Here is a 57,551-nt window from a genome sequence, read left to right as displayed (position 1 = left end):
AAATCGCCGAACTGGAATGTGCGGATGATTGCTTTTCCTTCGCGCACCAATTGCCATTGGGGATGGTCGGTGAGCAATTGTTCGCGTTCTTCTTCGGTCAGTTCGGGGACGCTGGGCATCGTTTCGGCTCCGTTTGAGGCAAGTGTTGTGAGAAAGCTCGCTTTTGCCTAACGCACCAAGGCATGCAAGGTTCAGTCTCACCCGCAATCTCGGCAAAGGATATTGCCTGTCGGCGCGGTGACCGGCTGCTGTTTCGCAAGCTATCGTTCGCGCTGACGGGCGGAGAGGCGCTGCATATCACCGGCGCGAACGGCACGGGCAAGACCTCGCTGATGCGCGCGCTCGCCGGTTTGACAACGCCCTTCGCGGGCAATGTGCAGCACGAGGGCGACATTGGCCTGCTCGATGAACGCCCCGCGCTCGACCCCGACCAATCGCTCGGCCGCGCGCTGGCGTTCTGGCAGCGGATTGACGGATGCAGCGACCCGTCGGGCGCGCTAGCGGTGATGGGGCTGGAGCCGCTGCTGGAGGTGCCGGTGCGGTATCTTTCGACCGGCCAGCGGAAACGCGCCGGGCTGGCTGCGCTGCTCAATCGCGGGGTGCCGATCTGGTTGCTGGATGAGCCCTTGTCGGGGCTGGACGTGGCCGCGATCGCGCAAGTCACGGCGCTGATCCAGATGCATGTGAGCGGCGGCGGGATAGCCGTGATCGCCTCGCATCAGGTGCTGGCAATCGAAGGCCTGCGCAGCCTTGAACTGGGCGATTACGCGCCCTCTGTAACAGGGGAAGCGGCATGATCGCCGCGCTGCTGCGCCGCGATCTGGGCCGGTTCTTCCCCTTTGCAGGCGGCGGCGCGGCGCTGCCGGTGGTTTTTTTTGTCGCAGTGGCGATGCTCTATCCCTTTGCCGTGGGGCCGGATGCCAATCTGCTGTCGCGCACTGGCGGCGGGGTGGTGTGGATCGCGGCATTGCTGGCGGCGATCCTGCCGCTGGAAAGACTGGTGGCAGAAGACATTGAACTGGGCGTGTTCGATCAATTGCGGCTGCGCGGGATCACCGAAGAGGTGGTGATGGCGGTGCGATTGCTGGCCCATTGGCTCAGTTTCGGGCCGCCGCTGATCCTCGCTGCCTTCCCCGCAGCGGCGCTGCTGGCGATTGACGGGCCGACGCTGCAATTGCTGTTGCTGGGCTTGCTGGCGGGGACGCCAGGGCTGGCGGCGATTGGCCTGATTATCGCCGCACTCACTGCGAGCCTGCGCGCCGGAGCCGCGCTGTCGGGCCTGCTGCTGGTCCCGCTCGCGCTGCCGATCCTGATTTTCGGAGCCGGCGCCCTCGCCCGTCAGGATGCGGCGAGCCTCGGCTTCGTGGCGGCGATCAGCCTGCTGCTGGTGGCGATTGCGCCGTTTGCAGCAGGGGCGGCGGTGAGGGCGGCGCGGGAGGTTTAGCCGAGGTCATCATCCCAAAGAGCACACGCCCGGATAGGGCCGCGCCAATCAATAAGGCGGTTTGTCCTTGCCCGTTGGGCTCTTGGTGAAGATTTCCACCCCGTCCTCGGTGATCGCCAGTGAATGCTCGAACTGCGCGCTCAGCGATTTGTCGCGGGTCACGGCGGTCCAGCCGTCGCCGAGCACTTTCGCCCAAGGCTTGCCGAGATTGATCATCGGTTCGATGGTGAAGAACATGCCGGGTTTCAATTCCGGCCCGGTGCCTGCCTTGGCGGCGTGGACCACTTCGGGCGCGTCATGGAACAGGCGGCCCAGACCATGCCCGCAAAACTCGCGCACCACGCCATAGCGGAACTGCGAAGCATGCGCTTCGATCGCCGCGCCAATATCGCCCAGCCGCGCGCCGGGCTTTGCCGCCGCATCGATCCCCAGCATCAGACATTCATAGGTCACATCGACCAGTCGCTTGGCCTTGATCGAAGGCTCTCCGGCGAAATACATCCGCGAAGTGTCACCGTGCCAGCCATCGAGCAAAGGGGTGACATCGACGTTCAGTATGTCCCCTTCCTTCAGCACCTTTGGCCCCGGAATCCCGTGGCAGATGACATGGTTGATCGAAATGCAGCACGAATGGGTGTAGCCGCGATAGCCCAGCGTCGCTGGCACCGCGCCGCCATCCAGCATCATTTCGCGCACCGCCGTGTCAATGCTGTCGGTGGTCACGCCGGGCTGAACAAGGTTCGCCACTTCATCAAGGATGGTCGCAGCCAGCCGCCCGGCGGCGCGCATTCCGGCAAAGCCTTCTTCGGTGTGGAGCTTGATCGTGCCGTCACGGTAGACGGTCTGATCGCTTTCGATGAGCTGATATTCGGTCATGCCGCAGCATATAGCGAAGCCCGCACGCGATTGCGAGGACTACTCTGGCGCAGCAAAGGCTGCGCGATATTCGGGCCGGACCGCTGCGAGAATCTGCGCGGTCACCGGCAAGGTGACTTCATACGGACCCTCGGCATAGGCCCCTGCAACATAGGGCGCGGCGAGCAATCCAATCCGATCAAACTCACGCCCGGTGGATGACCCGACGAGCACGGTCAATTCCTCAACCCCCGGACAATCGCCGAACACATCATCGTTGGCCGAGTAATATTCGCCGCGCCGCTCGCGCCGCTCATCCTCCAGCGCGGCGCAATAATCCTCTCGCACCGCCGTATCGAGCGCCGCCGTGGACGCAAACATTTCAGCAGGGGTGAACGCCCGCGCCGATTCGCGGTCCCACACCAGCGCATCGAAATCCGAATTGCCATGCGCGCCTCCTGAATAGATATAACTTTGCGCCGACAGCGACAGGAACCGGGGCAGGTCAGCCACCACTTCCCATTGCTTGCCAAAACCCCGACTGGTGCAGCTGATACATTCCTCGCCTGCAAATTCGGCCAGCGAGGCTTCCCATTCGGATTTCTGCGCGGTCAGCGCTGCATCGCGCTGTGCCGTCAGCATTTCGGCCAGCGCCGGGATCGCGGACACCTGCGCAGGCCAGCCATAGGCAAATTCGCGCGCGCCACCGCCGCTGCTTTCGGCATTGTCCTCAAAGGCGACCGCTTTGGCCCCAGCGGCAGTTCGGCGTTCGAGCACGGACTGAGCGGTTTCACCCTCCTCCACGGCGATTTCTTCACCCATATCCTGCGGCGAAGAACACGCGATCAGCGCTGGCAGGATGCCTGCGGCAAACAAGCAGTCTAGCGGCTTAATCATAAACGCAGGTTCCCCAATCCGAATTGATGCGTGACAAGCAAGACGCGGCGATTATGGACAGGCCATGACCGAAATCAAAGACCTGATTCAGCCCGACCGCGGGCAAAGCGCCATCGCTATCAAACTGGTGAACAAAGACAGCTTTGAAAGCTGGTCGCGGGCGCTGAACCTTTCGCAGCGCGCCAGCCTGACGGCGCAGAAATTCGAAGGCAGCGCCGGTCAGACCGGGATCGTGCCAGATGGCGACAGCTATTTTGCGGTCGGCGGTATCGCCAATCCTGAAAACCTTTCCAGTTGGTGCCTGGCCAAACTGGCCGAAGACCTGCCCGCCGGGACTTACCGGCTGATCGATGCCAAGCCGGGTGCCGCAATGTTCGGATGGCTGACCGCGCAATACCGTTTCGATCGTTATCGCAAGGATGAAAATGCGGTCGGGCCGCGCATCTTGCTGACCGATCAGGCGGGCCGCATCGACGCCGTCATGGCCGAAGCGAGCGCGGAAATGCTGGTGCGTGATCTGGTCAACACTCCGGCAGAGGATATGGGCCCGGCCGCGCTAGAGACAGAGGCTGAAAAGCTGGCCAAGGCCTATGGCGGGCAACTGACCGTGACCAAGGGCGATGCGCTGGAACAGGGCTATCCGATGATCCACGCGGTCGGTCGCGCCGCCGCACGCCATCACGCACCGCGCCTGCTGCATCTGGAGTGGGGCGCAAAGGACGCGCCGATACTGGCGATTGTCGGTAAGGGCGTGTGTTTCGATTCGGGCGGGCTCGACATCAAATCCGCGACCGGAATGCGGCTGATGAAGAAGGATATGGGCGGCGCGGCGCATGCGATTGCGCTGGCCGGGCTGGTCATGGGCGCGGGGCTGAGAGTGCGGCTGCACCTGCTGGTCCCGGCGGTGGAAAATGCCATTTCCGGTCCCGCTTTTCGCCCCGGCGATGTGCTGTCCAGCCGTCAGGGTTTGACCGTGGAGATCCACAACACCGATGCCGAAGGGCGGCTGGTGCTGGGCGATGCGCTGACCCGCGCAAGTGAGGAGGAGCCCGATCTGATCATCGATTTCGCCACGCTGACCGGCGCGGCGCGGGTGGCGCTGGGCCCCGATTACGCCGCGATGATGGCGCGGCGCGACGACACGGCGCAGGCGATGATCGAGGCTGGCCGCGCGCATGGCGACGAACCGTGGAGACTGCCTTTGCCAGAAGCTTACCGCGAATATCTCGCCTCTGACATTGCCGACATCGCCAATTCGCACAGCAATCCCTACGCCGGGGCCAGCGTCGCCGGATTGTTCCTCGACCGGTTTGTCGGCACCAAGGAAGACGGAACGCCGATCGATTGGGTGCATTTTGACACCTTTGCCTGGCGCCCCTTTCCCAAGCCGGGCCGGGCCAAGGGCGGCACCGCTTACGGCCTGCGCGCCGCATGGCACATGCTCAAAACCCGCTACGGTGGGTAGCTTGCCCAAGCGGTAAACAGCGGCTAAGCGCGCTCATCAAAGTCTCAGGCAAGCGGGGACTGGGGAATTCAAAAGATAATGAGCGGGGCGGAAAGCCAAAGCCAGATTTATGACGTGCCCACCGGGGTGATCGGCCTGACCGGACCGGTGGCAAAGCCAGCGCCCGGCACTTTGCCGCTGCGCGGCGATCTGGCGCATATCGCGCTGGCCGGGAAACATCTCGCGGCGCATTACGTCATCCCGCAGGAACGATTTGTCGGCAAAGACGGCGCAGATGTGCTGGAAAACAGCCGCGATGACAGCGCGGTGCTGCACCGCTTTGCCCCTGGAACGCGGGTGGAAGTGCTCGACAGCGCGGGGCAATGGGTGTGGGGCTGCCTCGGCCCGGACGGGCCCAGCGGCTATATCAAGGCCGATTGCCTTTCCGATTGAAGCGCTGAGCGAAGCGGCTATGGCTGCGCGCCATGACGACGCGCATTTTCATCGACGGAGCCGCCGGGACCACCGGGCTTGAAATCCGCGACCGGCTGGCGGGGCGCGGCGAGTTCGAAATGATCGTGCTGGATGATGACAGCCGCAAGGATGAGGCCGCGCGGCGCGAGGCTTTGCACGCAGCCGACATCGCGATCCTGTGCCTGCCCGATGATGCGGCGAAGGAAGCGGTGAAGCTGGCCGCAGGGTCGAACACGCGGATCATCGACGCCTCCAGCGCGCACCGTGTGGCCGAGGGCTGGACCTACGGCTTTCCCGAATTGATCGGGCACGACAAGATCGCTGGGGCGCAGTTCGTGAGCAATCCGGGGTGCTATCCGACCGGATTTCTGGCGCTGGTTGCGCCTTTGGTGCGCGCAGAATTTATCGAGCCGGACTGGCCTTATTCGGTCAACGCCGTGAGCGGATATTCGGGCGGCGGCAACGCTCTCATTGATCGTTTCGAGTCCGATCGGTCGATTGCCTTTCGGGCCTATGGTCTCGGGCTCGACCATAAACACCTTCCCGAGATGCAAAAGTATGCCGGGCTGGGCTTGGCGCCGGTGTTTTCACCAGCCGTCGTTCCGGCTCACCGCGGAATGATCGTCGATGTTCCGATCTCTTTGGACGCAATTCTGGACGATAAATTCGACGAGCCCGCTCTGCCGATCCTGCTCGGCGCGCTGCAAAAGCAATATGCAGACAGCCCGATCGTGACGGTCAGTTCTGGCTCGCGCGACATTTCCGAACTGCTCTTGCGTCAGAATGCGGAGCCTTGGGACGGGATGGAATTGTTCGTCTTTGAAGGTGACTATCAGGCCCGCCTCATCGCCCGGCTCGACAATCTCGGCAAGGGCGCGTCTGGCGCTGCGATCCAGAACCTCAACATCATGTGCGGCCTGCCCGAAACGACCGGCCTGCGGCTCTAGCACCCCTTCTCGAACTGCCTAATATTTAAGCAGCAAACGCCGCGAAGTTAAGCACCATTGCGCTGCGCTGCACAATCTTGCTAGTCCCTCCGGGCACCGGCAATGATCCTTGCGCCCTTGCACGGATCAGCTACCCAAGTGTGACACGCATTGGCACGATTCTTGATCGAATCGGTCGCGGGTGCGCGCTGCAAGCACCGGATGTGCGCGACAACAACAGGGCGGGAAATGACCACGTGAAGAAGATCGAGGCGATCATCAAACCCTTCAAACTCGACGAGGTGAAGGAGGCACTCCATGAAATCGGCGTGTCCGGCATCACCGTCACCGAAGCGCGCGGTTTTGGCCGCCAAAAAGGCCACACCGAATTGTACCGCGGCGCGGAATATGTCGTCGATTTCCTGCCCAAGGTGAAACTCGAAGTCATCGTCACCGACGATCAGGCCGACCGCGTGGTCGAAGCAATCGCCGCCGCTGCGCAAACCGGGCGCATCGGGGACGGCAAGATATTTGTTTCCACCATCGACCGCGCCCTGCGCATCCGCACCGGCGAAACCGACGACGACGCGATCTAGAAAACACCAGAAAATTCCTGCCCCCGCAATGCGGCGGGCACCTCTCGAACATCAAGCTGGAGAATACACGATGGCTACCGCAAAAGACGTCCTGCAACAGATCAAGGACGAAGAGATTGAATGGGTCGATCTGCGCTTCACCGATCCCAAGGGCAAATGGCAGCATCTGACCATGGCCGCCGTGGTCATGGACGAAGATTCGCTCGAAGATGGGCTGATGTTCGACGGCTCCTCGATCGAAGGCTGGAAAGCCATCAATGAAAGCGACATGATCCTGAAACCGGACATGGACGCCGCCTATATCGACCCGTTCAGCGCGACGCCCATGCTGGTGCTGTTCTGCAACGTCGTAGAGCCTTCGGACGGTCAGCTTTATTCGCGTGACCCGCGTTCGACCGCAACCCGTGCAGAGGCCTACCTGCAATCGACCGGCATTGGCGACACGATCTATGTCGGGCCGGAACCTGAGTTCTTCATGTTCGACGATGTCCGCTTTGAAGACGGCTATGCTGGATCGGGCTATCAAATCGATGATATCGAATTGCCGACCAACACCGGCACTGAATATCCGAACGGCAATATGGGCCACCGCCCGCGCGCCAAGGGCGGCTATTTCCCCGTTGCCCCGGTCGACAGCGCCATGGACATTCGCGCAGAGATGGTTTCGACCATGCTCGAAATGGGCCTGAACATGGACAAGCATCACCATGAAGTGGCCGCCGCGCAGCACGAGTTGGGCATTACCTACAGTTCGCTGACCAAGGCCGCCGACCAGGTGCAGGTCTACAAATATGTGGTTCAGCAGGTCGCCCATGCTTACGGCAAGACCGCCACTTTCATGCCCAAGCCGATCAAGGAAGACAACGGCAGCGGCATGCACAGCCACATGTCGATCTGGAAAGATGGCAAGCCGACCTTTGCGGGCAATGAATATGCCGGCCTGTCAGAAACCTGCCTCTATTACATCGGCGGCGTGATCAAACATGCCAAAGCGATCAACGCCTTCACCAACCCGACCACCAATTCCTACAAGCGGCTGGTGCCCGGTTTCGAAGCGCCCGTGCTGCTCGCCTATTCAGCGCGCAACCGGTCGGCTTCGTGCCGCATCCCATACGGTGCGGGCGAAAAGGCCAAGCGGGTTGAGTTCCGTTTCCCCGATCCGCTGGCCAACCCCTATCTGGCGTTTTCGGCGCTGCTGATGGCCGGTCTCGACGGGATCGAGAACAAGATTCATCCCGGCGAGGCGATGGACAAGAACCTTTACGACCTGCCGCCGTCCGAACTGGCCGACGTGCCGACCGTCTGCGGTTCCTTGCGCGAAGCCTTGGAAGCGCTGGAGGAGGATCACGAATTCCTGCTTAAAGGCGATGTATTCTCGATCGACCAGATCGAAGCCTATGCCGAACTCAAATGGGAAGAGGTCATCCGCATGGAAACGACCCCCTGCCCGGTTGAGTTTGACATGTATTACTCTTCTTGATCGGCGCGCGAGGGGCCGCCCGGCCCCCCGCCTCCTCGCTCAACCACATTGAAAAAGGCCGTCCGGGAAACCGGGCGGCCTTTTTCTTTGTTTATCCAGCGCGTGAATAAGCCTCTGCGATCCAGCCGCGCACGTCCTCATCAAGGTCAGCGAGGCTTTCGAGCCGGACGCGGTGGCTGCACATGGCGTTGTAAGTCTCCAGCCGCCCCGTCGCCGGTTCCCCTTTCAGCGCCAATCCGAGGTCGATCCGCGTCCGTGTGGCCGCAGTGATCAACGCGAACTGTTTCTTCCTCCGCAGGCTCACGCTCGCTTTCTTCGGGGCAATTTCGACATCATCGCCCAGTGTCTGGGCATAGGCCACCACCGCGTCATAGACCGGCTTCAGCGCCGCCTTTGCGCCCGAATACTGCTCTGCCACCGGATCGGCCGGAGCATCGGCGCGCGCTCCGGCTTCTAGCGCTTTGGCCGCGATCAGATTGGCAAAGCCATGCGTCACACCGTGTTCGCTTTTCAGGAACTTCACGATCTCGCCGTGCTTGGCGAAACCCAGCGGCGCCAGCTGCGCCAGCCATTGATCAAGCGGCTTACCGGTCTTTTCCGGAATATTCGCCAGCATTGTTTCGAGTTGTTTGTCGATTGTGCTCATCGCATGACCTCCCCGTTTCAGACTGATGATAATTGCGCTCTTCCGCTTCTTACGCACACCAATCCATTTTCCTACAGCGTGCCTTTGTGCCTAATACATCCGCCTCTTTCCCCGGTAGTGAGGCCCCCATGTCCCTGAACCATGATCGCAAGCCTGTTTTTGATGTCGTTCGCACGATGCTGCGGCGCGGATTTCGCCAGTCGGAGGTCGACCGGCTGGATGATGCGTTGGGTGATGCGCTGGGTGATGGCCCCGAAACCGGGCCTGAAGCCAGAGCCGATGGACCCGCCCGCTTTTCGCCTCTGGACAGTGTGTCAGGTGTGTCAGGTGTGTCAGGCGTGCCGCTCATCAGCAAGGCAAGGCAACCGCAAACCGCCCTGCCCACCCGCATCGGCACGGCGGGGACCGCGCTCATCAAGCGCTTTGAGGGCTGCGCGCGGCTGCGGCGCGACGGTCTGGTGGAGGCCTATCCCGATCCCGGCACCGGCGCAGAGCCCTGGACCATCGGCTGGGGCGCGACCGGACCCGATCTTGACGGGCAGGGGCGCATCGGTCCCGGCACCACCTGGACTCAGGCGCAATGCGATGCGCGGCTGGAAAGCGACCTGCAGCGCTATGCCAGCGATGTCGCACGCGCGATTGGCGATACCCCAACGACACAGGCGCAGTTCGATGCGCTGGTCAGCTTTCACTACAACACCGGCGCGATTTACCGCGCGACGCTGACGCGCAAGCACATTGCGGGCGATCACGCGGGCGCGGCGGCGGAGTTCGCGCGCTGGAACCGCGCAGGCGGGCGGGTGCTCAAAGGGCTGGTGCGGCGGCGCGCGGAGGAGGCACGGCTGTATGCCGCTTAGTAATCGCGGCTGATTTCGGCCAGCACGCTGTCGCGCCCCACGGTCGACACACTGCCGAGCAGCGCGAGCCAGCTGGTGATCCGGTATTCGACCTGCGTGGCGCTGTAACCCTGACCGTCGGTCACCAGTTCGATGTAGACGCGGCGGCCCAGGTTCTTGCCCAGTGCCACGCCTGTGCCCCGCCCTAACGCCGGATCGGCGCTGACAATGCGGAGTTGATCGAGGCCGATGGAGCGGCGCAGCTCGCCAATCGGGTCAAGCCCGCCGCCGCCCTGCAGCGCTGCCAATGCTGCACCCAGCTGGACGGCATCGGTGGCGGAGAGCGACGTGACCGAGCCGCCGAACAGCAACCGCGCGAGGATCTCCTCATCCGGCAGCGCGGGGGTGGAGGAAAAGGCGACTTGCGGGGTCTGCGCATTGCCAGTGATGTCAATGGTGACAGCGGTGCCATTGGCATTGGCTCTGGCTTCGATGTCGAGCCGCGGGTCGATCGGTTCGGTGACATCGAAGTCGATGCGTCCGCTGGTGAGTTCAAAGCGGGTGCCGGCAAAGGTGTAATCGCCGCGCACCAGCCGCGCCTCGCCGCCGATGCGCGGGTCCTGAACAGTGCCGCGCAGGGCAATGTCAGCGCCCCATTCGCTGGCAAGGCCCATGCCGTTCACAGCGATGCGGTTGGTGGTGCGGGCATTGACCAGATAGCGCCACGAACCGGACGCGGCGCTGCGAGCGGTGTTGCGTTGATCCGGGCGGTTGATCTCGCGCGTGGCGATTACAGGCAGGCGCAGGTCTTCCGCCGCCACGCCCAGCCGCCAACTGGCGCGGTTGATGCGGACCCGTCCGGCGATGGCTCCGCCAATGCCATCGGAGACGATGCGCAGCGGGCCGGTGATCGCGGCGTCAAGCCCGCTGGCGTTGAGCAAACGGGCGTTGTCAGCGGCGGCGCGAATGTCGATCCGGGGGCCGCGGTTGGCGCTGATCCCGGCAAGGTCGACAAAGCCGCTGCCGCTGACAGTTCCGCTGCCGCTGCCGCCGCCGCTCGTGGTCCCGGCAAAGCGGGTGAGCTCGAGCCGCGATCCAGCAAAGCGACCGCGCGCGGTGACGTTGTCGATGTCGGTGCCAGAGATCGCGCTTTGCAGCCGCAGATCGTCGCTGGAAAGGTCGCCAGTGATCCGCGGGTTGGCCAGTGTCCCGGTCGCGCGCGCGGCGATTCTCAGCGGCCCAGTCAGGTCGAAGGTCTCAACTGCCGCCAGCCGCCAGAGCGATTGTGCAGGGCCTTCGTAACCAAGTTCGGCGGCGAGCCGCCCGCGCATGATTCGCTGACTCAGTTCGCCGCTCGCAGGCATCCGCGTGACGCGCGCATCGACCATGCCAAGCTGGATCTCGCCCTCGCGCAACCTGGCACCAAACGTGACTTGCGTCGGACTGAGATCGGCCACCGCAAAGAGGTCAATCGGACGCGAGGAGAGGATCAGGCCAGAGCGGGTGAACCTGTCGATCCGAACCCGCGCGCGGCCCGTTGGCGGCGCAGTGCCGCGCTGGTTCCAGTTGACGACTCCCGACAGCTGCCCGCCGAGACCCAGCTCCGCACCGGCAAGATCGGCAAGCCGCAGCGGCATGCGCGCAAGCCGCGCCTCGACCTCGGTCACGTCGCCGCCCAATGTGGCTTCGATGATGGTGTAGCCGCGGGCATAGCCGATCTGGGTTGGTGAAAGCCGGTAGCCCCCCTCTTCGAGCGGGGTCAGCACCGCTCGGCGCGGCATGGTGATCCGCCGCCCGCCATACTCGCCTTGCGCGATCACCGCGATCCGTTCAGGCGCGAAGTCTCCGTCCAGCTTCAATGCAAACCGGTCGGCGCGGCGTCCAGCAATCGATGCGGTGACCTGACCGCGCCCATCCACGATCTCAGCTGCGGCGGCAAAGCTGGCAATGGTGAGCGCGCCATATTCAAAGCCGGTACCGCTGATGTCAGCATCGATCCGGCTGCTTTGACCCGTGAAGCTGCCGCTGGCCGAAATGTCGGCAAGGACGAGTGCCATAGGAGTAGCTCCGCCAAACTGTGCCTGCCTTGCTGCCAGATTGAGGTCGAAACCTTGCACCCCGCCTGCACCCGGAACCAACGCGATGGTGCCAGAGATCCCGCCGCCGCTCAGGGCAAGATCGCCCGCAACTCCCTCGTCACGCAGCGTGAGCGTACCCGTGACATTGGTGCGATAGACGCGCAGCGCCTCAATCGCGATTCGCACCGGTGCATTGGCGGGCAGTTGCAGGCCGAGCGCGCCTTCGAACGGACCCAACAGCGAACCACCCGCAACTTCGATGGCGAAGCCGTCATCGCTGGGCGCTATCGCTACGCGGACGTCGGAAAGTCCGGCAGATGGCAGCGGATCGGCCAACACCAGCACCGCGCGCGGGCCGTTCGCCGCAATCTCTGCGTCAAAGGTGAATGCACCGTACGCCGTGTGCTCTCCGCTGCCGATCAATGCGGTCCGGCCCCTGGCAACACGGCTGTCGAACGCAGCGTTCAGCCGCGCGCTGGCAATGGTCCCACCGCGCAACACCAGCGGCCTGTTTGCCCCTGCGTCGATGCTGCCGTCAAAGCGCACTTGTTCGCCTGCAAGCTCCACAATGCTGGCGTTGCTGACATCGTTGACTGCGCCCGAAAGATTGGCACGCACACTCCACGGCAAAGCACTGCCGAATTTGACCAGCACCTTGGAATTGACGCTCACTCGGCCGACATTCTCGATCGCAAGCGCACGGGCGGTGATCGGTCCGGCCAGCGCATAGGCTCCCTTTGCAGTGTCGCCGCGCAGACTGAGCTGCGCGGAAAGGCCGGGGAAATCAATCTCCATGGCGTCCGCTTCGATCTGCGTGCCAGCATAGGTCAGCAGTCCGTTCAGCTTGCCGCCTTGTAGCAGCGGATCAACAAGATCGTTCCCTGTTAGAACCTGTTCTGCGGTCAGATTGAGCGGCACCCGCAGCGCCTTGCCGTCAAAACTTGCGGTGCCCGATTGCGCAAGCCCCAGCGCGAACACCGCGCCGGAGAACTCAAACGATTCGGCAATCAAATCATGTTCGATGGCAAGACGGCGGAATGGACCGTCGATCACCGCTGCTAGACTCAACCCCTCGATGCGCGCCATCTCTCCCAGCAAATCGGGATCGCGCAAGGTTCCGCTTGCCTCAAGTTTGTCGGCGCGGTTGCCTGCCAGATCAATCGCGCCATCTGCGCGCAAATCAAGCGCCGAAGTGACCGCCGCAAACTGGCCATCGAACACGCTTTCATCAAGCGTCCCTGTGACCGCTATCGAGACTGCATTGCCCAGCGCGCGATCGATTATCGAGCCACTGGACATTGTCGGAGTCACTTGCCCTAGCACTCCGTAATCCCCACCAATATTGGTGATACGAAAGGCCGCGACGCGGTTCTTTGCGGGTGGTGCATTAGAGGAGGGGTGGTCTGCACCTGTTCCGGCAGCGGATTCGCGCTTCACGAGCGCATGCCCGAGCCAGCGTGACCATGTCCCCTCACCCGCAATCCGCGCCTCATACGCCGCTTCGAGCCCAGTCAACTCCGCGATCGGGCCATCTGCGGCAGCGCTGTATTCCAACGCAAGATCGAATACGTCGCCATCGGGCACGGCATCGAGCAGCAATGCGATGCGATCCTCGGTTCCGAGTGTACCGTTTGCATCGATAAGCGCGCGGCCTTGTCTGATATCGACCTTTGCCTTCAGGTCGGCGCGCTGCGCAGCCTCCCCCGCAATCCCCGGTGCCAGCGCAAGATTGTCGATCTCGAAGCGATCGACGCGAATATCGAAATCAGGCAGGAAGGGCGCATCGGGATCACCAGGCAAAAGTTCCGGTAGCCGCGCAAGCTTCCCGCGCCGAACGCTCAACTCGCGGATATCGAGCCCGCTCCACAACCATGCCAGTGGCCGCCAGTCGAGCGCGACTTCGGGAATGGTCAGAAAAGTGCCCTGAGGATCCTTCACTACTACGTCGTGCAAGACCGCCGCGCCATAAATGTCGCCCTCGATCCGGCCTACTTCAAAGCGGAGCCCCGAAACTGGCGCCATTTGCGCAATTTGATCGGTGACGAAGCGCTTACCGATGGGTGAGCTCAAGAACGCAGCTGCGAGCAGCACCGGAGTCACGACGATGGCGATGGCCCAGCCAAGCCACTTGGCCCAGCGACGCTTGCGTCCGCTCTCAGGCGCTTCATTGGTCGGATAATCCCTTTCGACGGCCATCAGAACGCCTGTCCAAGCGACACATACACCACCACAGGTGCATCAAATTGACCTGGGTTCAATGGCACTCCGACATCAACTCGGATAGGACCAAAGCTGGTTTTATATCGCACCCCGACCCCTGCGCCGAACTGGATAAAGCGGAAATCCGGAGTCGATCCCAGCGAAACCGTGCCTGCGTCGATAAACGGCACCAATTCCACCGCGCCGTCAAGCAGACCGGTCTGAATGCGCGCTTCCAACGCGACCTCGACCAGCGATGCGCCGCCTGTGGCCTCGCCCAGATCATTGCGCGGGCCGATCCCTTGGAAGCCATATCCGCGTACCGATCCTCCGCCGCCTGCGTAGAGCCTGCGCGAAGGGGCAACGGCGGAGACATCAGCACCCTGGATCGTCGCCGCGCGCAGGCGGCCCGCAATAACCGCCCGGCCCGCATCGTGATAATAGCTCGCATCGGCTTGTGCGCGCAGATAGAAACTCTCGGTGCCAAGCGAGCGCGAAACTTCGGGAGCGAGAAAGCCGGTCAGGCGGTACCCACTGGTGGGGTCGAGCAAATCGTCACTCGAGTCGATCGTCGCGCTGCCGAACAAACCCGCAATCATATAGGTTTGGCGCGGACGTTCGATCCCGCCGATGATGCGGTTGCGCTCGTCCGAATAGAGCACCTCAGCACCGACTTGCCAGCTGAGTGGTTTCTGAAAAAGCAGGTTTGAAATCCGTTCAAACGAACCCCGCAATGCAATTGTGCGTGCATCGACCGCTTCGGTTTCAATGTCGCTGCCATAGGCGTCAACCGTCAGCACCTGATCGCGCGTCCGAAAATTGTTGCGGCGATAGGTGACGCTGGCAAGCTGTTCGCGTGTGCCGACAATCCCGCGCAGCCGCAGCGCACCTTCGGGCGGGAACAGGTTGCGATGCTCCCAGCCCGCCTCAAGCTTGAACCCGTCCTCGGTCCCGTAACCGACGGCCCCCGAAATTGTCCGCAGCGGTGCCCGCTCCAACGCGACATCCAGCGAAACCTCGCCCGGCTGTCCATCGATGGGTGGTGCTGTTTCGCGCGGTGTAATCGCCACGCTAGAGACCAGGCCGGTGGCGAGGATCGCGCGGCGCAGGTCGGATTGCAGGCTCGTACGGTAAGTATCTCCTGGATCGAACCGCGCAATGCGCTGCAAATGACGGTCCGAGAGGAATTCGGGATCGCTGCTGACCACGCGGGCAAACTGGTATTTTCCGCCAGGTTCGGCGATGAGCGTCAGGTCGCCTTCCTCGCGGGCGTGATCAATCAGCAGCGCGGGTTCTCCTAGCTTCGCAAAGGGATAGCCGCTTTCTCCCAGAGCGAGCCGCAGCTCCGTCTGCCCGGTGATGATTCGGTCGGCATAGAGCGGATCGCCCGGTGCAATGCCAAAGGCTGAGCGCAAATCGTTTCCATCTGCGCCGGCAAGCATCCCCAACTTTCCAAGATCGACCGTGCCAAAGCGAAACCGTGAACCGGGGATAATGTCAAACCGAACCTTGGGCTCTTGCGCCGCAGCGTCGGGCGTTTCAGGGCGCAATTGATCGCCAAATCCGCGCCGCCCGCCTGAAAGCTGGCGCACGACATCGCCGCTGTAATAGCCGTATGTGCGCAGCATCTGTGCCAGCAGTTCCGCGTCTGCCCGCGCGCGGGCCGCGAGCTGCGGCACCGTCTCCGCGTCCGAATCGAGCGCGGTGATTGAAGACAGGGCACGGAAACGGGAAATGAAATCCGCGCGCTCTGGAAACGCCTCCTGCTCTGCGGGAAATGCGAGAATTAGCGTTTCGGTTAAGGGATATTCGGCAAGTTCGGGTAATTCGACCAGATCGGGCGCGGCGATATCTGCAAATGAGGGGCGGTCGGGATCAGGATCAAGCGGAACGAGTTCTGCATCGCCAATCTGCCCCAACGCCGTTTCCACATCCAAAGGCGCGGGCTCGGGCATGTCGGCGCCAATCTTCTCGCCTTGCCCTTCGGCGTCCTCACCGTCTTGGCGTTCGGGTTGTTCAGGAGGGCGATCGGTTACACTGCCATCGGCGGCCCAACTTTCGGCATCGTCCTCCGCGCTTTGTGGGATCAGGTCGTCCAGCGTTTGTGCTGCGGTGCCTGAGGGGAGCGTGGAGGAATTTGGCGCAGCTTCCTGCCCCGCCGCTGCCGTGCCGGACGCAATCAGGCTGACCGCAATGGCCAGATTGAGCTTTGGAAATCGCAAAAGTTGTTCAGCTCGCTCGGAATTTTACCGCTTGCCCGTCTTTACCCCTTGAACCGCCGATTGCACCAGCCGATTTGTCGCGCGGAGCGGTCGCGGCGGAGATCAAACGGCTCTGCTCCGCTTCATCCATCCGCTGCCAGCCATCGCGGGTTAACCGTTCTAGCGGGCGATAACGGACCTTGTATTGCATCCGCGGGCTGCCATCGACCCAATACCCCAGATAGACATAGGGCAGGCCGCTTCGCGCCGCGCGTTCTATATGGTCAAGGATGATGGCATTGCCCAACCCTGCACGATCGGGATGATGGGGGTCATAAAAGGAATAGATCATCGACAGGCCATCGCCCTGCCGGTCGGTCAGGCAGGCGCCAACCAAGCGCCCCGGCACACTGCTTTCTGATGGTTCGCGATATTCCACGAGCGTACTGGTCACCGGTGTGTGCTCAACCATATCCGCATAATCAAGTTCATCCATCGCCGACATGCCGCCATCGGGATGCCGCACGCTTAGATATTTGCTCAACAACTCAAACTGCTGATCCGTGGCCCAAGGGCGGCATTCGGTAACGACCAGATCGCTGTTGCGTTTGCGGTCCCGTTTTTGCGTGGCCGACGGTTTGAATTCGCTGGCCACCACCCGCACTGATACGCAGGCCTGACAATCAAGGCAGCTGGGGCGATAGGCGACCGTCTGGCTCCGGCGAAATCCGATCCTGCCAAGCGCTTCGTTAAGCTGGTCCGCATGCGCCCCTTTTAATTCTGTGAAGACTTTGCGCTCGCTCCTGCCCGGCAGATATGGGCACGGCGCTGGGCTCGTCACGAAAAAGCGGGGAAAGCGGATCGGGGCCGTCACGGGCTGGCTGTATCCTCTGGCGAAGCGCCCATCCGGGCGGGGAATCGGCTGTGTCTTTGTTAAGACATTATTATGCCCATTCGCCCCCTCGGTAAAAGACCCTTAACCACGAAACAGGGTGAATAATCGATTACTTTGCACAAATTGGCGCATGACCATGCTCCCTTTCGGAGCAAAAATGGCTGCGCGTCAAATGCTTGCCCTGATGCGGGACAGGCTGCTGGAGCAAGTTAAAGCTGCGCTCATTCCGTATGGTTCATTGGCGAATCACATTCACCCCGCGCGCTCAATTCAATTCAACCAGCTGAACCGTGTAATTCGCCTCGCGCAGCGCTGCGACGAGCCGCTCAACTTGCTCCGCATCGCGCGCCTCGCATTCGATATCGGTGATCAGCCCCTTTGCAGGCAGCGTGGTGAAAATGCGCTGGTGATAGATTTCGATGATGTTGACATTGTGCGCATCGAACAATCGCATGACCCTGAACAAGGCACCGGGGCGATCCTGCAGCGTGACGCGCAACCTTGCAAGTCGGCCCTGCCGGGCAAGATCACGCAGCAACACATTGGCAAGCAGTCGCGTATCAATATTGCCGCCGCAAAGCACCAGCCCAATCGACTTTCCCGCGAACCGGTCGGGATTGTCGAGCACCGCCGCCAGCCCTGCCGCTCCAGCGCCCTCAACCACGGTCTTTTCGATCTGGAGGAGCAAAGCAACCGCCTTTTCCAGTTCCGGCTCGCCCACCAGCAGGATGTCGTCCACCCGCTCAGCGATCACCTGACTGGTGAATTTTCCCGGCTTTTTGACCGCGATCCCTTCGGCCAGAGTGTCGCCGCCGCAATCGCGCGCTTCGCCCTTGATGTGGGCGAACATGCTGGGGAACAAGGCCGCCTGCACCCCGACCACTTCGATCGAAGGGTTCAGCGCTCGGGCAACGGTTGCCATGCCGGAAATCAGCCCACCGCCGCCAATCGGGGTAACGAGGCAATCAAAATCCTGTTTCACGGCGAGCATTTCGAGCGCAACCGTGCCCGCACCGGCGGCAACATGCGGATCATCGAACGGATGCACAAAGGTCAACCCGCGCTCGGCTTCCAGTTCCAGCGCGCGCGCATAGGCCTCGTCATAGGTTTCCCCTTCGAGCACGACATTACCGCCCACGCTTTCAGTTTGCATGACTTTGACCGTTGGCGTTGTCTTGGGCATGACAATTGTGACCGGCACGCCGAGACGGGTGCCGTGATAGGAGAGGCCTTGGCTGTGATTGCCCGCCGAAGCCGCGATTACCCCGCGCCGCCGCTGCTCTTCGGTCAGCTGCAACAAGGCGTTCAACGCGCCGCGTTCCTTATACGCGGCGGTGAATTGCAGGTTTTCAAATTTGAGCCAGATGTCCGCGCCCGTAATCTCCGACAGGGTAATTGAATGCATCAAAGGCGTCTTGACCACCGCACCTTCAATTCGGGCGGCAGCAGCGCGAACATCGTCGAGGGTCAAATCTGCCGGGGTCGGCGAGGGCTTCAGGCTTTTTTCTGGGGCGTTCATAGTGATCGCGGCCCTAAGGCGTTGGATCGCGCAGGGCAATTCGATTCCGTTGGCAAGCGGGGCATTTCGCATTAGGCACCGGGACCTATGACTGATCTACAGCACGAACCCTTGCGTATCGCCTTTATCGGGCTGGGCGTGATGGGCGGGCCGATGGCGGGCCATCTGGCCCGCGCGGGCCATCCGGTAACCGCCTACAACCGTTCAACGTTGCGCGCTGCCCAGTGGGACACCAGATGGGCAGACGAAGGGCTCGATATAGCCTTCGCAAATTCCCCTGCGAATGCGGCCGAAGGGGCTGATTTCGCTTTCACCTGCGTCGGCAATGATGAGGATTTGCTCTCTGTTATTGATGGCGACGAAGGCGTGCTGGCATCATTGCCGCAAGGCGCTGTGCTGGTTGATCACACCACCACTTCGGCGAACATCGCCAAGTCGGTGGGCGAACGCTGTAGCAATCTCAATATCGCCTTTGTCGACGCCCCTGTCAGCGGCGGCCAGGCAGGCGCAGAAAACGGCCAATTGGCAATAATGTGCGGCGGCACTTTGGAGGCGGTCGAGCGCGCCCGTCCGGTGATGGATTGCTATGCCAAGGCCATCGTCCATGTCGGTCCAACAGGCGCCGGGCAAACGGCCAAGATGGCCAACCAGATGTGCATCGCGGGTGTTTTGGCCGGCCTGTCAGAAGCAATCCGGCTGGCTCAAGGCGCGGGGCTTGATCTAGACAAGACTTATGAGGCGATATCCGGCGGCGCGGCGCAAAGTTGGCAGATGGACAACCGCTGGGCGACGATGACCGCCGACACATTCGATTTCGGCTTTGCGATTGACTGGATGCGCAAGGATCTTGGCTACGCGCTCGATGAGGCAAAGCGGCTGGGCCTTTCCGCGCCCATTACCGCGCTGGTCGATCAATTCTATGCCGAGGTGCAAGCGCAAGGCGGCAACCGGCTGGACACCAGCGCGCTGATTACTCGCCTTGGCAAGGCCAAACACACGAAATGAGAAAAACCATGGTTCGCGCTCTACTCGCTGCATCAGCAGTGCTGATCGCTTCGCCCGTTCATGCAGACACGCTGGTGTATAATGTCGACGGCATCACCATTGACGAACAGGGCAAAGTCAAACGCTTTACCCAGATCGTGTTCGACGATGACGGGATTGTAACCCACACACTTGAGCGCGGAGAGGACCGGCCCGAGGGTATCGAATTCGCGCTCGACGGCAATGGGCGGGTCATGCTTCCCGGAATGATCGACGCGCATGTTCATGTAATGGATATTGGCTTTGCCGCTTTGACGCTCGACCTGTCTGACACGGTCAGCCTCGAAGATGCTTTTGCGAAAATCGCCGCCTTTGCCGAGGAGAACCCGGGGAGGCCGTGGATTCTGGGACGCGGGTGGAATCAGGAAAAATGGGGACTTGGCCGGTTTCCTACCGCCGCCGAACTCGATGCAATCGTGCCCGACCGACCCGTCTGGCTCGAACGTGCGGACAATCACGCAAACTGGGCCAACAGTGCGGCAATGGCGATGGCTGGCGTCACCGCTGACACGCGCGATCCCGAAGGCGGGCGGGTGATACGCGATGCCAATGGCAATCCCAGTGGCATATTCATCGACAATGCGATAGCGCTGGTCGGCAATTCGGTACCGGCTCCGCGTCCAGAGGACCGCGACGCCGCCTTTGCCATGGCGCAGCAGAGTCTGATTGCCAATGGCATCACCGCCGTCGCCGACATGGGCACAGAAATAGCCGACTGGCAAACCTATCGCCGCGCCGCTGATCTGGGTCAGCTGCGTATACGCATCATGGGTTACGCCGATTCGCTTGAAGCAATGGAATTGATCGCTGGCCCCAGCCCAACCCCTTGGCTCTATCAGGACCGGCTTCGGCTGAACGGCATCAAGCTTTACGTTGATGGGGCGCTGGGATCGCGTGGAGCGACGCTGAAGCAGCCATACTCGGACGAGCCGGGCACATCGGGGCTTGCCCTCACCACACCCGCGCAATTGCGCAATCGGATGAGCCGCGCGGCGCTCGACAATTTCCAGACAGCCGTTCACGCTATCGGCGACGCAGCCAACGCCGATGTGCTGATGGCGATCGAAGAATTGTCCGAAAGCTATACCGGCGACCGGCGCTGGCGGATCGAACATGCGCAAATTGTCGATGTCGCGGATCTACCGCGGTTTGGGCAGCTGGGGGTAATCGCTTCGATGCAGCCGCTCCACCAGACCTCCGACCGGACCATGGCCGAAGCACGGCTGGGCGAAGACCGCCTTGGCGGTGCCTATGCTTGGCGCAGCATTCTTGAAGTCGGCGGGCGGTTGGCGTTTGGATCGGATGCTCCCGTTGAACCTGCCGATGTCTTTGCCGGGATCGCGGCAGCCATCAGCCGCACCGACGCCAATGGAGAGCCGTTTGGTGGATGGCGCGCGCACGAAGCAGTGACACGGGAGCAGGCGCTCGCAGCCTTCACCTCAGAGGCAGCTTTCGCAGGATTTGCCGACGGTCGGTTCGGGCGACTGATCCCCGGGGAACGTGCAGATTTCCTGTTCGTCGACCGCGATCCCTTGCTGGCATCACCCAGCGACATCAGAGCCACCGAAATTCTCGAAGTCTGGGTCGGGGGAACGCAGGTTTTCGCCCGCTAGCATCAGATGAGCGCAGTTTGGTCGATTAAGGCAATGCGACGTGCAGACTACGTAACAAACCTTATATGGTTGAATTGACACACAGGTTTCATAATTTGGTCATGATTTGCGATGATAGCGCAAGTCGAAGGAACTGCGGGTTTGGCCGGTACCCTTGTGCTGGTTGTCGCTCGTATGGCTCGCTTGACCGTGGAATTTTGTGCATGTGCGAAGAGTCGCCGTGTTTCTGACCGTTTGGCAAGTGATGCAATCGGGTTACGGTCGCTGTAAGATGTTGAATACAAGCTGTTCTGCATACATCCAAAGGACAGTTTTTGATGCAGGCAGGGTTGCCACAATCAGCCGGCTCGCCTAAGAAGCAAGAGAGTTTGATCGCAGCAACTCATAGGAGAATTTCAATGAAGATCCGTAATTTCGCCCTGGCAACGGCAGCGCTCGCGCTTGCAGCATCGCCAGCCATCGCAGAAGCCGCTTTTGAGCGCACCGTCGCTCCGACCGAAAGCGAAAGCAAACTTACCGGCGGATCCAGCATCCTCCTCGCGGTTGTTGCTGCTGCTGCCGTGATTGGTGGCATCATCATCATCGCTGATGATGATGAAGAGCCGGTCAGCGCCTAAGTTTCTGACACATTCAGATTGAAAGAGGCCCCTTGTTTGGGGCCTCTTTTTTGCGTGCAGCAAATAGTTGCGATTGCAGACAGGTCTTTCTTGCGCTGACACGCGGCCACTGCCTCAGTTGGCCTGGTCCGCTTTCGCGGATTCGTCGCCATTCCCTTAATGGGCGGCTGGCAGGGCTCGCTTCATGCTCCGCTCTTGCAAGCGCATCAGAAGCAACGAGGCTTCGAACAGGAAAATCAGCGGCAACGCCAGAATGATCTGACTGCCCGGATCGGGCGGGGTCACTATCGCAGCCAGCGCCACAATGCCGACAATGACATAGCGGCGCGCGCCCGCCAGTTGCTCTCGACTGACAATGCCCGCTCGGTGGAGCAGCATCAACAAGACCGGCAGTAGAAAGGTCATGCCAAAGGCCAGAATGAACTGCATCACCAAGCTGAGGTAATCACCTGCCGACGGCAATGCCTGCACCTGCATTCCGCCCGCTTCCCCGCCAAAGCCGAGGAACCATTTGAACGCTGTCGGCATGACCACAAAATACGCGAGCGCCGCACCTCCTAGGAACAGCACCGGAGTGGCGATCAGAAACGGCAGAAAAGCCTTCTTTTCTTTGGCATAGAGGCCAGGTGCGATGAAGGCCCACAATTGGTTAGCGATGATCGGAAAGCTGACCATGAATCCTGCAAACAGTGCCACGCGCAACTCGACAAAGAAAATCTCTGGCAGTTTGGTGAAAATCAACTGACCTTCGCCTTTGGGAAATGCCGATTTGAGCGGCTGCACCAGAAAGCCCAGAATGGGGTCGGCGAAATAGAAGCACACCGCGAAACCGATCATCAAGGCCAATACAGACCGCACGAGCCGCGCGCGCAATTCTATCAAATGATCAAGCAGCGGTGCGCGGGTCTCGTCAATGTCATCAATCTTGAATGCCATAGACGCCGCCTATTCTCCGGACTTTGATGGCGATTCGGGCTGCGCTCCAGACGGCGGCGTAGCGGCTTCAGCATCAGACTCAGGCACCGCATTCGCATTGCCGCAAGGCGGCATGGGCGGCGGCCCGGTCATCACAGGTTCGCCCGCTTCGGCCTCACTCGCAGCGGCAGAACGCTTCATGATCGCCTCATTCTGCGCCTTCCATTTTTTTTCCATATCTTCCAGCTCGGCCTCGCGCACCATGGCGTCGATGCCGGTACGGAAATGCGCCGAAACTTTGCGCACCTTGCCGATCCATCGGCCTGCGGTGCGCATGGCCAACGGCAGATCTTTCGGCCCGATAACAAGGACCGCGACAATGATAATTACCAGCAGTTCTGCCGCGCCTATGTCAAACATACCATGCCTTCGCCCTGCCCATTCCCTCACCCCGCACAGTCAGACGCTCTGCACAGTCAGACGCGCGGTAGCGAAAGGATCACTTGGACGATTCGGTGGTTTCGCCCGATTTGGTCGCAGTTGGTGCAGCGTCCTTGGCGGGAGATTCGATCTGAGGCTTGGCAGCGGAGGAGCCTGCGTCCTCCTCGCTCATGCCTTTCTTAAAGCTCGAAATGCCCTTGCCGAAATCGCCCATCATTTCAGAAATGCGGCCACGGCCGAACAGGACGAGCACGACCAGCGCCACAATTAGGATTTGCCAGATACCGATACCGCCCATGCGAAGTCTCTTTCAATTGCCCGGATTGGGTGTTGCTGGGAGCAATATAGGGATTAAGCCGCCCCGGCGCCAGTCGCGAGTATCCAGGCAGTTTGGTCTGCGCGCTATTCGTCTTGGTCAGGATCGGGTGTGCAACCTTCTGCATCGCAACCGGGGTCGGCCATCGCCTCTTCAAACGCATCATCCACCGGGTCGAGCAGTCCCGCCGCGCGCAATTCATCAATGCCCGGTAGGTCACGGCGCGTTTCCAGGCCAAAATGGTCGAGGAATTCGGGTGTGGTTGCGTAAATGACGGGCCGTCCCGGAACCTCCCGGCGGCCCGCCAATCTGATCCACCCCGCCTCCATCAACACATCGAGTGTGCCCGAACTGGTCTGCACACCGCGGATCGATTCGATTTCGGCGCGGCTGACCGGTTCGTGATAGGCAATAATCGCCAGAACTTCGGTGGCAGCGCGGCTGAGGCGGCGGACTTGCTCCTTTTCGCGGCGCAACAGATGTGAAAGGTCGGGCGCGGTTTCAAAATGCCAGCGCGCAGCCCGCTCGACCAAATGCACTCCTCTATTGCCATAGCGTTCCTGAAGCGCCTTTAGCGCTCCTCGCAGCAGCGCTGGTTCGAGCCCGCCCAGATGCGCCGCCAACGCCGCCAGGCTCATCGGTTCATCGGCGGCAAACAGAGTGGCCTCCAGGCTGCGCTCGATCTCATCGGGGGGGGCGGTCACATCGCAACCCCTTCCCGGATACGCCGGATGCGGAGCGGCGCGAAAGCTGCCTCCTGCGCGATCTCCGCCCGCCCGACCCGGGCAAGTTCCAGCGCGGCTACAAAACTCGATGCCAAGGCCGATTTGCGCAGCGCCGGATCGGCATGAGGCGGCAAAAAGTCGCGGATTTCCATCCATTCGAGGGTCACGCCCAACATCGCAGACACCCGGTCAAGCGCACTGTCCAGCGTCATCACGGGGCGGTTCGACACGTGATAGATGCGCGGCGCAGTGCGCGCCTTAACCTGACCATAGGCATGGATCAGCGAATAGGCATCGCTCTTCCAAACAATCTTGCGATCAGTGCGCAAACCCTCTGGCGCGCCTCGCAGAAACACATCGCGTCCGATGCGGTCACGCGCCATCAACCTCGCCGCAGCCTCGCGCATCGCGCCGAGTCGTTGCAGCCGTAACTGCAACCGCAGGGCCAGTTCTTCGGGACTAGGGTCTTCCTGTTCATCCTTGGGCAGCAGGAGCGCCGATTTGAGATAAGCAAGCCATGCCGCCATCACCAGATAGTCAGCCGCCAGTTCGAGCCGCAGATTCTGCGCCCGGTCAATAAACCCCAGATATTGATCGACCAGCTCCAGGATCGAGATAGCGCGCAAATCGACCTTTTGCCTGCGCGACAGGTCGAGCAGCAAGTCGAGCGGCCCTTCCCACCCGTCAAGCTCCAGATAAAGCGCGTCATCCGCCGATTTCTGCTCCAGCCGTGGCGGCTCGTCCATTGCCCAGATTTCAGGCGTTTCTGCGGTAGGCTCGCCCGCTCCGCCGGTCAGCATGAAGCCGGTCTGCGGCGGCGCCTCGGCTTTGATCTGGCCGACTGCTTTATCGGCAGCGTTTGCATTGGCGTTCATACCGGTTCCCCCGAAAGCGCCAGCAATGCATCGCGTTTGGCCAGCAACTTGGCAGGTTCAGGGGTGATAACGTCTGCAACATGCGTGCTCGCCAATGCACGATCCAGTCGGGCGGCGGCTGCATCAGAAATCTGCGGAAGCGCCGCGCAGATACCCTCCATGTCAGCCATCTTCGCCCAGCAATTGAGCACAATGTCACAGCCTGCAGCATGGGCGCGGGCGGCGCGTTGAGGAACGGTGTCGGTTAGCGCCTCCATATCGATATCATCGGTCAGCAAAAGGCCATCGAACCCGATTTCTCCGCGAATGATGTCACGGATGATCGTGGGTGAAAGCGTGGCTGGCAATTCTGCGTCCCACACCGGAAATTTGAGATGTCCGGTCATCCCGATCAGCGCCGAATTGAGCGCGCGGAACGGGGCAAGATCATGTTCAAGTTCTGCCGCGCTTTCATGCACCGTGGGCATTTCCTTGTGCGTATCGACCATGCTGCGTCCGTGGCCGGGCATATGTTTGATACAGCCGGTCACGCCGCCCGCTGCCAATCCATCGAGCACTGCGCGGCCGATTGCAGCAACGCGCATGGGGTCGCTGCCAAACGACCGGTCCCCGATCACGTCATGCGCGCCCGGCTGACGCAGGTCGAGCGGCGGGTGATAATCAACCGTGATACCCATTGCCGAAAGCTCCAGCGCCATCGCCTTTGCACCCGCACGCGCGGCCTCGATCGCGCTGGCCGGGGCAAGATCATAGAGCCGGTCAAACGCTTCGCCACTGGGATAGGCCGCCCAATGCGGCGGGCGCAGACGGGCCACACGGCCGCCCTCCTGGTCGATCGAGATAAGAAGCCTGTCGCGCCCGTGCACACTGCGCAGGTCGTCCGTCAGCGCGCGCAATTGCTGCGGATCAATGCAATTGCGCCCGAACAGGATGTAGCCCGCAGGGTCAGCTTCGCGGAAGAATGCGCGCTCATTGGCCGTCAGAACCGGGCCAGAGCAGCCGAAAATCGCCGGAATCATGCGCGGAGCCTTGCAGCGGGCGAGCGATCAGGCAAGCGCGCTAACCATTTGACGCCGACATTTCGGGGGGAAATCCGGTGGGAAACCGCTGCAACGCGCTGCCAACGCGCTCAGGGCTTCACCTGACAATCGAGTCCGTCGGCCTTAAGCGCGGCACACAATTGATCCGCTTCGGCCCGGCTGCCTGCCACTGCCTGAAGCCGGTAAACCTTGCCAATATCGACCGTACCCTCTTCAACGCGGTACCGGGCGTTGTCGAGCGCATCAGTCCGGCGGCGCAGATCGTTCCATCCTTGTTCAGCGCGTGCGCGCGACGAATAGGCGGCAAGCTGGACGCCAATCCCGGCCGCGCCCGCGCTCACCTCTTGCGATTTGCTTCCTGCTGCCGTGCCGCCAGATCCACCCGTCGCTTCGCTGCCCGGACCACCGGTTTCCATTACACCTTCGCGAGTGCCGCCTTCGGCAACCACCGGGGCAACATTGCCGGTGCCAGCGAATTCCTTGCCGCCGGGGTCTGTCGGTCGTTCTTTGATCGGGCCTTCGGGTGCTTCGATAACGCTGCCGTCCGCGACCATATCGGCATCTGTGCCGCGATTGGAGAAATACCAGATCGCTCCGACGACACCGATCAGGATCGTCAATAGGATCAGGAGAAATCCGATAACTTGCGCGGTATCTATGCCGCCCGCTGCATTGTCATCCTCATCGGCTTCCAACCACGGCAGGCTGTCATCATCGGACAGGTCAAGTTCGCTTTCCGCAGCCGCGGCGCAATCTTCAACCTCTTCATATTCGGCTTCGATAATCACCGATCCTGCACCTTTTACATCCGCTCGACAGCTTGCACGCCCAGCACGCGAAGCCCATTGCGCAGCACTTGCCCGATTGCAGCGGCAAGGAAAAGCCGCGCTGCAGACAATCCCTTATCATGTTTCAGGATGAAGCGCTTTTCCAGTTCAGTGTTACCCAGACTGTAAAACGCATTGAGGTCGGTGGCGAGGTCATAGAGATAGAAAGCGATGCGATGGGGTTCGCGCGCTTTAGCTGCCGCTTCGACTTCGCGCGGGAATTGCGCAGCGCGGCGGATCAAGACGATTTCTTCCGCGCCAAGCTGGCTCAATTGCTCTGCACGGGGTTCAATCCCTTCATCCTCGGCAGCCTTGCGGATGGTCGACTGGATGCGCGCATGGGCATATTGGACATACCAGACCGGGTTGTCCTTTGACGCCTCTACCACCTTGGCAAAGTCAAACTCCATCTGCGCTTCGGGTTTGCGGGTCAGCATGGTGAAACGCACCACGTCCTTGCCAACCTCGTCGATCATATCGGCGATGGTGATGAAATTGCCCGACCGTTTGGACATTTTCATCGGCTCGCCGCCGCGCATCAACTGCACCATCTGCACCAGTTTGACGTCAAAGGGGGTTTGCTTGCCCTTTCCTTGGGACAACGCCGCCACCGCCGCCTTGATCCGCTTTACCGTGCCCGCATGATCTGCGCCCCAGATGTCGATCAGCTCATCGGCGCTTTCTGCCTTTTGCATGTGATAGGCGAGGTCGGCCCCGAAATAGGTCCACGCACCGTTGGACTTTTTGATCGGGCGGTCCTGATCATCGCCAAACCGGGTCGAGCGGAACAGTGGCAGTTCGACCGGCTCCCAATCCTCCGGCGGCGCCTTGCCCTTGGGCGCTTCGAGCACGCCGTCATAGACAAAATCATGCTTGCGCAGCCATGCTTCGGCTTCATCGGGCTTGCCCGCAGCGTGCAAAGCCGCCTCGGAGGAGAACACATCGTGGTGGATGCCCAACATGGCGAGGTCAGCTTTGATAAGCTCCATCATTCTGGTCACCGCTTCAGCGCGAAAAATGGGGAGCCATTCGCCCTCTGCTGCATTGCTGAACCGGTCACCCAATTCGCTGGCGAGCGCCTCGCCTACGGGAATGAGGTAGTCGCCCGGATACAGTCCTTCGGGGATGTCGCCAATATCTTCGCCAAGCGCCTCCCGATACCGCAGGAATGCTGACCGGGCGAGTGTGTCGACCTGCCCGCCGGCATCGTTGATATAATATTCGCGCGTGACCCGGTGCCCGGCAAATTCAAGCAGGCTGGACAGGGCATCGCCCACCACCGCGCCTCGGCAATGGCCCATGTGCATCGGCCCGGTCGGATTGGCCGAGACATATTCGACATTGACCGTGACGCCGCTGCCCAAAGCAGAACGTCCGTAATTGTCGCCAAGCCGGTTCATCGCACCCAATTCTTCAAGCCATGCTACTGGGTTCAATTTGAGATTGATAAATCCCGGACCGGCGATTTCGGCGCTGGCAATGCCATCTGCAGCTTCAAGCTTGGCGCAAATTTTTTCCGCCAGCGCGCGCGGATTGGTCTTTGCCGGTTTCGCCAGGACCATCGCCGCATTGGTGGCCAGATCGCCATGCGCCGGATCGCGCGGCGGCTCCAACGTCACATTAGCGAACGACAGATCGCTAGGCAGATCGCCTTGATCCACCAAAGCTTTCAGCGCCGCTTCGACGATCCGGCCATAGGCGGCGTAAAGGGTGTTGTTGTCACTCATCACAATCTCGTGCGTATTCGCATCACATGCAGATGCAAAGTGGGATGCATGGATTTGGCTCCGAATTGAAGCGCGGGAATCAGCGATACTTCAGGCCCAATGGCCGCCGCTGGCATTATCGCGTGGCGTTATACGCCAGTTGCGCTTCGGTAAGCTGGAACCCAAGCAGCATCTCAAACCTCGTGCGGGCAATGGCGCTGCGCACTTCGGGGTTGGCCAAAGGATCAAGCGCAGCTTCCGGGTCGCCCGGTCGGCGGCGGCGGGTGATCTGCTCGCGGATGTCCTCTGGCAGCGATGCGGCCGCGCGGTCGACAAAAGACCCGGCCTTCGCACTTGCGACGGCGCGCTCTTGCCCGTCGGCAAAGTTCAAAGTGACTTCACCCACTCGTTTGGAAACCACTGCGCTCCCGCCTTGCAACATGGTCACGTAATACGGCAGCGTCACGGTGCGGGCACCGCGAACGTCGCTGCGCCGTGCGCGCACATCAAACGTCGCTTCGGTATAGATGCGGTCGGTTGAATCGTCACAGGTTGAACGCAGGTTTGTCATCACTGCCGAAACATCGAGATTGGCCAGCGTCGGATCACCAGCCGCGCGGAAGGTGGTGATATCACCGGTATAATGCGGGATTCCCACCGCCGGACACGTCGTCAGCACCGAAGTGATACCCACGCCCTGATCGACCACCAATTCGCCCTCTTGCGCGCAGGCCCCCAATCCAGCGACACCGGCGATCAGCGCTATCACCGGAAAAATGCGGACTGGCACGGCACGGCTGCGAAAATTCATTGGAACAACACCCTCGATACATGGCTTTGGCGATCATCAACGCCCATTGCGATCACGCCCTAGCGAGACGCGCATCAAAGCGCTAGAGGGAGCGATATGAACGCGCCCTTTCAAGAATCCGATGCCGCCACCCATGCGGAACCGCTCAACCTGTTGATCGCGGCCCCCCGCGGCTTTTGCGCAGGGGTCGACCGGGCAATCGAGATTGTTGAAAAGGCACTCGAAAAATATGGCGCGCCGGTCTATGTTCGACACGAAATCGTTCACAACAAATATGTCGTCGAAGGGCTCAAGGCGAAAGGCGCGATTTTCGTCAAGGAACTCGATGAAGTCCCCGATGATGCACCCGTGGTGTTCAGCGCGCATGGCGTGCCCAAGGCGGTGCCTGCAGAGGCTTCGCGGCGCAAATTGCTGTATGTCGATGCGACCTGCCCTCTGGTGTCCAAGGTTCACCGTCAGGCCGAACGCCAGCTTGAAAAAGGCCGGCATATCATCTTCATAGGCCACGACGGCCATCCCGAAGTGATCGGGACCATGGGTCAGGTCGAACCCGGGCAGATGACTTTGGTCGAAACGATCGAGGATGTGGACAAGCTGCCGTTCGATGCCGATGAGCCTCTGGCATATCTGACGCAGACCACTCTGTCGGTCGATGACACGCGCGAAGTGATCGAAGCGCTCGAATGGCGCTATCCCAATATCCGCGGGCCTAAGGCCGAAGATATTTGTTACGCCACGTCCAACCGTCAGGCGGCGGTCAAGGAACTGGCACGTGATTGCGATCTGGTGCTGGTGGTGGGCGCACCCAACAGCTCCAATTCGCTGCGGCTGGTCGAAGTGGCGGAGCGGCTGGGCACCCCGGGCAAACTGATACAGCGCGCCGAGGAAATCGATCCCGCGTGGCTCGACGGGATCAGCACGATCGGATTGACCGCAGGCGCCTCTGCACCGGAAATTCTGGTGCGCGAAGTGGTCGATGCACTGGCAAAGTTGCGCCCTATCCGCGAGAAGACGATCACGGCGGCAGAGGAGAAAATGGTCTTCAAACTGCCGCGTCAGCTTTCCTGACTGGTCCAGCAGGCGGTTTGCTATGGCGGTCTACACCCATCTGGGAGCCGAACAGCTGGCCGAGCTTATCGGGCATTACGATGTTGGCGGGCTGATTTCGGCAAAGGGTATTGCTGAAGGTGTCTCCAATTCGAACTGGATGATTGAGACCAGCGGCTCGAACACAGGCGGCAACACAGGCGGCAACGCGGGCGGTGGGCGATACATTCTCACCATGTATGAACGGCGGATCGAATTGTCGGATCTGCCCTATTTCCTAGGTCTGCTCGACCACCTTTCGGCCAAGGGCTGTCCGGTACCGCGCACCATCCATGACCGCACGGGGGCTGCGTTTCGGTTGGTCGACGGAAAGGCGGCCGCGCTGATCGAATTTCTGCCCGGTGTTTCGCCGACCCGCCCCGATCCCGATCAGGCATTTGCAGTTGGGCAGGTTATTGCGCGGATGCACGCTGCGAGCGCCGATTTCCCGCTCAGCCGGGAAAACACGATGGATTTTGCCAGCAATCTGGACCTGCTAGAGCGGTGCGGCTCGACAGGACTGGCGTCGATCAATGCCGCTCTACCGGCGATGCTGGGGGCCGCGCGCGATGCCGCCGCTCTGTCACTCAGCGCGCTTCCGCAGGCGCAAATTCATGCCGATCTGTTCCCCGACAACGTGCTGATGTTGGGCAGCGAAGTCACCGGCCTGATCGATTTCTATTTTGCTTGCACCGGCGCGATGGCGCTCGATCTGGCGGTAACCCATGCTGCCTGGGGCTTTGACCCGGTCACCAATGCCTATAACGCAGACTGCGGCCGCGCGATTCTGCAAGGATACGAGGACATCCGAAGGCTCACCCCGGCAGAGCGCGCCTTGCTGCCCGACATTGCCAAGGGAGCCGCATTGCGATTTGTGGCCAGCCGGGCAGAGGATTGGCTGGACACCCCTGAGGATGCATTGGTGACTCGCAAAGACCCGATGCAATTCGTCTCGCGCTGGCGCTTTTACGACGATTACGGTGCCGAAATATTTGCCTGAACCAGAAATTCCGGCAATGAGCGGCGATATGAAACGGGTCGAGATATTCACCGATGGCGCTTGCAAGGGCAATCCCGGACCGGGCGGCTGGGGCGCCTTGTTGCGCATGGGCGGCCACGAAAAAGAGCTGTCGGGCGCAGCGGCCGACACGACCAACAACCGGATGGAATTGACCGCCGCCATCGAAGGGCTTTCGGCTCTCATCGAACCATGCAAGGTCGACGTTTACTCCGACAGCAAATATGTGATCGATGGCATCACCAAATGGGTCCACGGCTGGAAAAAGCGCGGCTGGGTCAATGCCAGCAAGAAGCCGGTGCGCAATGAAGATCTTTGGCACCTGCTGATCGATGCGGTCGCGCGCCACGATGTGACATGGCACTGGGTCAAAGGCCATTCGGGCCATGCCGAGAACGACCGAGTGGACAAACTCGCCAGCGATGAAGCTGACCGAATCGCGACCGAGGCCTAAACAGCCTTCATTTGAATCACGGAAAAACAGGCGTTCGGGCCGCCCCTCACGCCTGCTATCTTTGGTAGCAAACGGCTGGTTTCAGCTGTTGTCTTCGGTCGGTGCGCCGGGACCGTTTTTCTGGATCGAAGCGATCGCTTTCTTGGCGCTGTCCTTGCTCGAATAACCCTCGGTCGAAAACATCACTTCGGAATTGTATTTGAAACGGACGCGGTATTCACCGGCCTTGTCTTTGTAGATTTCAAACTTGTGAGCCATCGCGGCACTCCCCTCTTAGTGGTGTTGAACTCAGCGCCACATCTTACAGATAGCAGCGGGCGTGGCTAGCCTTCGGCATGCGCTTTCTTATTCGAAAAGCGATCCGGTGCGTAAACAGATGTATCAATATTGCTGGTCAGCGCGTCGCGCCCTTGCCCCAATATGATCTGCGCGGCCAGTCGCGCCGCGGCAGGGGCGGTTTGAATGCCAAAACCGCCTTGCCCTGCGAACCAGAAGAATCCGGGAACCACTGGATCTGGACCAAAGACCGGCAGCCGGTCAGGCGCGAAGCTCCTTAGGCCCGCCCAGCGCCGCTCGACCGCTTCGATGCGCCAGTCGGTCACGCTTTGGAACCGATCAACGGCCAGCGCGACGTCGATCTCTTCGGGCGCCGCGTCGCAGGGGTCGGTTGGGATTTCATCATGCGGGCTGAGCCACAGGCGGCCATTGTCAGGCTTGAAGTAGAAACTCTCCGATATATCAAGCACCAGCGGCAAATCCTTCGGCGCAGCAGGGTCGACCCGCAATTGCACGACCGTGCGGCGTTTGGGGTCGATACCAAGCGGGCGGGCACCGGCCCGCTGTGCAATCGTGTCTGCCCAGGCTCCGGCGGCGTTGATGACCGCAGCAGCCCGGTAAGTCTCCCCAGCTTCGGTGCCAATCCGCCAGCCGCCTGTTTCACGCTCCAATTGGTTTACCAGCGCGCGGCAGACGAGATGGGCACCGCTTTGCCTGAGAGCTTTGAGATAATGCTGATGCAGTCCGGCGACATCAATATCAGCGCAGGCAGGCTCCCAGATTGCGTCGCACCAATCTTCGCGGATGTGGGGAACCCGCGCGGCCAGACCCTCTCGCCCGAGCCGCTTGATCGTCACCCCTGTGCCGGCGAAGCGTTGGACGAAATTGTCCATTGCGGGCCTGTCCTTTTCACGCCCGACATACAGTGCGCCGCGCGGAATGAGAAAGCCGTGCTCGCGCAGATAGTTTCCCGATGCGAGCGTGAGCGGAACCACGCCGGGGCCGCCATAACATTCCTCCCAGAACGCTGCGGAGCGCCCGGTCGAATGATACCCCGGCGCGTCTTCGGCTTCGAGCACCAACACACGGGCATGGGGGCCGAGTTCGGCGGCAAGACTGGCGCCCGCCATTCCTGCACCGATAATTGCGACATCATACAGCGTTTCGGTCATCGTGCGGGCGCGACCTCGTCCAGAAAATCTTCGATCCCGCGCATCATCCGCTCGCGCACCGCGTCAACTTCGCGCAGAATCTCGTGGTGCGCTTCATCGCCGAACGCGATCAATTTACCGTAGGGCAAACGCTCCGCCGCGCGAACATTGGCCGGATGACTGACCAACCTGTCCGAAGTTGTCGAAACGATCAGCACCGGCACATTGACTGATTCCAGCGCGCCCGGTGCCTCAAGCACTCGCCAGGACGCATAGGCCCGTTCAACCCAGCGCCAGCTTGCCGGGCCCATCACCAATTCGGGGCGCGCCTCCCTCCACCACATCTCGTCGGCATAGCGTTCGGGATCATGGGTCAGTAGATTGGCACGGCGCGAGGCTTTCTCGCCCGGCTTCTCGCTCCACTTCCACGCCTGCCGGGTCGGATCACCGGCCAGGGTCATTATCTTCGCCGTGCCATGCAGCACCGGAAGCGGGAGAGCCGGGCCGTTCATGCCCAACATTGGTGCGCTGAGCACGGCTGCGTCGGGCGCGATGCCTCCGCTCAGCTTGCCATCAACGAGCGCGCGCATAATCAGATGCCCACCCATCGAATGACCCGCGATCACATGTGGCCCCGGCACCTCATTTCGCCATTGCCGCCAGAAATGTGCAAGATCATCGGTCCATGTGTTGAAATCATCAATGTGCCCGGTCACCGCATCCTTGCCCAACCGGCCCGAACCAGCCTGCCCGCGCCAATCGGATGCGGTAACGCGCCATCCGCTGCGATGCCATTGTTCCAGCGTTTCAAGGTATTTTTCGTAAAAGTCGCCGCGCCCGGGCATGAACAGGATCGAACCGCGGGGGGACTCAGCTACGCCAGGCCAGTCAATCCGGCGCACAGTGTGCCCGTCAACGGTGTGCCACACGCTCTCGCTTGCGGCCTGCGGAATGGCGCGCCGATTGATCGCGGCGGCGGCTTTGATGGGGGTGCTAATAGGATGCCTCCGAGCTTGGTTACTATTTGGTAAGCACTGACCTGTAGCACTCCCCGTCAATGAAGGATCGCTGCGGAAAACCCCGCGCGCAAGCCTTTTGGGGGCCACATGCTGACGACCTATATTCACTACGGATTGCTGATTGCATTGGCAATTGCGCTGATTTTTGCCGCTGGGACCGATATTCAACGGCGTCAGATCGACAATTGGCTCAATGCCGGGATTGCGCTGGCCGCGCCGGTGTTCTGGTGGTCTGGTGGTCTGTCGCTGTGGCCTGATGTCGCCATCCAGCTGGGGGTTGCGGCGCTTTCCTTTGTATTCCTTGCCGGTCTGTTCGCCGTCAGGATGATGGGCGGCGGCGATGTAAAGTTGCTGACCGCGCTGGCGCTGTGGATTGAACCGGGCGCTTTCCTGCAATTGCTGATCATCATGGCTTTGGCGGGCGGCGCGCTCACCATTGTCATGGGCGGCTATCATTTTCTTGCGCAGCAAAAAGAACGTCTGGCGATCCCATACGGTGTCGCCATCGCATTTGGCGGCCTTTGGGTGCTGTTCCCCAAAATCATCGCGGTTCCCGTCTATGCGTAAGAACCTGCGTGAACCCGATCTTAACCAATTCGGACTTAACCGTTGCAACCATACCCGCCCGAAATTTCTTGGGGCCGACATTAGGGGGCTGATTAGCCATGGATAGGAAGAAACTCGTTCTGTTGCTTGGTGCGCTGGTCGTGGCGATTGGCAGTGCGTTCCTTGCTCGCAGCATGTTTACAGGCGAAGCAGCACCGACCGCCGTGGCCGCCGAGCAGCAGAATATGGGCCCTAAGGTGCTGGTCGCCAACCGCGCTTTGCCAGCGGGCACGATCATCACCGCCGACGCAATGGGCTATCAGGACTGGCCCGAAGCGCTGGTCAAGGACGCCTATTTCATCGAAGGCGAATCCGACATGAGCAAGTTGCTCGGCACTGTTGTGCGTTTCCCGGTAACCGCTGGTGAACCCGTCACTCAGGGTTCGCTCGTAAGCCCCGGCGATCGCGGTTTCCTTGCAGCGGCGCTTGGCCCTGGCATGCGCGCCGTTACGGTTCCTGTTTCGGCCCAGACCGGTGTCGGCGGCTTTGTCTTTCCCGGTGACCGCGTCGACGTTGTGTTGACGCAAACTGTCGAAGGCGACGGGCGGCCGCTCAGAGCGGCGGAGACCGTGCTGCGCAACCTGCGCGTGCTCGCCACTGATCAGACCACCGAACAGGTGACTGATGAGGCGGGCAAGACTGTGGTTCGCGCCTTTCGCACCGTAACACTCGAAGTGACGCCGGAAATCGCGGAAAAGGTCGCGGTTGCCCAGACTATTGGCCAGCTGACATTGGTGCTGCGCTCGATTGCCGACAATCAGGCCGAACTGGAACGCGCGATTGCCGCAGGTGATGTCAAAATCCCTGACAACGCAACGCCAGAAGAGGAAGAGCGGATCCTTCGCACCGCAATGGGCCAGCCCGTTGACAGCGGGTCGACCTTCTCGACTGGCGGTGATGTCTCGCGCTTTCAGCGCCACAATATCCCGCCGCAGGAAGACGGCAACCGCCGTGCACAAGTAACGCCGCCCGCACCCGGAGTTTCGGCGCAGGTCAATGGCGCGCCGGTCTACACCGGCCCATCAGTCCGCGTCACTCGCGGCAAGGCAACCACCGAGGTGCCCGTTGGCGGATCGCTGAGCACGGCCACCGCACGCGGCGCAGGTCAGGTAGGCCAAGTCGCGCCAACCGCTGGCCTGACGGTCCGCTGAGGGAAATGAACATGTCCATTCAAATCAATCGCTTGATCAACAACGGCCCGCAAGCCGCCAAAGCGTCAGGCATGCCATCAGGGACATTCACAGGGGGTCCTAAAATGAAAGCCCATTCGCCAGCGAAATCCTTTGCCAAGGCGCTGCTTGCCGGTCTTGTTGCGTTGCCCATGGTCGCCGCACCAACCAGCACGGCCACCGCGCAGCAAGTCGTCCGCCCGAGCCAGGAAATCGTCCTGTCGATCGGTCGCGGCGAACTGGTGACCATCCCCGGCGCAATGGCAGACGTGTTCGTTGCCAATGAAAACGTCGCCGATGTGCAGATCAAATCGCAGCGTCAGCTCTATGTCTTTGGCAAGGCGGGCGGTGAGACGACGATCTACGCCAGCAACGCCAGCGGCGATGTGATCTTTTCCGCCAACATCCGGGTCGGTTCCAACATTGGCAGCATCGACCAGATGATGGCGCTCGCCATGCCCAACGCCCAGATCAGCGTTGCTACGATGGGCACCAACACCGTGCTGTTGACCGGCACTGTTGGTGCTCCCGAAGACGCCGCCGAAGCCGAGCGTCTGGTGCAGGCGTTTCTGGGCGAGGACGCAAATGTCATCACCCGGCTGCGCACGGCAACACCGTTGCAGGTCAATCTGCAGGTCAAGTTCGCCGAAGTCAGCCGCAGCCTGGTCCGTGAGATCAGCAGCAACGTCACCACATTCGACGCTGCGACCGGCGGCTTTCGCGGCGGTGTCGGCACGGGCCGGACAGTGGGCACGGGCACATTTGATTTTCGCAATGGCCCGCTGGGCGTTGGTCCCGGCGTTCAAAACCCGGTGGTCGGTCCATTCTTTGATCCCGCCACTGGACTGCCGATCCTTGACGCCGACGGCAATCCGCTGACCTTCACCGGTCCGGGCATCGACACCAACAACGGTGCAGGCACGACCATTGCAGGACTTGGCCGACTGTTTGGCCTCGATGTTATCGGCGCGCTCGATCTGTCAGAACGTCTCGGCCTTATCACCACCATTTCGCAGCCCAACTTGACCGCGCTGTCGGGCGAGACGGCGACTTTCCTGGCAGGTGGTGAATTTCCGATCCCAATCTCTCAGGGTCTGGGCAATGTCGCTATCGAATATCGGGATTTCGGGGTTAGCCTTGCCTATACGCCGACCGTGCTTGCCAATGGCCGCATCTCGATCCGCGTGCGCCCGGAAGTTTCGGAACTGTCGAGCCAGGGGGCGGTGACGCTCAACGGTTTTCAGGTTCCTGCCCTCACCATCCGCCGCACCGAAACGACGGTGGAGCTCGGCTCTGGCCAGAGCTTCATGATCGCCGGATTGATGAGCAACAACGCGCAGAATGTGCTCGAAAAGGCACCCGGCCTTGGCGATGTGCCAATTCTTGGCAATCTGTTCCGTTCGCGGTCATTCCGGCGCGGCGAAACCGAGCTGGTCATCGTGGTGACACCGTATCTGGTGCAACCAGTCGATGCGAGCGAGATCCGCCTGCCCACCGATGGCTATCACTCCGCCAACGAATTTGAGCAGCTGCTGACCTATCAGGACAATTCCGGCGTAAGCGGCGAAGCCCGCCCCGGACCGACGGCCGCCGATGAAGAGGCCCCAGGGCCCGACATCAGCAACGCCGATCCCGCCGCCATCGTCCCGAGCGGACCGCAGCAATCGCCGCGCCGTGCTGATGACAACCGCAATCGCAACCGGGATCGTCAGGCCGACGCCGCCGCCCCTGGTTTCAGCCTCTAAAGTCCAGCGAAAGGTTCGACAGATGAACATTGCACGTAAACGCAAACTGATGGGCGCAGTCGCTCTCTCGCTCGGTCTGGCAGTGGCTGGTTGCGCGGGAATGCCAACCAACACCTCGCTTTACAGCACCAAACAGCCGGTGATCGAACGCACCAATTATACGCTGGATGTCGATACGATGGGTTCTGGCCTGTCGATTTCCGAACAGCAGCGGCTTAATGGCTGGTTTGAAACTATGGATTTGCGTTACGGCGACCGCGTCACTATCGAAGACCCCGCCAACAACCCCGCAGTAAGCAGCGCGGTCAATGATCTGGCGGGCCGGTATGGCCTGATCGTCAGCCCGGTAGCGCCGACCACCGCCGGAATGTTGCAACCCGGTCAGGCGCGTGTTGTCATCACCCGCTCGGTCGCCTCGGTTCCGGGCTGCCCTGACTGGTCGGCCAAATCCGACAGCAATTATCTTAACGCGACAAGCCCCGGCTATGGCTGCGCAACCAACAGCAATTTGGCTGCGATGGTCGCCAATCCCGAAGACCTGCTGACAGGTCAAGCCGGGTCAGGCGAAACCGTGGTCTCAACTGGCACACGGGCGATCGAGACCTATCGCGAAGCCGAGCCGACCGGTGCCGGCGGCCTGCAAAACGCCAATGACGGAGGAAACTGATCCATGAATGCTCCCTGGAAATCGGGTCTCCCCGGCAATCGTGACGCTTTCGCCGCTTATATTTGCGATGATGCCGCGCTTGACGTGCTGCGTCCGGTCGTCATCGAAATGGGCTGGGCACCGGAAAAGTGCAACAAGGGCGGCCTGCGCAATGCCGTGCAATCTTTGTCAGTCAGCGCGAGCCCGGCGATCCTGTTGGTTGATCTTTCGGAAAGCGGCGATCCGCTTAACGATATCAATGCCTTGGCCGAAGTTTGTGAACCCGGCACGGTTGTGATCGCCATCGGCCAGGTCAACGATGTCCGCCTCTACCGCGATCTGCTCGCCAGCGGCATTCACGATTACCTGCTGAAGCCTTTGAATGCACAGGCGGTTCACGATACGCTGAACGGTGCGCTGGCGGTCTTTACCTCGCCCAAGGCCGGAGACGGCGACGGGGTGAAGCGCCACATTTCCACGGCCGTGGTCGGCACGCGCGGCGGGGTTGGTGCATCGACGCTGGCGACCTCGCTGGCATGGATTTTCAGCGACCATCACAAATCGCCCACTGCGCTGCTCGATCTTGACGTGCATTTTGGCACCGGCGCACTGGCGCTTGATCTGGAGCCGGGCCGCGGATTGACCGATGCGATCGACAATCCCAGCCGGATTGACGGGCTGTTCATCGAACGCGCCATGATCCGCGCCAATGACAATTTGTCGGTTCTGTCGGCAGAAGCCCCGATCAGCCAGCCCTTGATGACCGATGGGTCGGCCTTTGTGCAGCTTGAGGAAGAGTTCCGTCAGGCGTTTGAGATGACCGTCATCGATCTGCCGCGCAACATGCTGATCAATTTCCCGCATCTGCTCGCCGATGTGAATCTTGTGGTGCTCACCTGCGAGCTGACCCTGGCATCGGCACGCGACACGATCCGCATTCTGTCGTGGCTGAAAACCAACGCTGCGCACGCGCATCCGATGATCATCGCCAACAAGGTTCAGCCGGGCCTATCAGAAATCAGCAAGGCCGATTTCGAGGCTTCGATTGAACGCAAGGTCGATTTTTCCATACCCTATGACATCAAGGCGGCCTCCAACGCGGCCAAGCTGGGTCAGGTGTTTGTCGAGGCCAACAAATCGTCAAAGGCCACTGCCACTATCAAACAGATTGCCGACCGGGTTCTGGGTGCCAGCGAAGATGATCTCACATCGGTAAGCGAAGAGAAGAAATCGCTGCTCGGCGGCTTCGACTTGAAGTCCCTGCTGGCGAAAAAGGACAAGGTTCAGGCTGAACCCGCCGAATAGGCGAACGGCCGGGTCCCCAGATAGCTGCGCGGGCTTCTGCGCGGGATTGAGTTGAAGTAGCAAATAGCGAGGCACGAGGCCGACATGGATTTTTTCGATACCCTGCTCATCACGGTGGTGATCTTTTCCGTGCTGGTCGCTGGCTATATGCTGCTGAACGGTTCGGGTGCCGGCAAGTCGCAGAAGCGCCGACTGCAATCGCTGCGCTATCGCCATTCGGAAAGCACCGATGCCAAGGTTGAATCGCAATTCAAGAAAGCGATCGCTGCGCGCAAACCCAAAGGTTACCGCGTCGCCGGTTCTGGCTCGCGGCTAGAAGCGCTGACCGTCCGGCTCGACCGGACCGGCAAGAAATGGACGGTGTCGCAATATATCTACGCTTCGCTGGGTATTACGCTTGCCGTCGCGGTGCTGGTGTTCCTGCAAAGCGGTGCGCCGCTGTTGTCGCTGGGCGTGGGGGCATTGGTCGGACTGGGTGTGCCGCATATGGTCGTTGGATATTTCATCGGCAAACGCACCAATGGTTTCAACGCCAAGTTTCCTGACGCGATCGAACTGCTCGTTCGTGGGCTTCGCTCGGGCCTGCCGGTGACAGAAACGCTGGGTGTGGTCGCACAAGAGGTTCCCGGTCCAGTTGGCGTCGAATTCAAAGGCATTACCGAACGCATTAAAATCGGCAAGACGATGGAAGATTCGCTTCAGGAAACCGCCGACCGGCTTGGCATTCCCGAATTCAACTTCTTCACCATCACGCTCGCGATTCAGCGCGAAACCGGTGGTAACCTTGCAGAAACACTGTCGAACCTTGCCGACGTGCTGCGCAAACGCACGCAGATGAAGCTCAAGATCAAGGCAATGAGTTCGGAATCGAAAGCCTCGGCCTATATCGTGGGTTCACTGCCGTTTATCGTCTTTGGCCTGATTTACTGGATCAATCCGGATTATCTTGGCGGCTTTTTCTATGAAGACCGCTTGATCGTCGCGGGACTGGGCGGGCTATGCTGGATGAGCATTGGCGTCTTCATCATGGCCAAAATGGTCAGCTTCGAGATCTGATCCGGGAAACACCAGACATGCTCAATCAACAACCCGGACCCACGCTTCTTGGCTTTGACGTCGTTCTCGTCGGAACGATCCTTGCCGGGCTTGCCGCATTCGCCGTGATCATGGCGATCTATGCGGCTGTCACGATCAAGGACCCGATGGCAAAGCGCGTCAAGGCGCTCAATGACCGGCGCACAGAACTGAAAGCCGGGATTGTCACTGGCGGCACCAAGAAGCGCGCGAGCCTGGTGCGCAAATCCGATACGACCGACAGGGTCAAGGACAGCCTTGGCAAATTGAACGTGCTCGAACAGAGCCAGATCAAGGCAGTGCAGCAGAAATTGGCATATGCCGGTTATCGCAACAAGGAACTGGCGGTCATCATCATCGGTCTGCGCGCTGTGCTACCGATCGTATTTGGCCTCATCGGGTTCCTGATGATCTATGTGGTTGAATATTTTCCTGACTGGGGACCGATGACCCGGCTTGGCGCAGTTTCCGTGATGTTGTTCCTGGGTTATAAGGGGCCGGAGCTTTACCTCGGTAACAAGGCGTCAAAGCGCACCTTGGAAATCCAGAAAGGGCTTCCCGATGCGCTCGACCTGCTGGTCATCTGCGCCGAAGCCGGTCTGACCGTCGATGCCGCTTTCAACCGCGTCGCCAAAGAACTGGGCCGCGCCTATCCCGAACTTGGCGACGAATTTGCTTTGACGGCGATTGAGCTGTCATTCCTCAACGAACGCAAGATGGCGTTCGACAATCTGGCCTACCGGGTCAACCTCGAAGCGGTAAAGGGTGTGGTCACCACCATGGTCCAGACCGAACGATACGGCACGCCGCTCGCATCGGCCTTGCGCGTGCTTTCGGCCGAATTCCGTAACGAGCGGATGATGCGCGCCGAAGAGAAGGCCGCGCGTCTGCCTGCAATCATGACCATTCCGCTGATCCTGTTCATCCTGCCGGTGCTGTTCATCGTGATCCTTGGTCCGGCGGCCTGCTCGATCTCCGACGCGCTGATCAAGCCGGAACAGTAAACCAGAGTAACAGGGTAAGGCGCACCCTATTGCGAAAGGGTCGGTTGGGGGTTTCGCCCTGCCGGCCCTTTTGCGTGCCCTGCCCCGTCTCCTTTGGCCCTATCCGTCAGGGCCGCGCGCCAGCATACCAGCACGCTCGCGCATTCGTTGCAGCATGGTGCGTAGCAATGCCTCTTCCTCAGCGGCAAAGCCTTCGAACAGCTCGCGTTCGGTTGCCCGCGCCAGCGGCATCACCTCGCGGTGGATCGCCTCGCCCTCATCGGTCAGCTCCAGCAGATGCGAGCGGCCATCAGCGACATTCGCGGCGCGCTGCACCAGACCGCGCTCTTCCAGCACTTTGCACGCACGGTTGACCGCGACTTTGTCCATCAAGGTCAGTTCAGTGAGGTCGCGCTGAGTCAGCCGCCCTCCCCCGCTACGCTTTCCCGCGCCCGCCAGCCGCGCCCCCGCCAATCCTGCGTCGCCGAGCACTGCCATCACCCGCCATTCGGTGATTTTCAGCCCAAAACGCTTGCGATACCGCTCCGCGATCAGGCCGCTGACCGCATTGGAGGTGATCGACAGCTGATAGGGCAGAAATCCGCTAAGCTGGTATTGGCTGCCTTTCGCGCTGCGGGCAGAGGCCGACTGGGTCATATCGTTCATGCGAAGCGGTTTCCCATGAAACCAGTGCTTTCGCAAGATGCCCGGCTGACGCGGCCCGCTCACTCATAGCGGCGTTCTTCCCACCAGGGATAGAAATCGGGCATATCCGCCGTGACCTTGCCCGGATACATCGCGCGGCGCTTCTCCAGAAAGCTGGCGATCCCTTCCTGCGCATCCTTGCCGCGCGACAGGGTGTAGATTGCGCGGCTGTCGATCTTGTGCGCTTCCATTGGATGATCGGTGTTCATAAGCCGCCACATCATCGCCCGCGTCATCGCCACCGACACCGCCGAAGTGTTCTCCGCGATCTCCCGCGCGAGCGATTGTGCCGCGTGGAGCAGATCGTCGGGCGCGTGGATGGACCGCACCAGCCCCCCGGCGCGCGCTTCCTCGGCATCGAAAATCCGGCCTGAATAGCACCATTCGAGCGCCTGGCTGATCCCCACGATGCGCGGCAGAAACCAGCTTGATGCGGCCTCTGGCACGATCCCGCGCCGCGCGAACACAAAGCCATACCGCGCAGTCCTGCTGGCGAGCCTGATGTCCATTGCCAGTTGCATTGTTGCGCCCACGCCGACCGCCACGCCGTTGCAGGCGCAGATCAGCGGCTTGGTGCTTTCGAACAATCGCAGCGTCAGACGCCCGCCTCCGTCGCGCACGCGTTCGTCTGACAGGTCGTCGACTTGCGCAGCATCAGAGAACACTTGCCCGCCGCCTTCCGGCGTCAGGTCGGCGCCAGCGCAGAACGCCCGCTCGCCCGCGCCGGTGAACACCACCGCGCGCACATCGTCATCGCTGTCGATGTCATCCATCGCGGCCATGATCTCCGCCCCCATTGTGCGGGTATAGGCGTTCATCTTGTCCGGCCGGTTGAGCGTGATCGTGGCGATGCGGTCGGCCTTGGTAACGGTGATCTGGGTGTGGTCAGTCATGGTGTGCTCTCTCCTTGCTGACACACCTGACACACTGTCCAGAGGAGGAAAAGCTACCCATTTGCAGGGCTGCGAATTTATCAGTAGCCAGGCGCGAGGGAACAGCCATCTTCATCGCCAGTCAGGATAGCGGAGCGAATGACGTGTAGGAAAGCGAGATAATCGCTAGGGCCAGGACCTAGGGTCACGCGGCGCTCCAGCAATCCTTGCTGCGCCCCGCCCCCAGATCAGCGGGCAACGAGCGGGTCAAACCGGACGCTTTCATGCGACAGGATCGCGGTCAGCTGGCTGAGGGTGAGCCTTTCTGCAAACCGGATGCCTGCCTCGCCCTGCCTGCTCCAACGCACACTCGCATTATACAATTCAACCCCGCACAAACCGATCGTCAGCGGTGCGCCGATTTGCAATTGCGGCGCACGAATACGCATTCCGCCAAGCGACAGATTCAACATTTTGACCAGGTGCCGTTCGCCATGCACCCAAAACTCGGCGTTCATCGTGCAGGGAACACGCACCGAACGATAGCTGAAGCGGCAGTCGAAGACGCGCTCCTCGGTTTCATTTTCCAATCCGTGGCGATTCCCATTGCTCCACGCGACACTTGCCGACACCAATCTGTTTTCATCCCAGAAATAGGCAACGCGCTGACCCACCTTCAGCGGCGCATCGACTTCGATCATGACCCCGTCCATTGACATGTTGCGTATCAAGCCAAGGACGATGCGATTGTCGATCACGATGCATCCGGGCCGGAAAGCAGTCAAGAACCGCCGCGCTGCCCGCCGTTCTTGTCCCTTAACATCGAGGTTGTGTTTGGTCGAAAGCTTACTATCTGCACCCGCGTTGTTCGTATTTTTGCCAGCATTGCCGTCATCAACGGCAAACCTAGTGGAAATCGACATAGATGGTTTCTTCCCTTGTACCGTCGGACTGACGCCGGATCGCAACCGTTATCTGCGAGGAATGCAGCGCCGTTTCCCCGCTGGTGGTGGTGATCCTCCCGGGACCGGACACGGACCAAGGCACCCGGATTCCCGAGAGGATCTTTGCCGAAGCGTGGGCCCGTTCCGCCACCGGAGATCTTTCGACCTCTGTTCTGGCTTGGTTGTCAGCGACGGCCTCCACGCAAGAAAAGGCCGCCGCTGAAACCAACAAAAGGAACTGACATGAACGCCTCATGCCAAAGGACAATGGCCGAACCGATTGGACATTAACAGTTTCGCACCGTATACGTAACGTTACACGAGGCAGAACGTGTCAAACACGGGCCAGTTAAGCGCCGCGGGTCGCAAAAGTAAACGCAGCGTTAACCGGCCGTAACTATAAAGAAAAACTATATGCCGGGTTCGCAAGGCACCAAATTTGACTTCAACGATCAGTTGCGACTTGAAACGAATAGCGTGCTGAGCGACCTCGTATTCAAGCGTTCACCGGTCCAATCCAAGCTGCTGAAATATCTGGCAGAGGCAACCGTGCGAGACGGTGCGGCGCCGAGCCAATTTGAAATAGCGGTGGATGCATTGGGGAAAGATCCCGATTTTGATCTCGCCAATGACAGCTATCCTCGCGTCCAGATTTCAAGGCTGCGGGCCAATCTGGAAAATTACTACGCCCGCAACCGGCCGCAGAACGGCCTGCGGCTGGTGCTTGAACCGGGACAATATCGCCTTGCGCTGATCGAAGAAACAGAACCGGCTGCAAGCAAGATCGCGAAACGCGGCAGCCAAATCGGTGGTTCCGAAGACTTGCCTGAAACCAGCCATCCCGCTGGTCTATCCCCCAGCCAATCAAGCACGCACAACGATGCGCGGTGGTGGCTTGCAGCAGCGATTGGCGTTGCAATCCTTGCCATCGCCACGATCCCGGTGTTGCTGGGCTGGTCGGAGCAAAGTTCTACCAGCGCGCCTGCGGAATTGCTTGTTCCTTCGGTCGAACTGCGCGCCAATATCGGGCCAAGTGCTGTCAGCGATCAACAGTTTGCCGGCCAGATAGAAATGGCGGTGGGCCAGGCTGAAATTCAACTGGCCAACTCGTTCGTTTCACGAATGAAAATGGAAAATTCTGCGGGCGAGGCTGATTACATTCTGGAACTGGACTTCATGCGCTCTGGATCGGGCGATCAGTTGGCAAATTTCCGCTTAATGACGAACTCTGGAAAGACGCTGTATTCCGACCGGGTTGAATTCGATCCGGATAATCCCGTCGCTTTTGATAGCGAAATCAATTCTGCGCTCGTTTACATCACCTCACCCACCGGCGCGATTGCAAAGGATCAGTTGCGGCTGGTCGATGACTTTGCTCAGTCCGGCTATGGCTGTTTCCTGCAGATCGAGAACGGCCGGGCCAATGTACAACGAACCTCGCAGCTGGTTGACAAATGCATCGCAGAATATCCGGACAGCGATTACGCCACCTATATGTTTTCCCGCCGCGCATTCGCCTATTTCCGGGACAGACGAATTGCCGGGGAACCGATCGAGCGTTCGGGAAACGGGTGGTCCGATCTGAACCACGCGCTGCAACAGGATCCATACAATGCCTTTGCCAATTTTCTCGCTGCAAAGATCGAACTGGCCAACAACGATTGCGCAGCCGCCAGATCGCACATCGAACGCGCCTTTGAAAAAGGCAATTCCTATCCGGCTATGATGGCTGCTCTGGAGGCGGAGACCAATTCATGCCCTGCCTTCAGGAACGGCAAGACCCAGGCAGAGAGCAATCTGCGCACGATCATTGCCGACAATCCCTCGCCCGACGCGCTGCTGCATCTCAACTTGCTGATCGCTGCAGTCAGTATGGGCGATCTTGAAAGCGCCCGGCTGCTCGCCGGACGGGCGCAGTCCAATGGTGCCCCCGGCAAGGAACAGGAGACAATCCGCTTGCTGACAATGGCGCTGATAGACCCGGCAATGCCGCCAGCCAGCAGGCAGGCATTAAGGGCCCATATCAGCATCTTCATCTGGAGCGACGCAGGCGTTGACCGGATCATGCAAAACCTGTCTTAAAGCAGGACCCCTGGCAGCGTCTTCCGAGTCCTTCGCCCAGCGAGATTATTCGTTGCCCGAACCGCATTCTGTGAGCGCGAACCAGCCCGGCGAATTACCGCTACGGCTTTCTCAATCTGCCCATGAATTGACAGAATCTTGTCAAGCCCAAATTCGAGACGAAAAATTCTGTCAGCGGTTTGACACAATTCGATTGCCGCGGGGAATTTGGCGCGCAATTATTGGTCAAAATGGCAGTGGGGGAGTCTATAAATGCCGCGTTCTTATCTGAAATTGAATGTTTTTCTTGCTTCAACCGCACTTGCAACAATGGGTCACGGCACCGCTTTCGCGCAAAACGAAGCGCCTGCGGCTGGCCAGGAAGTGCCAGAAACAGAGCGCGAGATTGTTGTAATCGGGACACAGATTCAGGGCGCTAAGATCAACGACGTTCTGCCAGTCACCGTGCTGGATGAAGTCGATATTGAAAACACCGGTGCGGCATCGGGCGATGAATTGTTCCGCGCAATCCCGCAGGCCGGGACCGTCGCGTTCAACGAACAAAACGCCACCACCCAGAACAGCGCGCGCGGCGATGTCGGATCGATCAACCTGCGCGACCTTGGCACCGGCAACACGCTGTTGTTGATTAACGGACGGCGCATGACGCTGCATCCGGGCTTCCAGACCGAATTACTGGTTCCCGTGGTCAGTTCGGACACCAATGAAATCGCACCGGGCAGTGTGCGCCGGATCGAAGTGCTGCGCGACGGTGCATCGGCCATTTACGGCGCAGATGCGGTTGCGGGCGTGATCAACACGGTGCTACGCGGCAATCGCCGGGGCGGTTTCCTCGAAGCGGACTGGCGCGCTTCTGATGGCACCAGCCTCTACAATTACCGCATCAGCGGCGGTTATGGTTTCGATTTTGGCGGCGGACGCGGCAATCTGACCGTGTATGGCGGTTACTATCACGAAAACGGTCAGCTTGCGTCCGAACGAGACTATGCCGCAGATGATGACCGCCGGGAGCTTTTGGTCGGGACCGACTTCGAAGGCGATGCCTCATTCAACAATCGCAACACCTTTGGACCATTTGGGCAGTTCGATATTCAGGCCCCGTCGAGCCGCACACCGATCCGCGACGATGATTTCTATCTTCAACCCGACAGCTTCACTGGCTGCCGCCTCGATTTCGGCAATGGCGTCTGCGCGCGCAACGGCACCACGCCGACAACGGCGGTGCGCTACAACACCAATTTCGGCAACAGCTTGTTCAGCCGCAAGGACCGCTACAATGCGATGGCGCTGCTCAGCTATGAATTGACCAGCAGTCTGGAGGCCTATTTCGAAGGCAGCTATTACCGGTCAGAGAACCGCCGCACCATTACGCCATCGGCAATTCTAAGCGCGGTGCCGGTCGGGATTGATCGCAATGCGTTCTACAACCCGTTCGGCCCCACGACCTTGGCCGATGGTTCGCCCAATCCCAATCGTTTGCCGGGCACCACAATCGCCGATGAAGGCGCCGATCTCATCATGGAACGGTACCGTTTCGTGGATGTCGGCAACCGCGACGTGTCGGTGGACAAGGATACGTTCCGTCTCGTCGGCGGCCTTCGCGGGGAACTGGGTGAATGGGATTTTGACGCAGGGCTGCTCTATTCCGAAGCCGAAGTGATCGATCTTTCGCGCAACCGCGTTTCGCTCACGCTGATGCAGCAACAGATCAATCTGACCACCCCCGATGCCTACAACCCGTTCAACGGTGGCTGCGTCAACAGCGATCCCGGGCAGGGCGATTGCACGCCCAACCCGCAGGCTTCGATCGATCCATTCCGCATCAACGTGTTCCGCAAAGGCGGGACCAGCCTCGCGCTCGCCGATTTCAAAATCAGCCGCGACGATCTCTTCACCCTGCCAGGCGGCGATCTGGGTATTGCGGCGGGCGTCGAGTTCCGGCGCGAAACGTTCTTTGATGACCGCGACCCCCGACTGGATGGCACCATCACCTTTACCGACAGCGTGACCGGCGTGTTCAACGGCAGCGATGTCGCGGGCACCAGCCCCTCACCCGACACCAATGGCAGCCGCGAGGTCTATTCGGGCTTTGCCGAAGTCTTCGTGCCGCTGGTCGGCGGCGACATGGATATTCCGTTGGTCGAAGAATTCAACGTGCAGCTGGCTGGGCGTTTTGAACATTTCGCAGATATCAATGAAACCGCCATTGTCCCGCGTGTTGCGGCATCATGGACCACCGTGCCCGGCGTCACATTCCGCGGCGCATGGTCGCAAGGCTTCCGCGCGCCGAACCTGGTGCAGGTCAATGACGAAGGCACGACGCGGTCGAACACCCGCGACGATTTCGTGCTGTGTCAGGCGCAGCTTGAAAAGGGACTGATTTCGACCCTTGGCAATTGCGCCGGGGCCGGCACGATCAGTTTCCGTTCGGGCAGCGATCAGTTGGAACCCGAAGACAGCACCAGCATCAATCTGGGCATCGTGCTGGAACCGTATTTCATCCCCGGCCTGACGCTGACCGCCGATTACTGGCGCGTTAAACAGGAAGGGCTGGTCGGCACATTTGGCGATGACAACGCCATCGCGCTTGACCTGTTGCGGCGGCTTAATGGCAGCACCAACCCCAACGTGATCCGCGCTGCACCCACACAGGAAGAGATTGACCTGTTCACCGGCACCAGTCTGGCTCCGGCGGGCGACATCATTCAGGTGCTCGACCCCTATCTCAACCTCGACAGTCGCATTTCGAAAGGCTGGGATTTCGGCCTGTTCTACAATGTGCCTGATTTCGGGCTGGGCGATTTCCGTCTGCGGTTCAACGCTGCGCGGCTCGACAGCTTTGTCCAGTCGGCTGGCCCCGATGCACAGGAAATCCTCGACGCCATCGAAAGCGGCGTGTTGCCGCTGGACGTGACCGTCGGCGGTCTGGGTGAATTGCTGCAGATCGAAGGACGGCCGAAATGGCGGTTTAGCGGCGCTATCAACTGGGAAAGTGGGCCGGTCGATGTTGGCCTGTTCGGCAGCTATGTCGGCAAAGTGTTCGACACCAGCGTCATTCGTGACGATCTGATCGTGTCCGATGATCCCAACGCCAATTTCTTCCCCGTCGATGAATTCTTCACGGTGAACTTCTCAATCTCCTACACGATTGAGGACAATTCCGCGATTGACGGGACACGGATCCGGTTTGCGGTCAACAATCTGTTTGACGAAGACCCACCGCTGGCTGACGAAACCTATGGCTATTTCAGCGAGTTGCATTCCGCCCGTGGGCGCGTGTTCCACGTTGAATTGCGCAAGAATTTCTGATCGCCAAAGCAAAGGGGCCGAGACTTGCGTCCGGCCCCTACAGCGTTCCAGATTTTCGCCGCCCATGCCAAGCGCACGGGCGGCGATTTTCGTTGAGGGTTAGCTCCCTAGCGCGGTGCCATGCGGATCGCGCCGTCGAGCCGCACGTCTTCGCCGTTGAAATATCCGGTTTCGATCATGCACAATGCCAGATTGGCGTATTCTTCGGGATAGCCCAGACGTTTGGGAAACGGCACCGACGCCGCCAGCGCTTCCTTCACCTGCGGCGGGGCGGCGTTCATCAGCGGGGTGTTGAAAATGCCCGGCAGGATCGTGTTGACGCGGATGCCTTCCTTCATCAGGTCGCGCGCAATCGGCAGGGTCATGCCGACCACCCCGCCCTTTGACGCGGAATAGGCGGCCTGCCCCATCTGCCCGTCTTCGGCAGCGACACTGGCGGTGTTGACGATTGCACCGCGCGCGCCGTCTTCATTGATCGGATCAAGGCTCATCATCCCAGCCGCCGATTTGGCGATGCAGCGGAACGTGCCGATCAGATTGACCTGAATGACGAATTCAAAGGCGGAAAGCGGGTAATGCTTGATCTCGCCGGTCTGTTTGTCGCGGCTGGCGGTCTTGATCGCGTTGCCGATCCCCGCGCAGTTCACCAAAATACGTTCCTGCCCATGCGCGGCGCGCGCCTTGGCAAAGCCGGCGTCCACATCTTCTTCGCTGGTCACATTGACCTTGCAGAATATGCCGCCGATCTCGGCAGCCATCGCCTCACCCTTTTCCTCGTTCATGTCGAAAATGGCGACTTTTGCGCCCTTCGCCGCCAGAGCGCGCGCGGTGGCTGCGCCCAGACCCGAAGCGCCGCCGGTGATGACGGCAGGGGTGTTTGCTGAAACTTGCATTTGAATGATCCTCTTGTGAATTGTCTTTTGTGTAGTGAACCCGTCAGACGCGCTCGACGATGGTGACATTGGCGACACCGCCGCCTTCGCACATCGTTTGCAGCCCGTATTTCTTGCCGTGCCGATGCAGCGCATGGACCAGCGTCGCCATCAGTTTCGTTCCCGAAGCACCCAGAGGGTGGCCCAGCGCGATTGCGCCGCCATGGACATTGAGCCGTTCCGGGTCTGCACCGGTGTGCTTCAACCACGCGAGCGGAACCGAGGCAAAGGCTTCGTTGACCTCGTAAAGGTCGATGTCACCGATCGTCAGCCCGGCGCGTTCAAGCGCGCGGTCGGTGGCGAACAGCGGTTCTTCGAGCATGATGACCGGATCGCCGGCCGTCACGGTCAGATTGTGGATGCGCGCCAGCGGGGTCAGGCCATGCGCTTTCAGCGCCGCTTCCGACACCACCAGCACCGCGCTCGATCCGTCGCAGATCTGGCTGGCAGATGCAGCGGTAAGTTTGCCGTCAGGGCTGATCAGTTTGACGCCTGCAATCCCTTCCGGCGTAGCGTCAAACCTGATGCCTTCGTCGATCACATGCATTTCATTGCCATCGGGCGTTTCGATCTCGACCGGCACGATTTCCCGCTCAAACGCGCCCGCCTGGGTTGCGGCAATCGCGCGCTGGTGGCTGGCAAAGGCGAATGCGTCGAGCTCGTCCTTGGAAAAACCATGTTTGTTGGCGACCATTTCAGCGCCCATGAACTGGCTGAATTGAACGCCCGGATATTTCGCCTGAACGCCTGGCGACATGTAATGGCCCAGCCCTTCTTTTATGTGCAGCGTCATGTTGGAACCCATCGGCACGCGGCTCATGCTTTCCACGCCGCTGGCGATGACAACGTCCTGTGTCCCGCTCATCACCGCCTGCGCAGCGAACTGAATCGCCTGTTGTGACGAACCGCACTGACGGTCGATCGAAACCGCCGGGGTGCTTTGCGGCAATTTGGAGGCGAGCACGCCCATGCGGCCAACTTGTCCCGCCTGTTCGCCCGCCTGACTGACACAGCCGGTGATGACATCCTCAATCGCGGCAGGGTCGATCCCGCTGCGGTCGAGCACCGCATCGAGCGAGCGCGCAAGCAGGTCGACCGGATGCACTCCGGCCAGCCGGCCGCCCCGGCGACCCCCGGCGGTGCGGACCGCTTCGACGATATAGGCGGTGGTCATATGAATAATCCTCTCGTTTACGTAAACGTTGCCCTTTGCCACTGACCTATGGGAGCATGGGAAGCAAATCAATGACCAATTCGATAGCCACCAGACAACGCATTCAAACCGCTATTGGACTGGCCAAAATGGCGCAACGGCGGCTATCGGTGACGCTGTGAAAGGCCGCCACATGAAGACTTTGCCTGCCCAAACTGCCGCCCAAACCGGTCCCGCAATGCCAAGCGTCCTTGGCCGTGCCGCCGAACTGCTAGGCGCCAGACGAAATTCAGAAGCGCTGGCGTTGCTGACCGCGCATGAAGACGCTGGCCGGGCGGACGCACAATATTGCACCGCGCGGGCCAAGGCGCATCGCGCGCTCGGCCAAATGGCGGAGGCGGCCCGCTGGTATGACGCGGCGCTTTCCCATCAACCGCATACCTCTGCCGCGCTGCATGGCCGCGCGCGGGTCGCTTTGCAACGCGGAGAGGCGGAGGCTTTGCAACGCTTTGATGCAGCGCTCGCGGTCAATCCCGGCGATGCCGATCTGTGGCTGGGCAAGGCTCAGGCGCTGGATGTCGCAGGCGACAGCAAGGGTGCACGGCTGATTGCACAGCAATTGTGCGATCAGGCCCCCGGCTTTATCGCAGCGCTGGAATTTCTGGCGGGCCTGAACCTTGCCCAAGGCGTTGTTGATTTTGCCGCGCCCTTTGCGGTCGCCACGCTCAAGGCCCCGCAGGACCCCAATATTGCAGCCGCACATGTTGATGCCCTTGCCGGAATTGATCGCGCTGCCGAGGCCGCAGCGGTCGCCGCCGAGGCGCGCAGACGCTTTCCCGCCCTTACCCATTTTGCCTTGCTCGAAGCTGTCCACGCCGGTTCGGCGGGCGAATGGGAGCGTGCCGAGGCGATCTTTGCCGCACTGCCAAAGGAAACGCCGCAGCGCGCCCTGCACGAAGCGCGGCACCGTATCCGCAGCGGTGAGATCAGGCGAGCCTGCGCATTGCTGGACACGGCGCTGACCGAAAGCCCGTGGGACATTGCGGCGTGGGCCATGGCCGGGATCGTGTGGCGATTGTCCGATGAAGAGCGCCACCGCGCCAAAGCCGAATGGCTCCACGGTCAGCCCGGTCTGATCCAGTTTCGCCCGCTGTCTGCACGTGCCGGGTTGATCAAGGATGTGACCGCCGAACTTGGCCGCCTGCATCAACGTTCGGGCATGCCGCTGGGCCAGAGCTTGCGCGGAGGCACCCAGACGCGCGGCATTCTTTTTCAACGGACAGAGCTTCTGCTGGCCGAACTGCACGATGCAATCCGGGCGACGCTGGAGGAATATCGCGCAGACCTGCCGCCGCTTGACGAGGCCCACCCGCTGCTGCGCCACCGCGACGCACCGTGGCAGCTGGCCGGATCGTGGTCGGTTCGCTTGACCGGAGCAGGTGACCATCACGCGGCACATATCCATCCGCAAGGGCTGATTTCATCCGCGCTCTATCTGGTCGTTCCCGGTGAAGTGGACGAAGCGGGGCACCCCGGCTGCCTCGAAATAGGGCGCCCCAAGGCGGATCTGTGCACCGACCTTGCGCCGCTGCGCATTATCAAGCCAGAACCGGGCCATCTGGCGCTGTTTCCCAGCACCGCCTATCACGGCACCACCCCATTTCGCGCTGCCGAACGGATGACGGTAGCATTTGATGTGGTGTGTGACGAAGTGAAGGAGAGCGAACCTACGCCAAATCCCTGAATTCACACCCATCAGGCGGAAAATGGCGCTAGTAACCCAGTGTTGCAGCGATGTTACGGTATGCTTACGAATTGGCGTTTCGGGCGCAATTTGGCTTGGCTTGGACCCTCGCTTGGGCCACTTGCGGAACTATCTAAGCTGGACGCCAATGACCCTGTTTTTGGTCATTGTTGCCCGACAAGATAGCCGGTCGGAACAGACCTACATTCTGTGTCGCACCGGTCTCTCGCGGAGACGCTTTGAACAAAGGCGTTTTTTTTGCACCAAGGGGACTGAACAAATATGAAAATCTCAACCACCCTCAGATTGAGCGTCGGTACGGCGGCTCTGGGCATGGCGCTTTCCGCCGTCCCAGCCTTCGCACAGGATGCTGAAACTGCTCCCGAAGCGACACAAGGTGACGTTATCGTCGTTACCGGTTCGCGCACCACCAACCCGAACCTGACCCTGTCAAGCCCGGTCGCCGTCATCGACGATACTGAGCTTCAACTGCGTCAGACCACCAACGCTGAATCGTTCCTGCGCGAATTGCCCAGCGCTGTGCCGAGCATTGGTTCTGCGGTGAACAACGGCAACGGCGGTGCGGCGTTTGTCAACCTGCGCGGCATCGGTTCGCAGCGCAACCTGGTGCTGCTTGACGGCCGCCGCTTCGTCCCTGCTGACGAAACCGGACGCGTCGACCTCAACAACATTCCGCTCGCCGTGATCGAACGGACCGACATCCTGACCGGCGGTGCAACCACCACCTATGGTGCGGACGCGATCTCGGGCGTGGTGAACTTCATCACCAAACGTGACTTCGAAGGCGCACAGGTTGATGCCAGCTCTGGCGTGACCGAAGAAGGCGACGGCGAAAGCTACCGCGTTGACCTGACCCTTGGCGCGAATTTCGCCGATGGCCGCGGTAACGCTGTGCTGAGCATCGGCTATCAGGACACCAAGGCTGTATTCCAGGGCGACCGTTCGTTCTCGGAATTCAACGTCGGATCGTTCTCAGGCGCGGCTTCAGGTTCGTCGGCTGCTGTTCCAGCCAACATCGTTGCCGCTGACGGCCCAGATGCCGACACCGCTGGTGTGGTGGGTCAGATCAACGACGCCGGAACCGACATCACTGGGTTCAACGTCAATCCGTTCAACTTCAACCCGTTCAACATCTTCCAGACCCCGTTCGAACGTTACAATATGTTCGGTTCGGCGCGTTATGAGATCTCGGACGCGGTGGAGCTGTATTCGCAGGGCGTTTTCTCGAAGCAAACCGTTTCGACGATCATCGCGCCGGGCGGTTCATTCTTCAACACTTACCAGCTCAACCTGAACAATCCTTTCATTCCTGATGCGATTGCTCAGCGTTTTGGCGACAACCTTGGCCTGACTGCGGCTCAGTTTACGGCTGCGCGCAACACGCAATTCGGCCCAACTCTGGCCGATGGTTCGGCGAACCCTGACTACGTTCAGTTCGCGTCGCAGGTGCGTCGTCGTTCGGTCGAAGCGGGCACGCGCGATTCCGACTTCACCACCACTTTGTTCAATCTTGTGGTTGGTGCGCGCGGCGGGATCACCGATGACATCTCTTGGGATGTTTCGGCAACCTATGGCGAATCCGAACGTATTCAGCGGCAGAGCGGCTTTGCCCGTTTCAGCCGTCTGCAACAATCACTGCTCGCCATCCCCGATGGTTCGGGCGGTGCGGTGTGTATCGATTCTTCGTCGGGATGCGCACCGATCAACCTGTTCGGTGTTCAGGGCAACCTCGGTTCGCCCGAAGCTCAAAGCTTTGTGTTTGACCTGACACAACAGGTTATCGACATTTCGTCGATCTCGACGGTTAACGGCCTGATCTCGGGCGACCTGCCGTTTGCGATCAGCGAAACGCCGGTGGCCTTCGCAATCGGTGCGGAATATCGTGAATTCACCACTTCGCAGGCTTCGGACGAAGCATCGCAGACTCCCGGCGCGGTTGTCGGCGGTGGCGGTGCCGATCCGAACTTCTCGGGCAGCTATGACGTCAAGGATATCTTCGGCGAATTGATCATCCCAATTTTCGAAGGCATGCCTCTGGCCGAAGAACTGACGCTGGAACTCGGCGCACGTTACTCGGATTATTCGAGCGCGGGCACTGAACTGACCTGGAAAGCTGGTGGTTCATGGGAACCGTTCACTGGCTTCAAGATCCGCGGCAATTATCAGCGCGCAGCACGTGCACCGAACATTGGTGAGCTGTTCTTCCCGGTCTCGACCGGACTGAGCAACCTTTCGCAAGATCCTTGCGCAGGGGCCGCACCAACCACCAATGCGGCACTCGCAGCGGTCTGTATCGCACAGGGCGCTCCGGCTAACGTCGTAAACGCAGGCGGCATTCTGCAACCTGCGGCTGGTCAGATCAACGTCACGAGTGGTGGCAACCCCAACCTTGGTACCGAAGAAGCAGACACATGGACCGTCGGCTTGCTGATTCAGCCAGTGTCTATTCCGCGTCTGTCGGTCACGATCGATTACTTCAACATCAAGCTTGAAGGTGCTATTGGATCCCCGGGCGTTGGTGATATCATCGATGGTTGCTACAATTCGGGCAATCTTGACTTCAGCACCAACCCCTTCTGCCAGTTGATCGAACGCAGCACGACAACGGGCGGCCTCGACGGTGCACCGAACGAAGTTCGCGGTCTTTTGCTCAACCAAACCAACCTCGGCCGTCTCAAGACCGATGGTGTGGATGTCAGCGTGCGTTACGGGATCGACTTGAACGAAAGTCTGGATCTGGCCTTCGCATTCGATGGCACCTGGACCAATGAGAACCGGTTCCAGGCCATTGCAGGTGATCCAGTCTCACCGTTCCGTGATTGCGTCGGGTTCTACTCGGTCAACTGCGGATCGATCCAGCCAGAGTTCACCTTCAATCAGCGCACCACGCTCAGCTTTGAGGATTTCGCATCCCTGTCGCTGCGCTGGCGTTACCTGAGTGGAACCGAACAGGAGCCCTTGGATATCATTTCACAGGGTCCGGCCTTCATCGGCAACACCGCACTGTTTGGTGATGTGGACTTCACGAAGATCCCGGCAGAGAGCTACTTCGACCTTTCGGCTCAGTTCAATGCCATGGAAAACCTGACGCTGACGCTGACGGTTACCAATCTGGCGGACAACAAGCCGACTGTTGTGGGTTCGGACATCGGTTCGACTTCATTCAACAGCGGTAACGTGTTCCCATCGACCTATGACGCGCTGGGCCGCCGCTATTCGGCAGCCGTGCGCTTCCGTTTCTGATCCGGTAAGGATTTGAACGAATAGAGCGGGGCGGGCCGAAAGGCTCGCCCCGCTTTTTTTATGCCTCGAGGTTTGCTATCACGTCGCGGCATCCAAGGAGACCAACCCATGATGAACACTCTCACCGCCATTCTGGCCGCCCTCGCATTGCAGGCCGCCCCCGCCGCCACCGACGATGCGTTGCAAGAGGACAGCTCAGCCGTATCGTCTCAGACCGAGGCCGAAACCGCCGCATCGCCGCAGCAGGCCGCTGCCGAGGAAGCGGAAGAAATCACCGACCGTTCGCACCCGGACTATATGCGGTGCCGCCGCGAATCCGTGATCGGTTCGAATGCGCGCAAACGCCGCGTGTGCATGACCAACCGCGAATGGGAATTGGCGGCGAGCACCGGCAATAGCGGCGCGCGCGAAATCGTCGAATCGCAGCAGGTCGGTATCCGCAGCGAATAGTCGTTACGCCCGCGCTGCGTTCGCTGCGCGGGTCAGACCTCAACAGAAAAGGGGGGGGGGGGGGGGGGGCGGGGGGGGGGGGGGGGGGGGGGGGGGGGGGGGGGGGGGGGGGGGGGGCGGGCGCGCGCGCGGCCCGCCCGGCCC

At 60.6% G+C, this 57,551-nt stretch carries 52 protein-coding genes (1 of these 52 running past the window's edge); 26 read left to right on the top strand and 26 right to left on the bottom strand.

Translation table 11 applies throughout. The features are described 5' to 3' along the window. Nucleotides 1-119, bottom strand: the 5' portion of a protein-coding gene (locus ACM64M_RS04190; protein ID WP_416227409.1) for a 4a-hydroxytetrahydrobiopterin dehydratase. It extends 184 nt beyond the left edge of the window; 119 of the gene's 303 nt are visible here — the first part of the coding sequence; its start codon is at nucleotides 117-119; its stop codon lies beyond the left edge, outside the window. A gap of 63 nt (nucleotides 120-182) precedes the next feature. Between ACM64M_RS04190 and ccmA the strand changes: the two genes are divergently transcribed. Both ccmA and ACM64M_RS04180 read left to right on the top strand, forming a co-directional pair. After that, nucleotides 183-797, top strand: a complete 615-nt coding sequence (gene ccmA / locus ACM64M_RS04185) for a heme ABC exporter ATP-binding protein CcmA (RefSeq protein ID WP_416227408.1) — start codon at nucleotides 183-185, stop codon at nucleotides 795-797. Continuing rightward, nucleotides 794-1,444, top strand: a complete 651-nt coding sequence (locus ACM64M_RS04180; RefSeq protein ID WP_416227407.1) for a heme exporter protein CcmB — start codon at nucleotides 794-796, stop codon at nucleotides 1,442-1,444. The genes ccmA and ACM64M_RS04180 overlap by 4 nt, the downstream gene beginning before the upstream one ends. Before the next feature lie 48 nt (nucleotides 1,445-1,492). Here the strand turns inward: ACM64M_RS04180 and map are convergent, their stop codons facing one another. Next, nucleotides 1,493-2,320: a type I methionyl aminopeptidase gene (map, locus tag ACM64M_RS04175; protein ID WP_416227406.1), complete on the bottom strand. Its 828-nt coding sequence runs from the start codon at nucleotides 2,318-2,320 to the stop codon at nucleotides 1,493-1,495. 39 nt (nucleotides 2,321-2,359) lie between these two features. Then, nucleotides 2,360-3,196, bottom strand: coding sequence for a PdaC/SigV domain-containing protein (locus ACM64M_RS04170; RefSeq protein ID WP_416227405.1), 837 nt, complete (start codon nucleotides 3,194-3,196; stop codon nucleotides 2,360-2,362). A gap of 64 nt (nucleotides 3,197-3,260) precedes the next feature. Between ACM64M_RS04170 and ACM64M_RS04165 the strand changes: the two genes are divergently transcribed. The 5 genes from ACM64M_RS04165 (at nucleotide 3,261) to glnA (ending at nucleotide 8,116) form a co-directional block, all read left to right on the top strand. Then, nucleotides 3,261-4,661, top strand: a complete 1,401-nt coding sequence (locus ACM64M_RS04165; protein WP_416227404.1) for a leucyl aminopeptidase family protein — start codon at nucleotides 3,261-3,263, stop codon at nucleotides 4,659-4,661. Nucleotides 4,662-4,739: 78 nt separating this feature from the next. Further along, a complete protein-coding gene (locus ACM64M_RS04160) occupies nucleotides 4,740-5,093 on the top strand; it encodes a hypothetical protein (protein WP_416227403.1) in 354 nt (117 codons plus the stop codon). A gap of 32 nt (nucleotides 5,094-5,125) precedes the next feature. Continuing rightward, complete coding sequence (argC, locus tag ACM64M_RS04155) at nucleotides 5,126-6,061, top strand: N-acetyl-gamma-glutamyl-phosphate reductase (RefSeq protein WP_416227402.1); 936 nt, start codon at nucleotides 5,126-5,128, stop codon at nucleotides 6,059-6,061. Between the two features lie 236 nt (nucleotides 6,062-6,297). Beyond that, entirely contained in the window at nucleotides 6,298-6,636 is a 339-nt protein-coding gene (locus ACM64M_RS04150) for a P-II family nitrogen regulator (RefSeq protein WP_416227401.1), read from the top strand. Between the two features lie 70 nt (nucleotides 6,637-6,706). Further along, nucleotides 6,707-8,116, top strand: a complete 1,410-nt coding sequence (gene glnA / locus ACM64M_RS04145) for a type I glutamate--ammonia ligase (RefSeq protein WP_416227400.1) — start codon at nucleotides 6,707-6,709, stop codon at nucleotides 8,114-8,116. Between the two features lie 91 nt (nucleotides 8,117-8,207). On the opposite strand, the gene ACM64M_RS04140 is transcribed toward glnA, so the two are convergent. Next, complete coding sequence (locus tag ACM64M_RS04140) at nucleotides 8,208-8,762, bottom strand: DUF4287 domain-containing protein (RefSeq protein WP_416227399.1); 555 nt, start codon at nucleotides 8,760-8,762, stop codon at nucleotides 8,208-8,210. Between the two features lie 128 nt (nucleotides 8,763-8,890). On the opposite strand from ACM64M_RS04140, the gene ACM64M_RS04135 reads away from it, so the two are divergent. Beyond that, on the top strand, nucleotides 8,891-9,619 hold the full coding sequence (locus ACM64M_RS04135) for a lysozyme (protein ID WP_416227398.1): 729 nt from the start codon (nucleotides 8,891-8,893) through the stop codon (nucleotides 9,617-9,619). Here the strand turns inward: ACM64M_RS04135 and ACM64M_RS04130 are convergent. The 4 genes from ACM64M_RS04130 to ACM64M_RS04115 form a co-directional block, all read right to left on the bottom strand. After that, nucleotides 9,616-13,872 carry a translocation/assembly module TamB domain-containing protein gene (locus tag ACM64M_RS04130; RefSeq protein WP_416227397.1) on the bottom strand — a complete coding sequence of 1,419 codons (4,257 nt, stop codon included), beginning with the start codon at nucleotides 13,870-13,872 and terminating at the stop codon, nucleotides 9,616-9,618. The two genes, ACM64M_RS04135 and ACM64M_RS04130, sit on opposite strands and share 4 nt — an antisense overlap. Continuing rightward, on the bottom strand, nucleotides 13,872-16,097 hold the full coding sequence (locus tag ACM64M_RS04125; protein ID WP_416227396.1) for an autotransporter assembly complex protein TamA: 2,226 nt from the start codon (nucleotides 16,095-16,097) through the stop codon (nucleotides 13,872-13,874). The genes ACM64M_RS04130 and ACM64M_RS04125 overlap by 1 nt, the downstream gene beginning before the upstream one ends. A 7-nt stretch (nucleotides 16,098-16,104) precedes the next feature. Next, nucleotides 16,105-16,950, bottom strand: a complete 846-nt coding sequence (locus ACM64M_RS04120; RefSeq protein WP_416227395.1) for an arginyltransferase — start codon at nucleotides 16,948-16,950, stop codon at nucleotides 16,105-16,107. Between the two features lie 286 nt (nucleotides 16,951-17,236). Further along, nucleotides 17,237-18,490 (bottom strand): threonine ammonia-lyase, encoded by a 1,254-nt coding sequence (locus ACM64M_RS04115; RefSeq protein ID WP_416227394.1) that lies wholly within the window; start codon nucleotides 18,488-18,490, stop codon nucleotides 17,237-17,239. Nucleotides 18,491-18,577: 87 nt separating this feature from the next. On the opposite strand from ACM64M_RS04115, the gene ACM64M_RS04110 reads away from it, so the two are divergent. The 3 genes from ACM64M_RS04110 (at nucleotide 18,578) to ACM64M_RS04100 (ending at nucleotide 21,764) form a co-directional block, all read left to right on the top strand. Then, a complete protein-coding gene (locus tag ACM64M_RS04110; RefSeq protein ID WP_416227393.1) occupies nucleotides 18,578-19,495 on the top strand; it encodes an NAD(P)-dependent oxidoreductase in 918 nt (305 codons plus the stop codon). Nucleotides 19,496-19,503: 8 nt separating this feature from the next. Next, nucleotides 19,504-21,147: an amidohydrolase gene (locus ACM64M_RS04105; RefSeq protein ID WP_416227392.1), complete on the top strand. Its 1,644-nt coding sequence runs from the start codon at nucleotides 19,504-19,506 to the stop codon at nucleotides 21,145-21,147. A gap of 317 nt (nucleotides 21,148-21,464) precedes the next feature. Further along, complete coding sequence (locus tag ACM64M_RS04100) at nucleotides 21,465-21,764, top strand: hypothetical protein (RefSeq protein ID WP_416227391.1); 300 nt, start codon at nucleotides 21,465-21,467, stop codon at nucleotides 21,762-21,764. Between the two features lie 156 nt (nucleotides 21,765-21,920). On the opposite strand, the gene tatC is transcribed toward ACM64M_RS04100, so the two are convergent. From tatC to ACM64M_RS04055, 9 genes are all read right to left on the bottom strand, one after another. Next, complete coding sequence (gene tatC, locus ACM64M_RS04095; RefSeq protein WP_416227390.1) at nucleotides 21,921-22,700, bottom strand: twin-arginine translocase subunit TatC; 780 nt, start codon at nucleotides 22,698-22,700, stop codon at nucleotides 21,921-21,923. Between the two features lie 9 nt (nucleotides 22,701-22,709). After that, entirely contained in the window at nucleotides 22,710-23,099 is a 390-nt protein-coding gene (gene tatB, locus ACM64M_RS04090) for a Sec-independent protein translocase protein TatB (RefSeq protein WP_416227389.1), read from the bottom strand. 79 nt (nucleotides 23,100-23,178) lie between these two features. Beyond that, nucleotides 23,179-23,418 carry a twin-arginine translocase TatA/TatE family subunit gene (locus tag ACM64M_RS04085; protein WP_416227388.1) on the bottom strand — a complete coding sequence of 80 codons (240 nt, stop codon included), beginning with the start codon at nucleotides 23,416-23,418 and terminating at the stop codon, nucleotides 23,179-23,181. Between the two features lie 104 nt (nucleotides 23,419-23,522). Beyond that, entirely contained in the window at nucleotides 23,523-24,140 is a 618-nt protein-coding gene (scpB, locus tag ACM64M_RS04080; protein WP_416227387.1) for an SMC-Scp complex subunit ScpB, read from the bottom strand. After that, nucleotides 24,137-24,907, bottom strand: coding sequence for a segregation and condensation protein A (locus tag ACM64M_RS04075; protein WP_416227640.1), 771 nt, complete (start codon nucleotides 24,905-24,907; stop codon nucleotides 24,137-24,139). Before ACM64M_RS04075 ends, scpB begins: the two co-directional genes overlap by 4 nt. 125 nt (nucleotides 24,908-25,032) lie before the next feature. After that, nucleotides 25,033-26,055 (bottom strand): beta-N-acetylhexosaminidase, encoded by a 1,023-nt coding sequence (nagZ, locus tag ACM64M_RS04070; protein ID WP_416227386.1) that lies wholly within the window; start codon nucleotides 26,053-26,055, stop codon nucleotides 25,033-25,035. Between the two features lie 110 nt (nucleotides 26,056-26,165). After that, nucleotides 26,166-26,864, bottom strand: a complete 699-nt coding sequence (locus ACM64M_RS04065; protein WP_416227385.1) for an SPOR domain-containing protein — start codon at nucleotides 26,862-26,864, stop codon at nucleotides 26,166-26,168. A gap of 14 nt (nucleotides 26,865-26,878) precedes the next feature. Then, nucleotides 26,879-28,630, bottom strand: coding sequence for an arginine--tRNA ligase (gene argS, locus ACM64M_RS04060; protein WP_416227384.1), 1,752 nt, complete (start codon nucleotides 28,628-28,630; stop codon nucleotides 26,879-26,881). A gap of 115 nt (nucleotides 28,631-28,745) precedes the next feature. Next, nucleotides 28,746-29,420, bottom strand: coding sequence for a hypothetical protein (locus ACM64M_RS04055; protein WP_416227383.1), 675 nt, complete (start codon nucleotides 29,418-29,420; stop codon nucleotides 28,746-28,748). A 96-nt stretch (nucleotides 29,421-29,516) separates the two neighbouring features. On the opposite strand from ACM64M_RS04055, the gene ispH reads away from it, so the two are divergent. The 3 genes from ispH to rnhA are packed head-to-tail and all read left to right on the top strand — an operon-like array spanning nucleotide 29,517 to nucleotide 31,978. Beyond that, nucleotides 29,517-30,488 carry a 4-hydroxy-3-methylbut-2-enyl diphosphate reductase gene (ispH, locus tag ACM64M_RS04050; protein WP_416227382.1) on the top strand — a complete coding sequence of 324 codons (972 nt, stop codon included), beginning with the start codon at nucleotides 29,517-29,519 and terminating at the stop codon, nucleotides 30,486-30,488. Nucleotides 30,489-30,510: 22 nt separating this feature from the next. Continuing rightward, on the top strand, nucleotides 30,511-31,506 hold the full coding sequence (locus tag ACM64M_RS04045; RefSeq protein WP_416227381.1) for a homoserine kinase: 996 nt from the start codon (nucleotides 30,511-30,513) through the stop codon (nucleotides 31,504-31,506). A 28-nt stretch (nucleotides 31,507-31,534) separates the two neighbouring features. Then, the gene (gene rnhA / locus ACM64M_RS04040) at nucleotides 31,535-31,978 is read left to right on the top strand and encodes a ribonuclease HI (RefSeq protein ID WP_416227639.1); all 444 of its coding nucleotides are present in this window, start codon (nucleotides 31,535-31,537) and stop codon (nucleotides 31,976-31,978) included. Between the two features lie 81 nt (nucleotides 31,979-32,059). On the opposite strand, the gene ACM64M_RS04035 is transcribed toward rnhA, so the two are convergent. From ACM64M_RS04035 to ACM64M_RS04025, 3 genes are all read right to left on the bottom strand, one after another. Next, nucleotides 32,060-32,236 carry a YegP family protein gene (locus ACM64M_RS04035; protein ID WP_416227380.1) on the bottom strand — a complete coding sequence of 59 codons (177 nt, stop codon included), beginning with the start codon at nucleotides 32,234-32,236 and terminating at the stop codon, nucleotides 32,060-32,062. A gap of 65 nt (nucleotides 32,237-32,301) precedes the next feature. Further along, nucleotides 32,302-33,426: an NAD(P)/FAD-dependent oxidoreductase gene (locus tag ACM64M_RS04030; protein ID WP_416227379.1), complete on the bottom strand. Its 1,125-nt coding sequence runs from the start codon at nucleotides 33,424-33,426 to the stop codon at nucleotides 32,302-32,304. Beyond that, on the bottom strand, nucleotides 33,423-34,391 hold the full coding sequence (locus ACM64M_RS04025) for an alpha/beta fold hydrolase (protein ID WP_416227638.1): 969 nt from the start codon (nucleotides 34,389-34,391) through the stop codon (nucleotides 33,423-33,425). The genes ACM64M_RS04030 and ACM64M_RS04025 overlap by 4 nt, the downstream gene beginning before the upstream one ends. 120 nt (nucleotides 34,392-34,511) lie before the next feature. Between ACM64M_RS04025 and ACM64M_RS04020 the strand changes: the two genes are divergently transcribed. From ACM64M_RS04020 to ACM64M_RS03990, 7 genes are all read left to right on the top strand, one after another. Next, complete coding sequence (locus tag ACM64M_RS04020) at nucleotides 34,512-34,991, top strand: A24 family peptidase (RefSeq protein WP_416227378.1); 480 nt, start codon at nucleotides 34,512-34,514, stop codon at nucleotides 34,989-34,991. A gap of 98 nt (nucleotides 34,992-35,089) precedes the next feature. Then, entirely contained in the window at nucleotides 35,090-36,181 is a 1,092-nt protein-coding gene (gene cpaB / locus ACM64M_RS04015; RefSeq protein ID WP_416227377.1) for a Flp pilus assembly protein CpaB, read from the top strand. A gap of 104 nt (nucleotides 36,182-36,285) precedes the next feature. Next, the gene (locus ACM64M_RS04010; protein WP_416227376.1) at nucleotides 36,286-37,944 is read left to right on the top strand and encodes a type II and III secretion system protein family protein; all 1,659 of its coding nucleotides are present in this window, start codon (nucleotides 36,286-36,288) and stop codon (nucleotides 37,942-37,944) included. Nucleotides 37,945-37,966: 22 nt separating this feature from the next. Then, complete coding sequence (locus tag ACM64M_RS04005; protein WP_416227375.1) at nucleotides 37,967-38,611, top strand: CpaD family pilus assembly protein; 645 nt, start codon at nucleotides 37,967-37,969, stop codon at nucleotides 38,609-38,611. 3 nt (nucleotides 38,612-38,614) lie between these two features. Beyond that, nucleotides 38,615-39,895 (top strand): pilus assembly protein CpaE, encoded by a 1,281-nt coding sequence (locus ACM64M_RS04000; protein WP_416227374.1) that lies wholly within the window; start codon nucleotides 38,615-38,617, stop codon nucleotides 39,893-39,895. 84 nt (nucleotides 39,896-39,979) lie between these two features. Continuing rightward, nucleotides 39,980-40,951 (top strand): type II secretion system F family protein, encoded by a 972-nt coding sequence (locus ACM64M_RS03995; protein ID WP_416227373.1) that lies wholly within the window; start codon nucleotides 39,980-39,982, stop codon nucleotides 40,949-40,951. A gap of 17 nt (nucleotides 40,952-40,968) precedes the next feature. After that, on the top strand, nucleotides 40,969-41,973 hold the full coding sequence (locus tag ACM64M_RS03990; RefSeq protein ID WP_416227372.1) for a type II secretion system F family protein: 1,005 nt from the start codon (nucleotides 40,969-40,971) through the stop codon (nucleotides 41,971-41,973). Between the two features lie 99 nt (nucleotides 41,974-42,072). On the opposite strand, the gene ACM64M_RS03985 is transcribed toward ACM64M_RS03990, so the two are convergent. The 4 genes from ACM64M_RS03985 to ACM64M_RS03970 form a co-directional block, all read right to left on the bottom strand. Then, nucleotides 42,073-42,618, bottom strand: coding sequence for a MarR family winged helix-turn-helix transcriptional regulator (locus ACM64M_RS03985; RefSeq protein ID WP_416227371.1), 546 nt, complete (start codon nucleotides 42,616-42,618; stop codon nucleotides 42,073-42,075). Nucleotides 42,619-42,677: 59 nt separating this feature from the next. Beyond that, complete coding sequence (locus ACM64M_RS03980) at nucleotides 42,678-43,550, bottom strand: crotonase/enoyl-CoA hydratase family protein (protein WP_416227370.1); 873 nt, start codon at nucleotides 43,548-43,550, stop codon at nucleotides 42,678-42,680. 227 nt (nucleotides 43,551-43,777) lie between these two features. Continuing rightward, nucleotides 43,778-44,452 (bottom strand): PilZ domain-containing protein, encoded by a 675-nt coding sequence (locus ACM64M_RS03975; protein ID WP_416227369.1) that lies wholly within the window; start codon nucleotides 44,450-44,452, stop codon nucleotides 43,778-43,780. Continuing rightward, complete coding sequence (locus ACM64M_RS03970; protein ID WP_416227368.1) at nucleotides 44,436-44,564, bottom strand: hypothetical protein; 129 nt, start codon at nucleotides 44,562-44,564, stop codon at nucleotides 44,436-44,438. The genes ACM64M_RS03975 and ACM64M_RS03970 overlap by 17 nt, the downstream gene beginning before the upstream one ends. A gap of 323 nt (nucleotides 44,565-44,887) precedes the next feature. On the opposite strand from ACM64M_RS03970, the gene ACM64M_RS03965 reads away from it, so the two are divergent. Next, entirely contained in the window at nucleotides 44,888-46,555 is a 1,668-nt protein-coding gene (locus ACM64M_RS03965) for a tetratricopeptide repeat protein (RefSeq protein ID WP_416227367.1), read from the top strand. Nucleotides 46,556-46,864: 309 nt separating this feature from the next. Continuing rightward, the gene (locus ACM64M_RS03960) at nucleotides 46,865-49,864 is read left to right on the top strand and encodes a TonB-dependent receptor domain-containing protein (protein ID WP_416227366.1); all 3,000 of its coding nucleotides are present in this window, start codon (nucleotides 46,865-46,867) and stop codon (nucleotides 49,862-49,864) included. 107 nt (nucleotides 49,865-49,971) lie between these two features. On the opposite strand, the gene ACM64M_RS03955 is transcribed toward ACM64M_RS03960, so the two are convergent. Together ACM64M_RS03955 and ACM64M_RS03950 are read right to left on the bottom strand one after the other, a co-directional pair. Continuing rightward, the gene (locus ACM64M_RS03955) at nucleotides 49,972-50,757 is read right to left on the bottom strand and encodes an SDR family NAD(P)-dependent oxidoreductase (RefSeq protein ID WP_416227365.1); all 786 of its coding nucleotides are present in this window, start codon (nucleotides 50,755-50,757) and stop codon (nucleotides 49,972-49,974) included. Between the two features lie 43 nt (nucleotides 50,758-50,800). After that, a complete protein-coding gene (locus ACM64M_RS03950; RefSeq protein ID WP_416227364.1) occupies nucleotides 50,801-51,970 on the bottom strand; it encodes an acetyl-CoA C-acetyltransferase in 1,170 nt (389 codons plus the stop codon). A 217-nt stretch (nucleotides 51,971-52,187) separates the two neighbouring features. On the opposite strand from ACM64M_RS03950, the gene ACM64M_RS03945 reads away from it, so the two are divergent. From ACM64M_RS03945 to ACM64M_RS03935, 3 genes are all read left to right on the top strand, one after another. After that, complete coding sequence (locus tag ACM64M_RS03945; protein WP_416227363.1) at nucleotides 52,188-53,693, top strand: putative 2OG-Fe(II) oxygenase; 1,506 nt, start codon at nucleotides 52,188-52,190, stop codon at nucleotides 53,691-53,693. Between the two features lie 282 nt (nucleotides 53,694-53,975). Next, nucleotides 53,976-56,957, top strand: a complete 2,982-nt coding sequence (locus ACM64M_RS03940) for a TonB-dependent receptor plug domain-containing protein (protein WP_416227362.1) — start codon at nucleotides 53,976-53,978, stop codon at nucleotides 56,955-56,957. Nucleotides 56,958-57,065: 108 nt separating this feature from the next. Further along, nucleotides 57,066-57,407, top strand: a complete 342-nt coding sequence (locus ACM64M_RS03935; RefSeq protein WP_416227361.1) for a hypothetical protein — start codon at nucleotides 57,066-57,068, stop codon at nucleotides 57,405-57,407. The last annotated feature ends 144 nt before the right edge of the window (nucleotides 57,408-57,551 follow it).

It is taken from the genome of Qipengyuania sp. ASV99 (assembly GCF_047872805.1).
In the GTDB taxonomy this organism is placed as follows: domain Bacteria; phylum Pseudomonadota; class Alphaproteobacteria; order Sphingomonadales; family Sphingomonadaceae; genus Erythrobacter.
This window is presented reverse-complemented; position numbering and strand designations above follow the sequence as displayed.

Coding starts and splice junctions, on each gene's coding strand:
- ACM64M_RS04010 (WP_416227376.1), top strand. CDS start 36,286: ATGAAAGCCCATTCGCCAGCGAAATCCTTTGCCAAGGCGCTGCTTGCC.
- ispH (WP_416227382.1), top strand. CDS start 29,517: ATGAACGCGCCCTTTCAAGAATCCGATGCCGCCACCCATGCGGAACCG.
- ACM64M_RS04180 (WP_416227407.1), top strand. CDS start 794: ATGATCGCCGCGCTGCTGCGCCGCGATCTGGGCCGGTTCTTCCCCTTT.
- argS (WP_416227384.1), bottom strand. CDS start 28,630: ATGAGTGACAACAACACCCTTTACGCCGCCTATGGCCGGATCGTCGAA.
- ACM64M_RS04100 (WP_416227391.1), top strand. CDS start 21,465: ATGCAGGCAGGGTTGCCACAATCAGCCGGCTCGCCTAAGAAGCAAGAG.
- argC (WP_416227402.1), top strand. CDS start 5,126: ATGACGACGCGCATTTTCATCGACGGAGCCGCCGGGACCACCGGGCTT.
- ACM64M_RS04165 (WP_416227404.1), top strand. CDS start 3,261: ATGACCGAAATCAAAGACCTGATTCAGCCCGACCGCGGGCAAAGCGCC.
- ACM64M_RS03955 (WP_416227365.1), bottom strand. CDS start 50,757: ATGCAAGTTTCAGCAAACACCCCTGCCGTCATCACCGGCGGCGCTTCG.
- ACM64M_RS04035 (WP_416227380.1), bottom strand. CDS start 32,236: ATGGCTCACAAGTTTGAAATCTACAAAGACAAGGCCGGTGAATACCGC.
- map (WP_416227406.1), bottom strand. CDS start 2,320: ATGACCGAATATCAGCTCATCGAAAGCGATCAGACCGTCTACCGTGAC.
- ACM64M_RS03940 (WP_416227362.1), top strand. CDS start 53,976: ATGAAAATCTCAACCACCCTCAGATTGAGCGTCGGTACGGCGGCTCTG.
- ccmA (WP_416227408.1), top strand. CDS start 183: ATGCAAGGTTCAGTCTCACCCGCAATCTCGGCAAAGGATATTGCCTGT.
- ACM64M_RS03995 (WP_416227373.1), top strand. CDS start 39,980: ATGGATTTTTTCGATACCCTGCTCATCACGGTGGTGATCTTTTCCGTG.
- ACM64M_RS04000 (WP_416227374.1), top strand. CDS start 38,615: ATGAATGCTCCCTGGAAATCGGGTCTCCCCGGCAATCGTGACGCTTTC.
- tatB (WP_416227389.1), bottom strand. CDS start 23,099: ATGTTTGACATAGGCGCGGCAGAACTGCTGGTAATTATCATTGTCGCG.
- ACM64M_RS04055 (WP_416227383.1), bottom strand. CDS start 29,420: ATGAATTTTCGCAGCCGTGCCGTGCCAGTCCGCATTTTTCCGGTGATA.
- ACM64M_RS04045 (WP_416227381.1), top strand. CDS start 30,511: ATGGCGGTCTACACCCATCTGGGAGCCGAACAGCTGGCCGAGCTTATC.
- ACM64M_RS03965 (WP_416227367.1), top strand. CDS start 44,888: ATGCCGGGTTCGCAAGGCACCAAATTTGACTTCAACGATCAGTTGCGA.
- ACM64M_RS04130 (WP_416227397.1), bottom strand. CDS start 13,872: ATGGCCGTCGAAAGGGATTATCCGACCAATGAAGCGCCTGAGAGCGGA.
- nagZ (WP_416227386.1), bottom strand. CDS start 26,055: ATGATTCCGGCGATTTTCGGCTGCTCTGGCCCGGTTCTGACGGCCAAT.
- ACM64M_RS04135 (WP_416227398.1), top strand. CDS start 8,891: ATGTCCCTGAACCATGATCGCAAGCCTGTTTTTGATGTCGTTCGCACG.
- ACM64M_RS03980 (WP_416227370.1), bottom strand. CDS start 43,550: ATGACTGACCACACCCAGATCACCGTTACCAAGGCCGACCGCATCGCC.
- ACM64M_RS03975 (WP_416227369.1), bottom strand. CDS start 44,452: ATGTCGATTTCCACTAGGTTTGCCGTTGATGACGGCAATGCTGGCAAA.
- ACM64M_RS04085 (WP_416227388.1), bottom strand. CDS start 23,418: ATGGGCGGTATCGGTATCTGGCAAATCCTAATTGTGGCGCTGGTCGTG.
- ACM64M_RS04160 (WP_416227403.1), top strand. CDS start 4,740: ATGAGCGGGGCGGAAAGCCAAAGCCAGATTTATGACGTGCCCACCGGG.
- ACM64M_RS03985 (WP_416227371.1), bottom strand. CDS start 42,618: ATGAACGATATGACCCAGTCGGCCTCTGCCCGCAGCGCGAAAGGCAGC.
- ACM64M_RS04005 (WP_416227375.1), top strand. CDS start 37,967: ATGAACATTGCACGTAAACGCAAACTGATGGGCGCAGTCGCTCTCTCG.
- ACM64M_RS03935 (WP_416227361.1), top strand. CDS start 57,066: ATGATGAACACTCTCACCGCCATTCTGGCCGCCCTCGCATTGCAGGCC.
- ACM64M_RS03945 (WP_416227363.1), top strand. CDS start 52,188: ATGCCAAGCGTCCTTGGCCGTGCCGCCGAACTGCTAGGCGCCAGACGA.
- ACM64M_RS04020 (WP_416227378.1), top strand. CDS start 34,512: ATGCTGACGACCTATATTCACTACGGATTGCTGATTGCATTGGCAATT.
- ACM64M_RS04110 (WP_416227393.1), top strand. CDS start 18,578: ATGACTGATCTACAGCACGAACCCTTGCGTATCGCCTTTATCGGGCTG.
- glnA (WP_416227400.1), top strand. CDS start 6,707: ATGGCTACCGCAAAAGACGTCCTGCAACAGATCAAGGACGAAGAGATT.
- ACM64M_RS04030 (WP_416227379.1), bottom strand. CDS start 33,426: ATGACCGAAACGCTGTATGATGTCGCAATTATCGGTGCAGGAATGGCG.
- ACM64M_RS03960 (WP_416227366.1), top strand. CDS start 46,865: ATGGGTCACGGCACCGCTTTCGCGCAAAACGAAGCGCCTGCGGCTGGC.
- ACM64M_RS04115 (WP_416227394.1), bottom strand. CDS start 18,490: ATGAACGCCCCAGAAAAAAGCCTGAAGCCCTCGCCGACCCCGGCAGAT.
- ACM64M_RS04170 (WP_416227405.1), bottom strand. CDS start 3,196: ATGATTAAGCCGCTAGACTGCTTGTTTGCCGCAGGCATCCTGCCAGCG.
- ACM64M_RS04075 (WP_416227640.1), bottom strand. CDS start 24,907: ATGGACGAGCCGCCACGGCTGGAGCAGAAATCGGCGGATGACGCGCTT.
- cpaB (WP_416227377.1), top strand. CDS start 35,090: ATGGATAGGAAGAAACTCGTTCTGTTGCTTGGTGCGCTGGTCGTGGCG.
- tatC (WP_416227390.1), bottom strand. CDS start 22,700: ATGGCATTCAAGATTGATGACATTGACGAGACCCGCGCACCGCTGCTT.
- ACM64M_RS03950 (WP_416227364.1), bottom strand. CDS start 51,970: ATGACCACCGCCTATATCGTCGAAGCGGTCCGCACCGCCGGGGGTCGC.
- rnhA (WP_416227639.1), top strand. CDS start 31,535: ATGAAACGGGTCGAGATATTCACCGATGGCGCTTGCAAGGGCAATCCC.
- ACM64M_RS04140 (WP_416227399.1), bottom strand. CDS start 8,762: ATGAGCACAATCGACAAACAACTCGAAACAATGCTGGCGAATATTCCG.
- ACM64M_RS04105 (WP_416227392.1), top strand. CDS start 19,504: ATGGTTCGCGCTCTACTCGCTGCATCAGCAGTGCTGATCGCTTCGCCC.
- ACM64M_RS03990 (WP_416227372.1), top strand. CDS start 40,969: ATGCTCAATCAACAACCCGGACCCACGCTTCTTGGCTTTGACGTCGTT.